This is a genomic window from Pseudomonas sp. ITEM 17296 (genome assembly GCF_028895205.1).
Lineage (GTDB): Bacteria > Pseudomonadota > Gammaproteobacteria > Pseudomonadales > Pseudomonadaceae > Aquipseudomonas > Aquipseudomonas kermanshahensis.
Genome location: NZ_WJRS01000028.1, coordinates 1 through 57,671, shown reverse-complemented (window position 1 = coordinate 57,671; position 57,671 = coordinate 1). Strand labels below are relative to the sequence as shown.

Genomic DNA, 57,671 nt, shown 5'->3' with positions numbered 1-57,671 from the left:
CCTGATGACCGTGTCCATCGCCATGATCGCCTTTGCGCCCAACTACCTCGCCATCGGCATGGGCGCACCGTTGCTGATCGTTGTGGCGCGCATGCTCCAGGGCTTCGCTACAGGGGGCGAATACGCCAGCGCAACGGCGTTTCTGGTAGAAAGCGCACCCGCCCATCGCAAAGGCCTGTATGGCTCCTGGCAACTGGTAGGGCAGTGCCTGGCGGTGTTCTCGGGGGCGGCGATGGTGGCGTTGGTGACGCACCTGTGCACGCCTGAGGCGCTGGATAGCTGGGGCTGGCGAATCCCGTTCGTGCTTGGCCTGCTGATTGGCCCGGTGGGGCTGTGGATTCGCAAGCACATGGAAGAACCCGAAGAGTTCCTCCAGGCGCGTAAACAGGCCAAGGGCCAGGCGCCGGGCCTGTGGCAGGTACTGCGTGAACACCGCCGCAGCCTGCTGGTGTCGATGGGCCTGGCGTGTGGCGCCACGGTATCGTTCTACGTGGTGCTGGTGAACATGCCGACCTTCGCCCACCAGAACCTCGGGTTGCCGCTGGACCAGGTATTGCTGGTGCAGATGCTTGCGGTGGGGCTGATGACCGTGGTCATCCCGCTGGCGGGGGCCTTGTCTGACCGGTTGGGCCGGCGCCCGGTACTGATGGCCTTCACCCTGGCCTTCTTCGTGATGGTCTATCCGCTGTACGTGTGGGTGGCGGCGGCGCCGTCGATCGAGCGCCTGCTGGTGATGCAGCTGCTGCTGTGCACCGCCATCGGCGGGTTCTTTGGCCCGGCGCCGACTGCCCTGGCCGAGCAGTTCCCGGTCGAGGTGCGTTCGACCGGTGTATCGGTGGCCTACAACGTGGCGGTGATGGTGTTCGGCGGCTTTGCGCCGCTGATCGTCACCTGGCTGAGCAAAGCCCTGAACACGCCGGTGGCGCCGTCGTTCTATGTACTGTTCGCTTGCCTGCTGACGCTGTTGGGCACTTACTGCCTGAAAGAAGCGCCACGTGCGGGTAAAGCTGTCGCGTTCAACCTTGGAGTGAAACCGTGAAGCCGCTAGCCATCGACCCAATCGTAGCGCTGGATGCCGAGGCGTTGTCCCGCGCGATTCATGCCCGCCAAGTATCGTGCCGTGAGGCGATGCTGGCGTACCTCGCCCATATCGAGCGTTTCAACCCGCAGGTCAATGCGCTGGTGTCGCTGCGTTCGGCCGAGGCACTGCTGGCCGAAGCCGATGAGCGCGACGGTGAGCTGGCGCGGGGGCAGTCAAGGGGCTGGATGCATGGCATGCCACAGGCAATCAAGGACCTGGCTGCCACGGCCGGGCTGCGCACCACGCTGGGCTCGCCGCTGTTCGCCGAGCAGGTGCCCGAGCACGATGCGGTCAGCGTGGCGCGGGTCAGGGCCAGTGGGGCGATCATCGTCGGCAAAAGCAATGTGCCTGAGTTTGGCCTGGGCTCGCAAAGCTACAACACCCTGTTTGGCACCACACTCAATGCCTACGACCCAAGCCGGGTGGCCGGTGGCAGCAGTGGCGGGGCCGCGGCGGCCTTGGCCCTGCGATTGCTGCCGGTGGCCGATGGCAGCGACATGATGGGCTCGCTGCGTAACCCGGCGGCGTTCAACAATGTGTTCGGCCTGCGCCCGTCCCAGGGGCGGGTGCCGCATGGGCCGGCGCCGGAGGTGTTCCTGCAGCAACTGGCCACTGAAGGGCCGATGGGGCGCAGCGTGGTCGATCTCGCGCGGCTGTTGACGACCCAGGCAGGCTTCGATGCACGGGTGCCGTTGTCGCTGAGTGGCGGCAAGGTTGATTTCGCTGAAGGGTTGCAGCGCGACTTCAAGGGTGCGCGGCTGGGCTGGCTGGGCGATTATGACGGCTACCTGCCGATGGAAGACGGGGTGCTGAGCCTGTGCGAGTCGGCCCTGGCGGATTTTGGCGAGCTGGGCTGCCAGGTCGAGGCCTGCCAGCCGGCCTTTGACTTGGCGCGCCTCTGGCAATGCTGGTTGACCCACCGCCACTTCCTGGTGCACGGCACCCTCGGCGCGGCCTATGCCGACCCCGGCAAACGTGCCCTGCTCAAGCCTGAGGCGCAGTGGGAAGTCGAGGGCGGTTTGCACCTGAGCGCGTCGCAGGTGTACCAGGCTTCGATAGACCGCAGTGCGTGGTACCAGGCCCTCGGCAGGTTGTTCGAGCGTTACGATTTCCTGCTGTTGCCTTCGGCCCAAGTGTTCCCTTTCGATGCACAGCAGGCGTGGCCGAAGGCAGTCGCAGGGCGAACGATGGACACGTATCACCGCTGGATGGAGGTGGTAATCGGGCCGACCTTGGCAGGGCTGCCGAGCATCAGTGTACCGGTGGGCTTCAGTACCACGGGGTTGCCGATGGGCCTGCAAATCATTGGCCCAGCCCAGGCGGACCACGCGGTGTTGCAACTGGCCCATGCCCATGAGCAACTGACCCGCTGGGTCGAACGGCGGCCGCCGCCGTGCTTGCAACTTCCGTAAAGGCTCTGGGCAGGCGCGGTTCTTGCTGTGCATGATGACCAACCCGCCAAGTGACAGGGAGGTCAGACACATGGGCAACATGACAGACAGTGGCGGCGTACGCTCGGTGGAGCGGGCGCTGGCCATCGTCGACTTGCTGGGCGAACACCAGGCATTGGGGCTTGAAGAACTGCACTACCTGACATCGCTGCCCAAGGCCACGGTCTCGCGTATGCTCGCCACCTTGCAGGAGCAGGGGTGGGTTTACCGGGGCTTGAGCGACCGGCGCTATCGCCTGTGTGCCCGGCGCCTGTTCGGCGACCGCCAGCTGCGCTTCAAGCGGCGCCTGGTGGAGCAGGCGGCGCCTTGGCTGCTTGAGCTGAGCGAACGCACCGGGCTGGTGGCAGACCTGTCGTGCTTCGATGGCGAGCGGCTGGAGGTGATGGAAAGCGCCATCCCTCAGGTGTTGCGCAAGCGCTACCCGAACAACTGCCAGATCGTCGGCCACCATGCCAGCCTGTTCCATTCGGCGATGGGGCGCGCGTGCCTGGGGGAGCTGGACGGCGACGAAGTGCAGCGCTTGGCCAGCCACCAACGGTTGGGTGATGACAGCCTGTTGCGCGATATCGAGGAGGATGCGCACAAGGGCTTTGGCCAGCGTACCGAGGGGCATTGGGAATACCCGGTGCGGTTGCCATTTCTGATCCGGGCGATCGCCTTGCCGGTCCGGGTCGAGGGGCAACTGGCGGGCAGCATCGCCTTGCATTGGCCGGTGGACCAGGCGCCGGTGGAGCGAGTGTTGAGCCTGCACCTGGACCGATTGGCGGCGACAGTGGGCCAGGTGCAGCAGGCGCTAGAGGCTTGAAGAAAGCCTTGTACTGGCCCGCGAAGAGGCCAACGCAGCGTCGCGAAACCCGCTCGGGCTCACCCCCGAGTGCTTGCGAAAAAACCGGCTGAAATACCCCACATCGACAAACCCCAGATCATGGGCAATCTCTTTCACGCTGAGGCTTGAATGCCCCAGCGCCCGTTTGGCCTCCAGCACCAACCGGGCATTGATGACATTCATCGGGGTCATGCCCAGATGTTCCTGGCACAGCCGCCCCAGCGTGGCCAACGTCAGCCCGAGTTCAGCGGCATAAGCCCCCAACGACCAATGCTCGCGAAAGTGCATGTCCACCAGCTCGCGGAACCCGGTCAGTTGCTGGCTGCGCCTGGACGGTGGGCGACGCCCGTCACCACTGGCCTGTGGTTCGTGGCGCAGCACCTGGATCAGCAGCGCCAGCAACAGCGACATGCTGCTGGCCACATGCTCGCGAGCGCGGTTGTGGTATTCCTCGTGCAGGGCACGGCACAACGGCAGCAGGGGGTCTTCGTCGGCTTCCCAGTGGGGCAGGGCGATCACCTGGGGTTTGCGGACCGTTGCCAGCAGGTTTGGCGCCAGTACCTGGGTGATGCTTTCCAGCGGGTGCTGCGCCGCCGTGATCACCTGGCCCTCGACCGCACCGGCCCAGTGGAAGCCATGCACCACCTGCGCCGGCACGTACACCACGCAGGGCGCCTGGGCCTGAATGCGGTCACTGTCGAACAGCACTTCACCACCGCCGCTTTGCAAGTAGAGCAACTGCAGCAGGCCTTCGTGACGGTGCGCGGCGATCTCCCAGTTGTGGGCACCGGAGCGTTTGGAGATCGACTCCACATGCAGCGACTCGTGCCACACCGGCTGTGCAGTCTCACCGTACAGGGCGTAATTGGGGATCTTGTTCATGGTGTTGTAATTGTTTTGATCGGTACCCGGCTACTGTGCCACAGCCGCTGAACAGGTTCAGGGGCGGTGCAGCAAATTGTCGGGAATGTGGGGCTGGTTGCAGGTTTTGTCCATTCTGCACGGGTGCCTGTCAGCCCTAGGCTGTTCGCCAGATGAAGCGACACTCTGGAGAGCAGCATGCATAACAACAAGATTAGCGCTCACTGGCTGGGCCTGGATTCAGCCGTTTGTGTAGTGACCGGCGCGGCCGGCGGCATTGGCGCGGCACTGGCTGCCGCGTTGGTCGAACAGCAAGCCCATGTGGTTTTGCTGGACCGCGACCTGGGCAAGTGCCGTGAGCTGGCGGCCAGCTTGGGCGAGCACAGTGTCGGCGAGGTCAGCGCGCTGGGGTGCGACATCGCCGACCCCGATAGCGTGAGCCAGGCCGCCGCACAGGTGCAGGCGCTGCACGGCTGCTGCGATGTACTGATCAACAACGCCAGTGTGCTGCGCCCGGGTTCGCTCGACGTGCTGACCCTGGAGCAATGGAACCAGGTGTTGGCGGTCAACCTCAGCGGCTACCTGCTGTGTTCGCAGGCCTTCGGCAGCTTGATGCTTGCCCGAGGCCAGGGGCGCATCGTGCATGTAGCGTCGATCGCGGCCCATTACCCTCAACCCAACAGTGGTGCCTACAGCGCGGCCAAGGCCGGGGTCAGCATGCTGTCCCGGCAGATTGCCGTGGAATGGGGGCCGCGCGGGGTACGCAGCAACGCGGTGTGCCCGGGGTTGATCCGCACGCCGCTGTCGGCAGCGTTTTACGCGGACCCGCACATCGAACGCCAGCGCAGCGCCATGACCGCCAACCAGCGAATCGGCGAGCCGCAGGACATCGCCGAGGCGGTGCTGTTTCTTGCCAGCCCGCGTGCCGACTACATCAACGGCGCCGAGCTGACGGTCGATGGTGGGCTGGAGAGCATGCCCATGGCGTTGATCCCGCGCCCCGGTTTCGAGGGCGTACGCGCATGAACACACGCACCTGCGATGTACTGGTGGTGGGGGCGGGGGCCGGCGGCCTGGCGACGGCGATCACTGCGAAAAAACACGGCCTGGATGTGGTCGTCATCGAAAAGGACGACTGCTTCGGCGGCACCACGGCGTTCTCCGGTGGGGTGCTGTGGGTGCCGGGCAACCGGCATGGGATGAACGACAGCGATGAGGCGGCGCTGACCTACCTGCGCAACGAAACCGGCGACTGTTTCGACGAAGTGGCGGTCAAGGCGTTTCTGCGTCACGGGCCAGACATGGTCGAGTTCTTCGAGCGCGAGACCGCCGTCAAATTCGTCCCCACGCTGTACCCCGACTATCACCCACACGTGGAAGGTGGCGTCGATGTCGGGCGCTCGATACTGGCAGCGCCCTACGACATCCGCGGCCTTGGGCCCGACATGGCACGCCTGCGGCCACCGCTCAAGACCATCACCTTCATCGGCATGATGTTCAATTCGTCAAATGCCGACCTCAAGCACTTCTTCAATGCCACCCGCTCGCTGACGTCGTTCGTGTATGTGGCCAAGCGCTTGCTGACCCACCTCAAGGAGTTGGCGCTGTACCGGCGCGGCACCCAGGTGACCAGCGGCAATGCCCTGGCGGCGCGGCTGGTGAAGTCGGCACTGGACCTGGGCATTCCGATTTTGACCGGGACCCCGGCCAGGCACCTGTTGCGTGAAGGCAATCGGGTCACTGGCGTGTTGGCGAAACAAGGCGACAGCGAACTGCGCATCGAGGCGCGGCGCGGCGTGGTGCTGGCCTGTGGTGGGTTTTCCCATGACGTGCAACGGTTGAAGCAGGCCTACCCGCATGTGCGTCGGGGTGGCGAGCACTTTTCGCCGGTGCCAGCAGGCAACACGGGTGATGGTGCGCGCATGGCTGAAACGATGGGCGCCAAGGTCGATATCCGCCTGCAAGCGGCGGCGGCGTGGATGCCGGTGTCCAAGGTGCCGATGGGGGCAGAGCGATTTGTCGCGTTCCCCCATTTGCTCGACCGTTACAAGCCCGGTGTGATCGGCGTGCTGCGCTCGGGCAGGCGCTTTACCAACGAATCCAATTCCTACCACGACGTGGGTGCGGCCTTGATCGAGGCGTGTGCAGAGCAACCGGAAACCGCCATGTGGCTGGTCTGTGACCGACGCACCCTGGCCAAGTACGGGCTGGGTTTCGCCAAGCCATCGCCGATGCCGCTGGGGCCACTGTTGCGTAACGGCTACTTGCTCAAGGGCAGCAGCCTCACCGAGCTGGCGCGCAAGGCCGGGATCGATGCCGCCGGGCTGGAGCAGACCGTACGTGAGTACAACCTGGGCGCCGTTCAGGGTGAGGACCGCCAGTTTGGGCGAGGTACCACGCGTTTCAATCGCTACCTGGCCGACCCGCAGCACACGCCCAACCCGTGCGTGGCGCCAGTGGCCGAGGGGCCTTACTTTGCCGTGAAGGTGATCATGGGTGACCTGGGCACCTTCGACGGCATCCGCACCAGCGTGGTCGGCGAAGTGCTGGGCGCCGATCAGCAGGCCATCGACGGCCTGTACGCCGTCGGCAACGACCGCGCCAGCATCATGGGCGGCAATTACCCCGGTGCCGGCATCACCCTGGGGCCAATCATGACCTTTGGCTACATCACCGGGCGCCACCTGGCGGGCGTCGAACAAGGCCTGGCTACAGCGGGCAACGCGCGGGAGGTTGCATGATGGACAAGCCTGTCGTCGATCACAGGGTCTACACCATCCGCCCACGTGGCATGGCGGCCTTTCTCGAAGCCTTCGACCAGTTGGCGATGCCGATTCTGCTGCGCCATCTCGGTGCGCCGCTGGCGTTTTACACCAGCAGCATCGGCCCGCTCAACCAGGTGGTGCACTTGTGGGGCTATGACAGCCTCGATGACTTCGAAAAACGCAGCGCCGCGCGGGACGCTGACCCGGACTTCGCAGCCTACCTGCAGGCCACCCGCGATCTGGTCGTGGCCCAAGAGACCCGGATCATCCGGCCTGTGCGGCTGCCCAGCCTCGTTCACCGGTAATGCTGCCTGGGCCGCATGGCGGCCCACTGCCGATGCACCTTCATAAAAACAACAACAGGTGATACCCCATGAACAACGCCATTGATGTGCGCCAACTGATCGACCAGCAACCCATCGGCCGCTACCAGAAATGGGTAGTCTTCCTGGGCTTTCTGATCATCGCCCTGGATGGGCTGGACGTCGCCCTCATCGGTTTCATCGCACCGCAACTGAAAAGCGATTGGGGCCTGGGCGCACAAAGCCTGGGCCCGGTGTTGAGCGCGGCCCTTATCGGCCTGGCGCTCGGGGCGTTGATCGCCGGCCCCTTGGCCGACCGCTATGGGCGCAAGGCGGTCTTGCTGGGCAGTGTCCTGCTGTTTGGTGTGTGGACCTTGGCCTCGGCATTTTCGCCCGACCTTGAGACCCTTGTTGCCCTGCGTTTTCTGACCGGCCTGGGCCTGGGCGCTGCCATGCCCAATGCCAGCACCCTGGTCAGTGAATACGCGCCGGCGCGCAGCCGCTCGCTGTTGATCACCCTGGCCTTCTGTGGTTTCTCACTGGGTGCGGCGGCAGGCGGCTTTGTCAGTGCCTGGATGATCCCCAACCTGGGCTGGCGCAGCGTGCTGGTGCTGGGCGGCGTGCTGCCGCTGCTGACAGTGCCGTTGCTGTGCTGGCGGTTGCCCGAGTCGGTCACCTTCCTGGTCAGCAAGGGTGCTGACAAACGTCGCATCCACGCCATCGTCAGCCGTCTGGCACCGGAGCGTGTCAACGCCGACAGCACCTTCATCGTACCGGCCAGCGCGCCCAGCAGTGGTGGGGCGATTGCGACCATTCTCTCGCCGCGCTACCGCTTTGGCACCTTGATGCTTTGGGCTGGCTACGTGCTGGCGCTGTTTCTGGTTTACCTGTTCAGCGGCTGGTTGCCCACCTTGGTCAAGGAGGGGGGCGGCTTCTCGGTAGCCGAAGCGGCCATCGTCACCGCCTGTTTCCAGATCGGCGGGCCGCTGGGGGCGATCTCGGTGGGCTGGGCCATGGACCGCTGCAACCCGCAACGGGTACTGATGCTGACCTTCTTGTTCAGCGGTGCGGTGATCTTCGCCATTGGCCTGGTGGCTGGGGATTTTGCCTGGCTGTGCGCGATTGCCTGGGCCGTGGGCTTTGGCCTCAATGGCGCAAGTGTGGGCATGAATGCTTTGGCGGCGGCCTTTTACCCTACCGAAGCGCGGGCGACCGGTGCCAGCTGGATGAGTGGCATCGGGCGCTTCGGGGCGATTCTCAGTGCGTTTGCCGGCGCCCAGATGCTGGCCATGGGCTGGAGCTTTGCACAGGTGTTCGCGTCGTTGCTGATCCCGGCGGTATTGGCTGCGCTGGCGGTGTTGTTGCAAGGGCGCCATGCCGGTTCAGGCCGGCGCGCTGCCCGGCAAGCTGTGTAAATCTCGCTGGAACATAAACACCTGCAGGCCTTCGTTCAGTTTTCGCGGCTGTACATTCTGCATTCAGCCAGCAACGCCAGCAGGTTCGGCTCTCGTTCCCGCGCCTTCAAAAACACCACGCCAATGTGCTGTTGCAGGCGATAGCGTGGTTGCAGGGCAATCAACTTCACCCGGTTCTCGTAGACCGCAGCGATTCGCCCTGGCAGCAGGGCAAAGCCAACGCCGGAGCTGACCATGCTCAGCAGGGTGAAGATATCGTTCACCTGCATGGCCACCTTCGGCTCGAACCCTGCCTGCTCGAATACCCGCGCACCATCACGGTGAGTGGCAAAGCCTTGGGTCAGGGTGATGAAGGTGGAGTCGGCGAGGTCGGCCAGGTCCACCTCGGCGTGTTCGGCAAAGGGCGAGTCGGTGGGGACGGCAAGGAAGATGTCGTCGGAGAACAGCGGCAATTGCTCGCAGGCGGGGTCGCTGACGCTTTCGTCCAGCGACACCAGGATGGCCTCCAGTTCGTGGTTTTTCAGGCGTTGCAGCAGGTCGACGTTCGAGCCCAGGGTCAGGTCGATGTTGAGCGCGCTGCGGCGCAGTTTCAGGCCCATGACCAGCTTTGGCACGGTCTTTACCGTTAGCGAGTACAGGGCGCCCAAGCGGAAACGTTCGGCATAGAACCCCGCAGCCTCACGGGTCTGGCGGACCATCTGCTCGGCGTCCTGGATCAGCTGGCGGGCTTTTTTCTCCAGCACGTAGGCGCTTTCCAGCGGGATCAGTTGCCGGCCTTCGTGCTTGAACAGGGGGCAACGCAAGGCGCTTTCCAGCGAGTGGATGGCACGGTGCACGCTGACGGCACTGGTGGACAGCTCGGCGGCGGCGCGGCCGAGGTTGCCACTGCGCATGAAGGCGAGGAAGGTTTCCAGCTTTTTGAGGGTCAGTTCTTCGTCGATGAGCATGGGCGGCCTGAGAGGTTGGGCTGCGGTTGAAGGTTAGAGCGTTGAGGTGTAGGGGTTGAGTGTTATGGCGTTTGTGAGATCGAGCGCCGCCTGCGCGGCGCTTCGCAGCACAAGGCTGCTCCTACAATTTTTCGGGCCAATTATTCCTGAGGCGGTCGCGCGCAAATATCACAGGCCTCACTGGCCCGAAACAGATGGAGCAGCCTTGTGCTGCGAAGCGCCGCGCGGGCGGCGCTCGATCTCACAGGCGCCATAAACCTCAAGGCATGCACCAGCGCATCCAGCACACCTCACCCCATCGATTCAATCAACGCCCACAACCGCGCATCATCAAAGTCCTCGATCACCAGCCCAGCCCCCGCGTCCATCAGGCGTTCGGCAGTCTGTGTAGTCGCAACCCCAACCGTAAATATCCCCGCACCACTGGCAGCCTTGACCCCGGGCAACGAGTCCTCGAAGGCCAGCGCGTGCCCGGCCTCGGCCCCGAGCCGCTGTAGCCCGGTGAGGTAGGGCAGCGGGTCCGGCTTGGCTCGCTCAAGCTCCTCGGCCACCAACACATGCTCGAAGCGGGCCTCCAGCCCCATGGCCTGCAACATGTGCTCGGCATTGAGCCGGGGGGCGTTGGTCACCACGCACATCCCCAGGCCACAGGCCTGGCCGTGCTCCAGCAAGCGCAACAGGCCGGGCATGGGCGCGAGCGACGGCGCCAGCGAGCGGAACAACGCCTCTTTGCGATCCGCCAGGGCCAGGCATTGCTGCGGGCTGGCATCGGCAAACAACTCGGCGAACAGTTCGCCGTTGGCCCGGCCACTGACCTGTGCATCGAACTGGGCCTGGCTCAGTTCACGGCCGTCATGCTCGCGCAGCAACTGGCGGAAAGCCTGCAGGTGCAGGGTATCGGTGTCGGTGAGGGTTCCGTCGAGGTCGAACAGCAGGGCAGTCAGCATCAGGTATCCAGGTATGAAAAATCACAAGCCCGACGATCATAACCAAAGCGGACGACGAAGGGGGCTGTTCAGTGTGTTGCGAAAAGAGTACAAATGTACTCCATGGACAATCTGACCCCCAAACGCCGCGCCATTCTCGAATTCATTCGTGAGCGCATTGCTGACCACGGCCAGCCACCGAGCCTTGCCGACATCGCCACGCGCTTCGGCTTCGCCTCGCGCAGCGTCGCGCGCAAACACATCACCGCCCTGTGCCAGGCCGGCCATATCGACGTCACGCCGAACCAGGCGCGAGGTATTCGCCTGGCTCAACCGCTGCGCCGCCCGGAAATCCTCGAAGTGCCGGTGCTGGGCCAGGTCGCGGCAGGTGCCCCGATCGGCCCGGACCTCGACATCCACGAGCAGTTGCTGCTCGACCCCAGCCTGTTCCGGCGCACGCCCGATTACCTGTTGAAAGTGCGCGGCGACTCGATGGTCGATGACGGCATCTTCGACGGTGACCTGGTCGGCATTCGGCAACAGGGCGAGGCCCGAGACGGGCAGGTCGTGGTCGCCCGCCTGGACGGCGAGGTGACCATCAAGCGCTTGCAGCGTCAGCCTGGCGGTTACCGGCTGTTGCCGCGCAACCCGGCCTATGCGCCGATCGATGTGGGCCCTGAACAGGAGTTCTTCATTGAAGGCGTGTTCTGTGGCCTGCTGAGGCGCGACTGATGGGCGCGGTGGTCGATCTCGACAGGCTGCTCGACCAGCGTCAGGTCTGGCGCGGGCGGCAGGTTCAGGCCCGGCCCCTGGGGTTGCAGCCGACCGGGCATGCCGCGCTCGACCAACGCCTGCCCGAGGGCGGCTGGCCGGCCGCGGCACTCAGCGAACTGTTGCTGGCCAGCCCGGGGTGCGGTGAGCTGCAACTGCTGTGGCCCTCACTGGCGCGCCTGACTGCAGAAGGTGGCCGCGTGGTGCTGGTCGCGCCGCCGTTCATTCCCTATGCCCCGGCCTGGCAGGCAGCGGGGGTGGATCTACGCTGGCTGGCCCAGGTTAGCGCCACGCCTGCCGACGCACTGTGGGCGGCTGAGCAATGCCTGCGTTCAGGCAGTTGCGCCGCCGTGTTGTGCTGGCCAGAGCGCGCCGATGACCGGGCACTGCGGCGCCTGCAGGTGGCTGCCGAGACCGGCCAGGCGCTGGCGTTCGCCTGTCGCCCACAGCAGGCGGCACACAACCCGTCGCCGGCCGCTCTGCGTATTGCCATCGACACTCGGCCGGCACAGTGGCGTGTGCTCAAGAGCCGGGGCGGCATGCCGCCAGCGCTGCCCATCGCGCTGCCCGGCTGAGGCTGATGCACCATGCTCTGGGCCTGCATTCTGCTGCCACAGCTGGCGCTGGACACTGTTCTGCGCGAGCGTGACGACCCTGAAACGCCCCTGGTAGTGATTGGCGGCCCGACGCAGCGCCGTGTGCTACAGGCGGTCAACCCCGCTGCCGCAGCCCTCGGCCTGCGTGCTGGGCAAACCCTGGCCACGGCGCGTGCCTTGGCCGATGGCTTCACCTGCGTAGAGGCCGATGACAAACGCATCGAGCAGTTGCAACAGCTGCTGGCAGCCTGGGCCTATCGCTTCAGCGCCCAGGTGAGCCTGCATTACCCAAGGGCTTTGTTGTTGGAGGTCGGCTCCAGCCTGCAGCTGTTTGGCCCCTGGCCGTTGTTCGAGGCACGCCTGCGCCAGGAGCTCAGCGCGTTGGGCTTGCGGCAGCGCATCGTGCTGGCCAGCAACCCGGTGGCGGCCCGCATGCTTGCCAACGGTCATGATGGCCTTGCGGTGACCTGTGCCGATGCCACCCGCGCCGTACTGGCACAGATGCCTATCGACCGTGTCGGCTTGCCGCTGGAGGCCGCCGAGGCCTTTGCCCGCATGGGGTTGCGCCAATTGGGCCAGGTGCTGGCCTTGCCGCGCGACGCCCTGGCCAAGCGCTTTTCTGCGCAGGTCCAGTTGCACCTGGACCAACTGCTCGGCCTGCGCACCCTGGGGCTGGGCTTCTACCAGCCGCCGGACCGCTTCGAGTCGCGCCTGGAGCTGAATTTCGACGTGGAGTCGCACCAGGCGTTGCTGTTCCCGCTGCGCAGAATGCTCAACGACCTCGGCGCGTTCCTGGCTGGGCGCGATTGTGGCGTGCAGCGTTTTTGCCTGCACCTGGAGCATGCCGAAGGGCCGGACACGTTGCTCAAGGTTGGCCTGCTGGCGGCCGAACGTGACCCTGCCATGCTCTTCGAACTGGCAAAAGGGCGCCTGGAGCCGCTGCAAATCCCCGCCCCGGTACGCAACTTGCGCTTGGTCGCCGATGACCTGCCACCCTTCGTGCCCCAGCACCAGGCGCTGTTCGACCCCCGCGCCCAGCAGTCGCAGCCCTGGGAGCAGTTGCGTGAACGCTTGCGCGCACGGTTAGGCGATGAGGCCGTCAAGGGGCTGAGCGCCGAGGCCGATCACCGCCCCGAATGTGCCTGGCAAGCGGCGGAGCAGGGCGCACAAGGCAGCCTGCCGGTGTTGCCGGGTAGCCGCCCCGGCTGGCTGTTACCGGCGCCCGTGGCGCTGGAGGCAGCCGGCCACCGTGTGCTGGGGCATGCCGAGCGCATCGAGTCGGGCTGGTGGGACGGGGGCGACGTGCGCCGTGACTACTACCGCATCGAAACCCGCGACGGCCTGCGCGGCTGGGCCTACCGCGACCTCAGCCAGCCAGGCCCTTTGTGGTTGCAAGGCTGGTTTGCATGAGCCGGTTCGGGTATGCCGAATTGCACTGCCTGTCGAACTTCAGCTTCCAGCGGGGGGCGTCGAGTGCCGATGAGTTGTTCAAGCGTGCGCGCGAGCAGGGCTATGACGCACTGGCGATCACCGATGAGTGCACCTTGGCCGGTATCGTCCGCGCCTGGCAGGCCGCCAAGGCGCACCAGCTGCGGCTGATTATCGGCAGCGAAGTCCGCCTGCAGGATGGCCCGAAACTGGTGCTGCTGGCGGAAAACCTCACCGGCTACCAGAGCCTGTGCGCGCTGATTACCCGTGCGCGACGGCGGGCGGAAAAGGGCGACTACCAACTGTTCAGCGAGGACCTGCGCGAGCATCATCAAGGCTTGCTGGCGCTGTGGGTTGCCGAGGATGCCGACGACCCTGAACCCGGTGAGGGTTTGCGCACGCTGTTCGCCGAGCGGCTGTGGCTGGCCGTGCACCTGCACCGTGGCAGTGATGACGAGGTGCGGCTTGGCAAACTGCGCCAGCTGGCGAGCAAGGTCGGTATCCGCGCAGTGGCCTGCGGTGACGTGCACATGCATGCACGCGGTCGCCGTGCCCTGCAGGATTGCATGACCGCCATCCGCCAGCATTGCCAGGTGGCCGAAGCGGGTCGCTACCTGTACGCCAATGGCGAGCGTCACCTACGCAGCCCTGAGCAGTTGCAGGAACTGTACCCGGCCGACCTACTGGCCGAGACCCTGGTCATCGCCGAGCGCTGCCGTTTCGACTTGAGCGAGCTGAAGTACCAGTACCCGCGTGAATTGGTGCCAGCCAGCCACACCCCGGCGAGCTGGCTGCGCGAGCTGTGCGAGCGCGGCTTGCTGATGCGCTGGCCGGGGGGGCCGAGCGACAAGGTGCGCGAGGTGCTGGCAAAGGAGCTGGCGCTGATCGAGGAACTGGCCTACGAAAGCTATTTTTTGACCGTGCACGATATCGTAGCCTTTGCCCGCAGCCAGCATATCCTCTGCCAGGGCCGAGGCTCGGCCGCCAACTCGGTGGTGTGTTTCGTGCTGGGGATCACCGAACTCGACCCCATGGAGCACCGTTTGCTGTTCGAGCGCTTTCTGTCACGCGAACGCAATGAGCCGCCGGACATCGACGTGGACTTCGAGCACGACCGCCGCGAAGAGGTGATCCAGTATGTGTTCCGGCGCTATGGCCGGCACCGGGCCGCACTCACCGCCGTGGTCAACACCTACCATGCTGCCGGTGCGGTGCGTGATGTGGCGCGGGTACTGGGGCTGCCGGCCGACCAGGTGGATGCGCTGGCCAAGTGCTGTGGCCGCTGGAGTGATCGCATCCCCGATGCGCAACGCCTGGCCGAGGCCGGTTTCGAGGCCAGCAGCCCGTCGCTGCGGCGGGTGCTGGTTCTGGCCGGTGAGCTGATCGGTTTTCCCCGGCACCTGTCGCAACACCCAGGCGGGTTCGTCATCTCGCAGCAGCCGCTGGATCAGCTGGTGCCAGTGGAAAACGCCGCCATGCAAGACCGCACCGTGATCCAGTGGGACAAGGACGACCTGGACATGGTCGGTTTGCTCAAGGTCGATGTGCTGGCGCTGGGCATGCTCAGTGCCTTGCGCCGTTGCTTCGACCTGCTGCAGCGCCACCGGGGCCGGCAATTGACGCTGGCAAGCATCCCGGGGGAGGACCCAGCCACCTATGCGATGATCAGCCGAGCCGAAACCATGGGCGTGTTCCAGATCGAGTCTCGGGCGCAGATGGCCATGTTGCCACGGCTCAAGCCCGTCACGTTCTACGATCTGGTCATCGAGGTGGCCATCGTGCGCCCCGGGCCGATTCAGGGTGATATGGTCCACCCGTATTTGCGCCGGCGCCTGAAGCAGGAGCCCGTGACGTACCCCTCGCCTAAATTGCAGGAAGTGTTCGAGCGCACGCTGGGTGTGCCGTTGTTTCAGGAACAGGTGATGGAGCTGGCGATGGTGGCTGCCGACTACAGCCCGGGCGAGGCCGACCAGCTACGCCGCAGCATGGCGGCCTGGAAGCGCCACGGCGGGCTGGAGCCGCACCGCGAACGGCTGATTCAAGGCATGTTGCGCAATGGTTACGAACGGTCGTTTGCCGAGCGTATCTTCGAGCAGATCAAGGGGTTTGGCAGCTATGGCTTCCCCGAGTCCCACGCGGCCAGTTTCGCCTTGCTGTGTTACGCGAGCAGTTGGCTCAAATGCCATGAGCCGGCCATTTTCACCTGCGCGCTGGTCAACAGTTGGCCGATGGGCTTTTACAGCCCCGACCAGCTGCTGCAGGACGCCCGGCGCCAAGGCGTCGAGGTGCGGCCGGTGGATGTGTTTCACAGCGAATGGGATTGCACGCTTGAACCGGTGGGTGAACAGGCGCTGGCCATACGCTTGGGGCTGCGGCAGGTCCGTGGTTTTGCCGAAGCTGACGCCCGGCGTCTGGAGCAGGCGAGGGCGCAACGGCCTTGGCGCGATGTTGAAGACTTGTGCCTGCGTGCAGGGCTCGACCACCGCGCCCGTGCCCGCCTGGCTGACGCCGGGGCCCTGAGGGCTTTGGCACGTGACCGTCATCAGGCGCGTTGGCAGGTGGCGGCGGTGCAGCCACAGTTGCCCTTGTTCGCCGAGGTCGAAGCGTTGCCTGAGGCCGTGGTAGCGCTGCCTGCACCGACTGTCGGCGAGGACCTGGTTGCCGACTACCAGACCCTGGGCACCACGCTTGGGCCCCACCCGTTGCGGCTGCTGCGCCCTCGTTTGCGAGCGTTGGGTTGCCGCAGTTCGCACGAGCTGTCAGCTGTCGAGCATGGCGACAACATTGCCGTGGCCGGGCTGGTGGTAGGCAGGCAACGCCCACAGACGGCCAGTGGGGTGACGTTCGTGACGCTGGAGGATGAGTACGGCATGGTCAACGTGGTGGTCTGGCGTGACTTGGCCGAGCGGCAGAGGCGGGCGTTGGTGGGGGCGCAATTGCTCAAGGTGAGCGGGCGGCTGGAGCAGGAGAACGGGGTGCGTCACCTGATTGCGCGGCGGCTGGAGGATATCAGCCCCTTGCTGCAGGGGCTGGATGTGCGCAGCCGCGATTTTCATTAGCCTGCCAGCGTTGTCTGTTGCGTTGACTGTTGTAGGAGCAGCCTTGCGCTGCGAAGAGGCCGGTGACAACACAGCAGATTTGCTTTGGTATCGCCGGCCCCTTCGCAGCGCAAGGCTGCTCCTACAAGGGTCGGGCAAGGGCTTCAGACCATCGTCAAGCGTTGCTTGCGGGTCGGTGCTGGGAATGCCCGGTCAATCGCTCGCAGGTCTTCGCTGCTCAGGGTCAGCAAGCCGGCCGCCGCATTCAGTCGCACATGCTCTGGGTCTACCGCCTTGGGAATGGCAATCACCCCCTCATCACGGGTCACCCAGGCCAGGCTGACCTGGGCCGGTGTCGCACCGTGGCGCTCGGCAATTTCGGCCAGCACGGGGTGCTGCAACAACTGCCCGGCCTGGGCCAATGGGCAATACGCCATGGTCGGCAAGGCGCGCTTCTGGCTCCACGGCAGCAGGTCGAATTCGATGCCGCGTTGCACCGGGTTGTACAGCACTTGGTTAGTGGCGCAATCGGGGTTGTGCAGTTCGCGCAAGTCATCGACATCGAAATTGGACACCCCCCAACGCTTGATCTTGCCTTGTTCGCGCAAACGCTCGAACGCTTCGACGGTTTCCTCCAAGGGATGTTGGCCACGCCAGTGCAGCAGGTACAGGTCGATGCAGTCAGTGCCCAGGCGTTTGAGGCTACGCTCGCAGGCGGCAGGCATGCCGCGCTGGCTGGCATTGTGCGGGTAGACCTTGCTGACCAGGAACACCTGGTCGCGGCGCCCGGCGATGGCGTGGCCAACCACCTGCTCCGCGCCGCCCTCGGCATACATTTCAGCCGTATCGATCAGGCTCAGGCCCAGCTCGATACCTTGTTGCAGGGCCGACACCTCAGCGGCCCGGCGGCCAGGGTCTTCACCCATGTACCACGTGCCCTGGCCAATGGCCGGCACCTTCGAACCTGCCAGTTTCACGTATCGCATGTCACCTCCGGGATCTGGGTATGGGAAAGCAATACCTCGAGCAGCGCTTGCGCTGCGGTGGACAGTTTGTGCTCACTGAGCGCGATGACCCCCATGCGCCGCTCCACGGCGGGCTCGACCAGCGGCACGCAGCGGGCACCGAGCTCCTGCATCTGGTTGATGCACAGCGCCGGCACCGCGCTGACGCCCAGGCCGCTGGCAACCATGCGGCCAACGGTCGACAGTTGATGGCTCTCGAATGCCACCGCCAGCTTGCCATGGCTGGCCGCGACGTTCTGTTCCATCAACAGGCGGACCGCCGACGGGCGCTGCAAGGCGATGAAGTCTTCGGCCAGCAGTTGCGTCCAACTGACCTGGGGCAGCCCGGCCAGTGGCGAGTCGGCGGGCACCACGGCGACGAAACGGTCCATGTACAGGGGGTAGAAGTCCAGGCCATCGGTGTTGTCCGGTTCGAAGCCGATGCCCAGTTCGACGCGACGGTGGCGCACCAGTTCCTGTACCTGCTCGTTGATCACGTCATGCACGGTGACGTTGACTTTCGGGTAGCGCTGGCGAAACACCTTGAGCGCGTGCGGCAGCAGGTTACCGGCGAAGGCCGGTATGGCCGCCACCGAAACCCGCCCCAGTTGCAGGGTGAAACGCTGGCGCAGCATTTCTTCGGTGTCGTCCCAGTCGGCCAGCAGGCGCCGGGCCAGCGGCAGCAGCACCTCACCTTCGGCAGTCAGGCTGACACTGCGGGTGGTCCGGCTGAGCAGGGCGCCGCCGAGGTTTTCCTCAAGCGCCTTGATGGTCAGGCTCAACGCCGGTTGCGATACATGCAGGTGTTCACCGGCCTGGGCGAAGCTCTGGTACTTGGCCACGGCGACGAAGGCGCGGAGTTGCTTGACGTTCATGACGGCCCTGATCGTTGTTTTGAAAAAGTTATCAATCGATGATGAAAACAAAATTAACAAATCAGTCGACTAAGGTGAAGATGGGGCACACGCTCACCGACAGCCTCGTCGGTTCAACAACTACAAAAGGCGGATCAACATGGCCGGACTGGACAAGCGCGTAGCAACGTATGAAGAGGCCCTCGACGGCCTGACCGACAACATGACGGTATTGGCCGGTGGTTTTGGCCTGTGTGGCATCCCGGAAAACCTTATCAACGAGATCAAGCGCCGTGGCGTCAAGGGCCTGACCGTGGTGTCGAACAACTGCGGTGTCGACGGTTTCGGCCTCGGCGTATTGCTGCAAGACCGGCAGATCCGCAAGATGATCGCCTCCTATGTCGGCGAAAACGCCGAATTCGAACGCCAACTGCTCAGTGGTGAGCTGGAAGTCGAACTGACCCCGCAAGGCACCCTGGCCGAAAAAATGCGCGCCGGTGGCGCTGGCATCCCGGCGTTCTACACCGCCACGGGCTACGGCACCCCGGTCGCCGATGGCAAAGAGGTGCGTGAATTCAAGGGCCGCCACTACATTCTCGAAGAGTCCATCACCGGCGACTTCGCCATCGTCAAGGGCTGGAAGGCCGACCACTACGGCAACGTGGTGTACCGCAACACCGCGCAAAACTTCAACCCGCTGGCGGCCACGGCCGGCAAGATCACCGTGGTCGAAGTGGAAGAGATCGTCGAACCAGGCGTGCTGCTGCCCAGCGAGATCCACACCCCGGGTATTTTCGTTGACCGCGTGATTGTCGGCACCTTCGAAAAGCGTATCGAAAAGCGCACCGTCAAGGCCTGAGCGCCATCCTTCAGAACAACAAAGAGATCCTGACCATGGCACTGACCCGCGAACAGATGGCGCAACGCGTCGCCCGTGAACTGAAGGACGGCTACTACGTCAACCTCGGCATCGGCATCCCGACCTTGGTGGCCAACTACGTACCCGCTGATATGGATGTGATGTTGCAGTCGGAAAACGGCTTGCTCGGCATGGGCGAATTCCCTACCGAGAGCACGATCGATGCCGACATGATCAACGCCGGCAAGCAGACCGTCACCGCCCGCCGTGGCGCGTCGATCTTCGATTCGGCGCAATCGTTCGCCATGATCCGCGGTGGCCACGTCGACCTCACCGTGCTCGGCGCCTTCGAAGTGGATGTGCAAGGCAACATCGCGTCGTGGATGATCCCCGGCAAGTTGGTCAAGGGCATGGGCGGCGCCATGGACCTGGTGGCCGGTGCCGACAACATCATCGTGACCATGACCCACGCGTCCAAGGACGGCGAGTCCAAGCTGCTGCCGCGCTGCAGCCTGCCGCTGACCGGTGCCGGTTGCATCCGCAAGGTGCTGACCGACCTGGCCTACCTGGAAATCGACAATGGCGCCTTCATCCTGCGCGAGACAGCACCGGGGGTGAGCGTTGAAGAAATCATCGAGAAGACCGCCGGCAAGCTGATCGTGCCGGATGATGTGAAAGAAATGACCTTCTAACCCGCAAACGGGTCATTCGACCTGTAGGCGCAGCCTTGTGCTGCGAAGAGGCCAGTGACAACACAGTGATTCTTCGCTGCTGCCACTGGTCTCGTCGCAGCACAAGGCTGCGCCTACAGGTTTTTTGCGTTGCTGTAGAAATGTCCGATAAAACCAATAAAAGGAAGTTGATCGTGGCCGCTGAAATCCAAGACAGCCGCTCCGCCCGCTTTGCCCTGCGCTGCTCCAACTGGGCCGAACGCTGGTTCCCTGATTCCTGGGTATTCGCTGCCCTGGCCGTCGTACTGGTGTGCGTGGGGGCCCTGGCCATGGGCGCCAAACCGACCGACACCGCCAAGGCCTTTGGTGATGGCTTCTGGAGCCTGATCCCGTTCACCATGCAGATGGCATTCGTGGTCATCGGTGGCTACGTGGTGGCCAGCTCACCGCCTGCCGCGCGGCTGATCGACCGTTTGGCACGCATTCCCAAGAACGGCCGCTCGGCCGTGTGCTGGGTGGCGCTGATCTCGATGCTGGCCTCGTTGCTCAACTGGGGCCTGTCGCTGGTGTTCGGTGGCTTGCTGGTGCGCGCCCTGGCTCGGCGCAGCGACCTGAACATGGACTACCGTGCAGCCGGTGCTGCGGCCTACCTGGGCCTTGGCGCGGTATGGGCATTGGGCCTGTCGTCTTCGGCGGCGCAATTACAGGCCAACCCGGCCAGTTTGCCACCGTCGATTCTGTCGATCACCGGGGTGATTCCGTTCACCGAGACCATCTTCCTCTGGCAGTCCGGCGTCCTGCTGGCGGCGTTGGTGATCGTGTCGCTGGTGGTGGCCTATGCCACCGCGCCAGGCCCTAGCAGTGCCCGTACCGCGCAACAATGCGGTGTCGACCCAAGCTTCACCGCGCCGCCACCGGCCCAGCGCAGCCGGCCCGGTGAGTGGCTGGAGTACAGCCCCATCCTGACCTTGCTGCTGGTGGCCCTGGCCGGTGGCTGGCTGTATCAGGAGTTCGCCACCAAGCCCGCCATCACGGCCATCTCTGGGCTGAATACCTACAACTTCCTGTTCATCATGCTGGGTGCCTTGTTGCACTGGCGCCCGCGCAGCTTCCTCGATGCTGTGGCCCGCGCGGTGCCGACCACCACCGGGGTGCTGATCCAGTTCCCGCTGTATGGCTCGATTGCGGCGGTCCTTACCCAGGTCAAAGGGGTGGACGAACAGACGCTGGCCCATCACATCTCCACCTTCTTCGTGCAGATCGCCTCCCACGACACCTACGCGGTGCTGATGGGGGTGTACTCGGCTGTGCTCGGCTTCTTCATCCCTTCGGGCGGTGGCAAGTGGATCATCGAGGCGCCCTACGTGATGCTGGTGGCCAATGACCTGCAATACCACCTGGGCTGGGCGGTGCAGATCTACAACGCCGCCGAGGCGCTGCCGAACCTGATCAACCCGTTTTACATGCTGCCGTTGTTGGGGGTACTGGGCCTCAAGGCGCGCGACCTGATCGGCTTCTCGTTCGTGCAGTTGCTGGTGCATGCGCCCCTGGTGCTGGTGCTGCTGTGGGCACTGGGCACAACCTTGCAGTACGTGCCGCCCGTGATGCCTTGAGAATTTGCCCGGCCAAGGCCAGCATTTCGCGCGCACTCCACGTATCATCGGTGTGCGCGAGCCTTGCATCTGCCTTCGCCTGGGAAACTGCTTCACATGTCGATCCGATTGAAACTGCTGAGAAAGAAACTGGGTATCACCCTGGAAGTGCTGGCCGACAAGACCGGCATGACCAAAAGCTACCTGTCCAAGGTCGAGCGCGGCTTGAACACGCCGTCGATCGCTGCCGCGCTGAAACTGGCGCGGGCGCTGAACGTCAATGTCGAAGAGCTGTTCGCTGAAGAACACACCGCGCAGAGCCGTTACAGCCTGGTGCGCCACGCTGAACGCCAGGCGCTGGTGGGCGACGGCGAAGGGCCGGGCTATGCGGCGCTGACCAGCCAGGTAGGGCAGCGCAGCCTGCTGCCGTTTCTGATTCAGCCGCCCACCGAGTTCAGTGACCCGACGTTCAAGGAACACCAGGGCGAGGAGTTTCTGTTCGTCCATGCCGGGCAGGTTGAGGTCGATTTCGTGAATGAACGGGTGCTGCTGGAGCAGGGCGACGCCTTGCATTTCAACGCCCAGACACCTCACCGCTTGCGTTCGGTCGGGCCGCGCCCAGCGCAGTTGCTGGTGGTGGTACACGACAACGGCGAATGAGGGCAGGGCGATGATAGAGGTGTCGCGGTTCTGGCGCGATCCGGCATTGCCCTTCGTCGAGGCTCGGCGGGTCGGGGACGGGCGCCAGGTGTGTTATGCCGCCCATTCCCATGAGAGCTTTTCCATCGGCGCCATCACCGGTGGGCGCAGCACCTACCTGAGCGGTAGCACCGGGATCGAAGTCAGCGCGGGCACCACGGTGCTGATGAACCCAGGGGTGGTGCACACGTGCAACCCCATCGAGGGCGAGGCCTGGTCCTACCTGATGCTGTTCGTTGACGTAGCGTGGTTGCAGAGGCTTGGGTTCCAGTTGCCCGCGCAGGTTGTCAGCACCTCGCCAGCCCTCTACAGCGCCTTGCTGCAGGTGTTTGCCGACCTGTTCGACGACAACCGACGGGATCGCGAAGCGCGGCTTGCGGCGTTCTTCCAGAGGCTGTCGAACGTGCTGGGTGGCGAGCCTGGGGCACCCAAGCCGGACCATCCTCGGCTGGAGGCCGCCGCGGCCTTCATCCGCGCACACCGTACCGACCCGCTAGACCTTGAAGACATCTGCCAAGCCTGCGGCTTGTCCCGCGCCTACCTGATCCGCGCGTTTCGCCAGCGTTTTGGGCTAACGCCCCACGACTACCTGCTTGACCAGCGTGTGCAGTGCGCGCGCGCAACTGCGCCAGGGCAGCTCAATTGCCGACGCAGCCCTGGCAGCGGGCTTCGCCGACCAGGCGCACCTGCAGCGTGCCTTCAAGCGGCATTTGGCTGCGACGCCGGGGCATTATCGCAGCAGGTAAACCGCACTGCCCACCAGCAATATGGCCAGCCCGCGGTTCAACAAACGCATGCGCCCCGGGTTGCCCAGGCATTGGCGAATCACACTGCCAGCCCATGCCCAACTGGCCACCGAGGCGAAACAGATCGGCCCATAGATCCAGGTGAACACCCACAACAGTTGCTGGTCGCCCCCTGTGTAGGCGCCCACACCTGCCACCGCCGCCAACCATGCCTTGGGGTTGAGCCACTGCATGGCCGCGCCCTGCCAGGCAGACGGGGCGCGCTGTGCATGATCGCTGCCCAAGCGGCCATCGTCGCGGGCCAGCTTCCACGCCATGTACAGCAAAAACGCGACACCTCCCCAGTGCAGCAGCGAACCCAAAAGCGGCCAGCGCAACAGCAGTTCATGCAGGCCCAGCCCAACCAGTACCAGCAACAGGCAGAACCCCAGCGTGGCCCCGGCCACGTGGGCCAGGCTTGCGCGCAAGCCATGCCGGGCACCGCTGCCCAGCGCGACAATGTTGACTGGGCCAGGAGAAATCGAGGCGGCCAGCGCAAAGGCGGCCATGGACAAAGACAGGCTCATGGGGGTAATCCAAGTGGTGGAAGTTGAGGCTATTCTTCAGGCGCAGGGCGTCAGGTGTATTGAATGAAAATCCCCTGTTACAGGTTTTGTAATAGTTTCTCACTGTCAGAAAAACTGGCTGTGATTGTAGGATCTCTTACCCAATTTCTATTCAGGTACCTATGAGCACCTTCGCGGAACCCCCCTGTCCTTGGCCTTCTCGGCCGCCTTTCACCTGTCCTTGTGACGCTTCCCTCGTGAGTACCCGCTAATGGAATGGCTAGCCGACCCCACGGCCTGGCTAGGCCTGTTGACGCTTATCGTCCTCGAGCTGGTGCTGGGTATCGACAACCTCGTGTTCATCGCCATCCTGGCCGACAAACTGCCGCCGCATCAGCGTGACCGTGCGCGGATCATCGGTTTGAGCCTGGCGCTGATCATGCGCTTGGGCCTGTTGGCGAGTATCTCGTGGATGGTGACGCTGACCGCGCCGCTGTTCGAGGTATTCGGCAAGAGCTTCTCGGGGCGTGACCTGATCATGCTGTTCGGCGGTGTGTTCCTGCTGTTCAAGGCCACCATGGAGCTGCACGAACGGCTTGAAGGGCATGTTACCCAGGCCAGCGGTGCGGTCCGCCACGCGGCGTTCTGGCCGATCGTCGCGCAGATCGTGGTGCTCGATGCGGTGTTCTCGCTGGACGCTGTGATCACGGCCGTCGGCATGGTCGAGCAGTTGTCGATCATGATGATCGCGGTGATCTTCTCGATCGGCATCATGATTGTCGCCAGCAAGCCGCTGACCCGCTTCGTCAACGCCCACCCGACGGTGATCATGCTGTGCCTGGGCTTCCTGATGATGATCGGTTTCAGCCTGACCGCCGAAGGCCTGGGCTTCCATATCCCGAAAGGCTACCTGTATGCGGCCATCGGCTTCTCTATCCTTATCGAGGTGTTTAATCAGCTGGCCCGTGCGCGCCGCAAGCGCAGCCTGCAGCAGCACAAGCCACTGCGTGAGCGCACGGCCCATGCGGTATTGCGCCTGTTGGGCGGCCGTCGGGTCGAGGCTGACGAGGTCGGGGAAGAAATCGCCGACCTGGTCGAGGGCGGTGGCGAAGAGGTGCTGTTCGACCGCCGTGAGCGGGTGATGATCAGCGGTGTGCTGAACCTTGCCGAGCGGCCGATCCGCACGGTGATGACCGCGCGCACCGAGGTCGATGTGATTGACTTGGCGCTGCCGGCCGCAGCCATTACCGAAGCCTTGGCCAATTCGCCGTACTCGCGCCTGCCGCTGATCCGCGACGGCCGCATCGATGAACCACTGGGCTTCGTGCACAAGAAGGAGCTGCTCAAGGAACTGCTGTCAGGCAGCCAGCCAGACCTGGAGCGCATGGCCCGGGCGCCGTTGAACCTGCTGGAAAGCTTCAGCATCCTCAACGCCCTTGAGCAGATGCGCGGTCAATCGACCCATATTGCCTTCGTGGTCAACGAATTCGGTGACTTCACCGGCCTGTTGACCATGACCGATATCCTCGAGTCGATCGCCGGTGAACTGCCGGATGCGAGTGAGGTAGAAGGGCCGGGTATCGTCGAAGAAGGGGATGGCTTTGTCGTCAGCGGCGCCCTCAACCTCAGCCAGGTGCAGGCGCGTACCGGTTTCAGCGCGCGTGCCACCGAGGACTACCAGACCCTCGCGGGCCTGGTGATGAGCTTGCTGGACCGCCTGCCGATGGTGGGGGATCGCCTGGCCTGGAATGGCTGGACGCTGACCGTGGAGGCGGTTGAGGAGCGGCGCGTGCGCCAGGTGCGGCTTATACCGAGCGGCGACGCTGACGCAGCAGGTGCTTGAAGCCTTCGAGCACCAGCACCAGCACTGCGGCCCAGATCGGCAGGTAGGTCAGCCACTGATCCGGGCCGATGCTCTCACCCAGCAGCAGGGCCACGCCCACCAGCAATACCGGCTCGACGTAGCTGAGCAAGCCGAACAGGCTGAACGGCAACAGGCGGCTGGCCAACACGTAGGCGATCAGGGCCGAGGCGCTGATCGCCCCCAGCACCGGGATCAAGGCGTAAAGGCCGGGGTGCGCCTGCAGGTCCGCAGGTGACAACGGCCCCTGGATCACGAAGTACAGGGCCCACGGCAACAGCAGGCACATGTCGCACCACAAACCGCCCAGGTGGTCGGTGCGGCAGCGTCGGCGCAGCACGAAGTAGATCGGGTAACCGATCATCACCACCAGGGTTTCCCAGGCGAAGCTGCCATGTTGGTACAGCTCGTGCCCGACACCCAGCGCAGCGCAGCACACGGCGATTTTCTGCAAGTGCGACAGGCGCTCGCCGTAGACCAGGCGCCCGGTCAAGACCATGGTCAGTGGCAGCAGGAAGTAGCCCATCGACACCTCCAGGCTACGCCCGTGCAACGGCGCCCAGAGGAACAGCCACAGTTGCACCCCCATCAGCCAGGACGTACCGACCATCCCCAGCAGCAGCACCGGGGTACGCCGTACCCGCCCCAGCAGCTCACCAACACGCTGCCAGTCCTTGGAAACCAGCATGAACAGCGTCAGGCAAGGCAGCGTCAGCAGCGTACGCCAGCCAAAGATTTCCTCACCATCGAGCGGCGTGAGCAGGGAGGTATAGAAGTACATCACGGCGAACAAGCACGACGCCATGACTGATGAAAGGATGCCTTTTGACACGAATGCCTCGAATGGGAGAGTTGGGCGGCTGGATCAGCCGCGCATGATCTCAGGGGGCGCGTCCTGCGGCAACCGCGAGACGCCTTGGCGAGCGGCCAGCGCTTCGAGGAACGCCTCGGCCGGCATGGGCTTGGCGAAGAGGTAGCCTTGCTGGAAGTCGACGTTATGCCGGGCCAGGTAGTCGCGCTGGGTCTCGGTTTCGACGCCTTCGGCGACGATGCCCAGGCCCAGTTTGCCCGACAGCTCGATAATGGTGTCGAGGATGTGCAACGACAATGCGTCACCCCCGACCATGGCAACGAAGCTTTGGTCGATCTTCAGGTAATCGACCTTGAACTGGCGCAGGTAGTTGAGGCTCGACTGGCCCGTGCCGAAATCGTCCAGCGCAATCATCACGCCCATTTCATGCAGCTTCTCGAACAGGTCCAGGGTCACCGGCGTGGCTTCGATCAGCTTGCGCTCGGTCAGTTCCAGGGTCAGCGCCACACGGCCTGGCGGGAAGTGCTGAAGAAAGGTCCGGCAATCGTCGAGCAGGCTCAGGTCGCGGCAATGGTCAGCGGTGATATTGATGCCAATGTGGAAGCCATCCTCCAGCAGCGCAGCATACGGCGCCAGGCTCTGCGCAGTGTGCAGCATCAGCGCGCGTGTCATGGCGACGATCTGGCCGCTGTGCTCGGCGTAGGGGATGAACAGGTCGGGGCGCACCAGGCCTTCGCGGGGGTGGTTCCAGCGCATCAGCACTTCGGCACCGGCCCACTGGTAATCACCCTTGCGTACCACCGGCTGGAAGTACGGCAGAAACTCGTCGGCCTCCAGGGCGCGCTGCAGTTCGGCACGCGGCGAAGTGGCGCGGCGGACCTGCCAGTGGCACACCGCCCCGGCCACCGCACCGAGTATCAGCAGCAGGCTGAGCAAGGCGGGGTAGTGGCTGAGCAGCAGTTGGCCTTGCTTGTCGGCGCCATAGCCGCCGTACACGCTGAACGGGTAGCGGGTCGAGCTCAACGTCACCGCGGCAGTCGCTGCCGTGGGCGGTGAGCCTTCGTGGACAGCACCGTCCTTGCCCATCCAATCGTTACCGACGCGGATCTGCAGCGTCTCGTCCGGGCCGATCAGGCGCAGTGCCGTGAGCAAGTGGTCGCCATCGACGGTAGTGATCGCGCCGCGGTCACCGTCGCTGGCCCGATACACCAGCAGCGCGTGGCCCGGCGTTACCGAGTTGCCATTCATCAACCACAGCGTGCCGTTGGCGTAGTCGCCAGCGTCGACGGCCTCATCAAACTCACCGAACAGCGAGGAGCAATACAGCGTGTTGTGCTGGAACAGGTTGGTGGAGCGCACAAAGGCGTTACGCGTGACCTGGCCGCGCAGGGCCAGTTGCACCTGCGCGCACGGGTCGCCTGCCAACGGCAGCAGCGCTTGTGCCGTACTGGACGCCGTGTCGAGAATACGCTCGACATGGTCAATCACCTGAGCGGCAGTAGCATGGCTGTTGGCATGCAGGTCACGGTCGATCTGCCAGTTCATCACCCCCAGGCCGCAGGCCACCGGGAGCACGCCGATCGCCCAAGGCAGCAGGGTGCGCCAACTCCAGCCGGCGCGGCGTTTACGGGTGAGGGGCATACTGGCCTAATCTGTTGAAGAGAACGTGCAGAGGATAGCCGTTTGTCGGGGGCACGGGCGAACTAAAGCGCGACAAACCGATTTACGCACTGTAGAATCCAGTTACGAATACAACAATAAGGTTCTCCACATTCGGGAGAATCAAGCCCGCCGAGAATGGGTCCATATGACAAACCATGGGTTCAAACTGATCATTGGTGGCTTCCTCGCTCGCAGCGTGCGTGGCATCCCGTGCTCACCGCCTGTTCTGTTCTACATCCCCGGAAATCACTAATTTTTCGCTGTAGATGAGGACAAGAACATGGCTGATATTTTCGAAAATCCAATGGGCCTGATGGGCTTCGAGTTCATCGAGCTGGCATCGCCGACCCCGGGTGTGCTCGAGCCGGTTTTCCAGATACTCGGTTTCACCAAGGTCGCCACCCACCGCTCCAAAGACGTGCACCTGTACCGTCAGGGCGGCATCAACCTTATTCTGAACAACGAACCCAAGAGCATCGCCTCGTATTTTGCCGCCGAACACGGCCCGTCGGTCTGTGGCATGGCGTTCCGCGTTCGCAATGCTCACGAAGCCTATGCCCGCGCGCTTGAACTTGGCGCTCAGCCTGTCGAAATCGAAACCGGCCCGATGGAGCTGCGCCTGCCCGCAATCAAGGGTATCGGTGGCGCGCCGCTGTACTTGATCGACCGCTTTGAAGAAGGCAGCTCGATCTACGACATCGACTTCAACTTCATCGAAGGCGTAGACCGCAACCCGGTGGGCGCAGGCCTGAAGATCATCGATCACCTGACCCATAACGTTTACCGTGGGCGCATGGCCTACTGGGCAGGGTTCTACGAGAAGCTGTTCAACTTCCGCGAGATCCGCTACTTCGATATCAAGGGCGAGTACACCGGCCTGACCTCGCGTGCCATGACCGCACCCGATGGCATGATCCGCATCCCGCTCAACGAAGAATCGTCCAAGGGCGCTGGGCAGATCGAAGAATTCCTGATGCAGTTCAACGGCGAAGGCATTCAGCACGTGGCCTTCCTGACCGACGACCTGCTCAAGACCTGGGATGCCCTGAAGGGCATCGGCATGCGCTTCATGACCCCGCCGCCGCAGACCTACTACGAGATGCTCGAAGAGCGCCTGCCAGGTCACGGTGAACCTGTCGACCAGCTGCAAGCGCGCGGCATCCTGCTCGACGGCGCTGCAGAGCAGGGCGACAAGCGTTTGCTGCTGCAAATCTTCTCGGAGACCTTGCTTGGGCCAGTATTCTTCGAGTTCATCCAGCGCAAGGGTGATGATGGCTTTGGCGAAGGTAACTTCAAGGCCCTGTTCGAATCCATCGAACGGGACCAGGTTCGCCGCGGTGTATTGAGCACCGATTGATAGTGCTGGTACCGCCGTCATGCCGCTTCGGCGGCGGTACCACGCTTGTTGCGACGCGCCCTGAACAGGCCCCAGTAGACGATCGAGCCGGTCACGATGCCTACCAGTACCAGGGAAGGCAGGACCTGCAACATCGATTGGCGGATTTCTTGGGCCGTATAGCCTCTGGCATAACCGCCCCTCACCGCATACCCATACTTCTCGGAGATCGCCCTTTGAGCATACTCCGGCTGCGAAGGCCGATGCGGGTCGCGGCTGTCTCCATGGCTCCAGATGTATTGGTCGCCGAACTCCAGAAGCAGTGTCAGGCCATCCTGAAAGGCCCGCAGTTCGTTGCGCAGTTCAGTGGCATAGCCTGTCACGATCACGCTCGGGTTGTTGCCCGGTTCCTGAAAGTGGGTCACCAGCGTAGTGGGTAATGCTGGCGAGTCGAGCGCGAGTTCAACCTGTTGCCCGGACTGGGCGAAGGCCGAAAGATGGTCGAGGGAGTCCGAGTGGGTGCTGCAATACGCTTCCTGGTCGCGCACCAAGGTCAGCGCGCGTAGCAAGGGGTCACGGGCTACCTGTTCCTGCAGGGTGCTCTGGACTTCGGCGCACGCCTTGCCTGCAACAGGCTGGGCGAGGATAACGGTGCTTTGCATGCGGTCCAGCACTTTATCGATGGTGAATACCGCTTCCTGGACGGAGATCTGTGCGTTTTCCTCCAGCTTTTTCTCCAGCTGAAACACCATGACCAACAACCCGGACACCACCGGCACCAGCCCGATGGCCATGATGAGCAGCAATTCCAGCAAACTGCGCCCGGCATGCATGATTTTCGACATAGGCTATTGTTCTCCATTCTGATGCTGCCCGTGGTGGGCAGGTAGTCTGGGAGCCTATGTAATCAATTGCGTGTCGGATGTAGTCCACGTGCGGCCCGCGCTTCGAGAAACGATGTAATCAGGCGTAAGCCGTCACTATGCCTCGAGTTTTGCGAGTACCTCTTCAGCCAACAATGCAGTGGAATCTGGGTTTTGCCCAGTAATCAGCCGATCATCGCTCACCACGTAAGGTTTCCACGGGTCATCGTGCTTGCTGTAAATACCGCCCCGAGCAACCAGTTCGTTTTCGGTGAGAAAAGGCACAACCTTGTCCAGTTCCACCAGTTGTTCCTCGATGTTGGAAAAACCGGTGACCTGACGGTCTTTCAGCAGCAGGCTGTTGTTACTGAGCTTGATGTTCAAAAGGCCGACAACGCCGTGGCAAACGGCCGCCACAATGCCTTTATTCTCATAGATTTTGCGCGCGATCTCTTGCAGCGGCTGGTTATTGGCAAAGTCGTACATCACCCCGTGCCCACCGGTGTAATAGATGACGCTGTAGTCGTCAGCCTTGACCAGCCCCGGGCTGAGTGTGGCACCCAGACGTGTCATGAAGTCCTTGTCGTCGTACCACGCCCAGTCCAGATCGGGTGCCATTTGCAGGCTGTGCGGGTCGATCGGCACGTAGCCGCCGCTGGGGCTGACATAATCGACGCTGTAGCCTGCGTTCTGGACCTTTTCGACAAAATGCACAGCCTCGCCCAACCACAGCCCGGTTGCCCGTTTGAGGGTCGGGTACTTGGCCGTATTGGTCAGCACTACCAGCATCTTCTTCTTGCTCATGACCACACTCCCATCGGCAACCTAAAGGGACCGCTATTCCATGGCTCAGTGGAAAACCTAATCAGCATAGCTGCCACCTGCCGGTACGCCATAAATGCAGCGCATGCTGTGCTAACGTGAACAACGTCGCCACCCATCAGCCATTGGAGTCATGAGATTGGTCGCAAACGGTACCCCGCGCGAAGTTGAGCCGCAGGTCACCCTGCTGGCGTCCAACCCGGCATCAGCTGATCCCATGGGTGAACGCATTGCCCAATTCGATTGGGGCCGTACGTCGCTAGGGCCGCTGCCACGCTGGCCGGCCTCGCTGCGCATTGCCGTCGACATGATGCAAGGCTCGCCATTCCCGTGTGCGGTGGTGTGGGGGGCGGACCTGAGCGTGGTCCATAACGACGCCTATCGGATGCTCCGGGGCGGTGGCCAGGATGCATTGGGGCAGGCGTTCGACGTGCTCTGGCGCGATGCCTGGCAGGGCATGGGGCCTTGGGTGTACAAGGCGCTTGAAGGCCGTTCGAGTTTCGTCGAAGACCCGCCGCTGCGCATCGAGCGTGGCAACGTCACCGACCCCTTGTGGTGTGCCTTCGGTTACTCGCCGATTCGGGACGAGCAGGGTGGCGTTGCGGGTTTTCTGCACACGGTCATCGAAACCAAGGCCAGTGCCGAGGCGCACCATCATTGGCGCGAGCAGGCGACGGCCTTTGAAAAACAGCTCGAGCGCTACATGGCCGATCGGGAGCAGATCTGGCAATTGTCCCGCGATGCCATGATGATTGTTACCCGTGAGCTGAAGCTGCACTCCGCCAACCCCGCCTGGCATCGCATCCTGGGCTGGCGTGAGGCGTTGGTACAGGACATGTCGATATTGGAGCTGATCCACCCAGCGGACCGCGCTGAAGTGCAGGTGGCGGTCTCGAGCTTTGTGCAGGGTCAGGAGGCTGAACAGATCGATATCCGCCTGCGCCACCAGGACGGCCACTACCGCTGGTTTAGCTGGTCCGCTAAATTCGATGGCAACTTACTGACCGCCGTCGGCCGCGACATCACCGCAGACCGCGAAGAAGCCACCCGCCAGTCCGAGGCCTTGTTGCGCAACAGTGAGCGCCTGGAGGTGGTTGGCCAACTGGCAGGCGGCATGGCCCATGAAATGAACAACTTGCTGTCAGGCATCGGTGGCAGCCTCGAGCTGTTGCAACGCCGCTTGCTGCAAGGGCGCCTGGAGCGCATCGAGACCTATGTGGAACTGGCGCGAGACTCTGTGCAACGGGCCATGAACCTTACCCACCGGCTGTTGGCGTTTTCCAGCAACCAGCCGCTGGAGGCCAGGCCACTGAATGTCAACCGACAGCTGTCTCTGATCGAGCCCTTGCTGCAGCAGGCGCTGGGCGCGGAAATGAGCCTGCAGTGGCAGTTGGACGTCACCCCCTGGGCTGTCAGCGTCGATGTCACCCAGTTTGAAAATGCCTTGATCAACCTGTGCGCGAATGCCCGTGAAGCGTGCCTTGAGCGCGGCAGCGTCTCGATCAGAACGGTCAACGAACGCTTGGCGACGCATTTCCCGGATGAGAACGGGTTGCCGCCAGGCGACTATGTGGCCTTGCATGTTGAGGATGACGGCCACGGGATGTCGGCCGCAGAGGTCGCCAAGGCTTTTGAACCGTTCTTCACGACCAAGCCCCTGGGACGGGGATCGGGGCTTGGCCTGCCGATGGTCTATGGCTTTGTCGGGCAGTCGGGTGGCTATGTGTGGATCGAGTCGACCCAAGGCCAAGGGACGAAAGTCTCCATGCTGTTTCCGCGTAGCCTGGCGCTGGTTCCGGAAGAGCCACTGGTATGCCTGCCAAGCGTTAATCGCGCGCAAGGCCAGCGCGTGTTGTTGATCGATGACGAACTCAACTTGCGTGCACTGATGCGCGAATTTCTCACCGAGCGCGGGTTTGCCATCTGTGACGTTCAAGATGCCAATTCAGCGCTGGATCGCTTCCGCCATGACGGGCCTTTTGACCTGGTAATCACGGATATCGGCTTGCCGGGTGGGTTCAGTGGGCGGCAAGTGGCCAAGGCAATCCGCATGATTGTGCCGTCGCAGAAGATTCTGTTCATCACCGGCTACACCGACCAGCCGATCGAAGCCCAGTTGCTCGATCAGCCGGGCACCGCATTGATGCTCAAGCCGTTTGCGCTGGAGCACTTGGCGAACCAGGCCTTGCACATGCTAGGCGGTTGAACTGGTTCAGGGCTTGCCAAGAATCTGCGTCACCTGCGCCTGCAATTGCTTGAGCTCGAATGGCTTGCATATGAGGTGCATGCCAGCGCCGAGGAAGCCCTCGCGAGCCATGGCCGTTTCCGCGTATCCGGTAATGAACAGCACCGGCAGGCGTGGCCGCAAGGTACGTGCGATCTCCGCCAGTTGCCGCCCATTCATGCCCGGTAGGCCAACATCGCTGACCAACAGGTCGATCCGTTGCGACGACCGCAGGATCTGCAGGGCTTCATTGGCGTTGGCGGCGGTTTGGCAGGGGAAGCCGTCTTCGCTCAGTGCCTGACACAGTAATTGGCGGACATGGGGGTCGTCTTCGACCACCAGCACATGGTGGCCCGTGCTGTCAGGCGCAGGTGCGAGGGCCGGGCGTTTGGGTATTGCCTCGCCGACGTGCCGCGGCAAGTACAGGTCGACCTGGGTGCCATGGCCGATCTTGCTCTGCAGGGTGACATGCCCATGCGACTGCTTGCTGAAGCCATACACCATAGAAAGGCCAAGGCCGATGCCCTGGCCGACGGGTTTGGTGCTGAAAAACGGCTCGAAAGCGTGTTCCAACGTGCTCTGCGACATACCCTGGCCGTTGTCGATGATGCGCAGACGCAGGTAATCACCGCTGTTCAGGGCGCCGTCGGCGAACTGCTTCGCCTCAATCTGCTGGTTGCTGGCCTCGATACGCAGCAGGCCGCCGGTGGGCATGGCTTCGCAGGCATTGAACAGCAGGTTGTCGAGGGCTTCGCGCAGTTGCCCATCATCGGCCTCCACGGCCCACAGGTCGTTGGGCACGTGCAGTTGCAGGGTCACCGAGTGGGTCAGGCCAGCGTTCAGGCGCTTCGCCTCCAGCAATGCATGCAGGTCGACCCGCTGGCTGTGCAACGATTGCCGGCTGGAAAAGGCCAGCAGCCGATGGGTCAATTTTCCTGCGCGTGACACGGCCTCCTGGCCCATGCGCAAAATGCCTTCCAGGCTGTCGCTCCGGCCTTTGCTCAAGCGTCGCTCGATCAGCTCGAAGCTACCGCCGATACTGGTCAGCAGGTTGTTGAAATCATGGGCAATGCCACCGGCCAATTGGCCGACAGCTTCCATCTTGCGAACTTGTGTGCGGGCAATCTCGTTGCTGTGCTGTTCCTGGCTGCGGGCGTCCATCCGCTGCTGCAGTGCAGACAGTTGATCCCGCGCCCGGTATTGATGGCGGCGGTTGCGCTGGGCGATACGCGCCAGCTGCAGCACTTGCCCGTCATCAAGCGGGCAGAGCAACTGCATCAGGTTGCCCTCAGGCGGCTGAGAAGGCCGGGTGGCAGTGGCGGCTAAGTCCATGATCAACAAGATGGGCAGGTCCGACCAGCTCGGCTGTTGGTCGATAAACCCCTGCAACGGTACGCTGGGGCCATTGCTGAAGTTTTGTTCGGCGATGATGACCAAGGCTGCGCCTTCGATCAGGCAGGCGTGCAGGTTGGCGATGTCGAGGGTGCACAGGCTCTCGATGCCAGCGGACGCCAGTAGACGCGCGGTATCCGCGGCAAGTTGCGGGGGTGCCAGGATCAAGGCACGTTCGTCCAGCGCCAACGAACTGGCCAAAGCGACGCTCCTGTGACAATGGGCAGGGTCAAGGCTTGGCCTGCCACCGGTGGTTCGATACTCACTGGACCACGGGCTGCCGCTTAGGGTTCAACGAATTAGGGGAGGGGCCTACAGGCCCTGTTGCAGCACCGGATCGTCAGGGTTCTGGCGCTCTAGTTCGGCCAGTAGCACCTGGACGTTCTGCAGTTGGCCGGTCTCTTTCCAGTACTGGATCAGCAACAGCCGGGCCCGGCGATTGGCCGGTTGCCGATTGAGCACGGTTTCCAGCTGCTTTTGCGCAGCGTCGACCTGGTCGAGCTCATGCAAGGTCATTGCCAGCGAGTAGCGGTAGTCGGCGTTGTCCGGGTCCAACTCCACCGCACGCGATAAGGCCAGCAGGGCGTACTCACGCTGTTCGTGGCGATTGAGCCAGAGCCCGAGCTCATATTGCAGAAAGGCCGACTCAGGGCTCAGCAGCAAAGCCTTGGCCAGCACTTGGCGGGAGGCGTCGTGATGGCCCTGGCGCTCTAGCAGGCGTACTTGGGTTGCCAGCGCGTCCAGATTGCCTGGTGCAACCTGCAGGGCGCGTTGCAAGGCAGTAGCTGCCTGGGTGTAGTCGTTTTCGTGCAGGTACAGGCGCGCCAAGTGCACCTGCGCGTCGGCGTCTTCGGGCTGCAGCTCCAGCGCCTGCTGATACTGCTCAAGGGCGGCCTGCAAGGGGCCGAAGTACAGGCCTATGGCGTCCGGGTCGAGGCCCAGCAGGGCGTCCACGGCAGCGAAACGTACACTTTGATCCGCATCATCCAGCAACGGGCCCAGCACCAGGCTGCGTTGCGCGGCGGGGAGCAGGCGGCGGATACCGGCGATGGCGGCTCGGCGTACCAGCGGGTCGGCATGCTCCAGGTCCAGGCGCGCGAGTTTCAGCGCCTGTGGGGAGGGGTAGTTGGGCAGCTCGGCATACAGGGCCGCACGGCGGATGGGGGCCAGGTCGTTACGTTGCAACTGCTGGTACAGCACCCGCGCTGCCCCCGGCAAGCCTTCATGGGCCTGGCGCAAGGCCTTGGCGTAGCTGTGCGCGGGCAGCGTAGGCGGCGCCGGCTGGTCGTCTCGCGGCAGGTAGCTGATCATGGCCGACACCAGAATCAGCAGCAGCAAGGCGATCAGGTAGCGGTTGCGTCTGGGCATCGGACGGTCCGTGGCGGCAGGAAGGGCAGAGCTTGGGGCAGCTAGGGGGCAAATGCAACTGGGGGGATTTTGGGGGCGGGTAAGGCGGGAGACGTTTGTTGCCTTTGAGATCGAGCGCCGCCCGCGCGGCGCATCGCGAGCAACGCTCGCTCCTACGTTTGTTTCGGGCCAGTGAGGCCTGTGCCATTTGCGCGCGACCGCCTTGTGGGTTTGACGCAATATTGCGCCATGCACCATGACGGTCGCGTGCGTTTGTCCCAGGAATAATTGGCCTGAAACAAACGTAGGAGCGAGCGTTGCTCGCGATGCGCCGCGCGGGCGGCGCTCGATCTTATAGGCGCTGCAGATGTACCGCCTATCAGCGCGTGCTGGCCACCGTTTCAGGTTGCCAGCCACCGCCCAAGGCTTTGTAGATCGAGACGATACCGCGGTACAGCTCGACCTCACCCTGGGCCTGGGCATCTTCAGCGCTGAGGCGTTCACGTTCAGCGTCGAGCAACACCAGGTAGTCCACCGTGCCTTCGCGATAACGGATCGACGCCAGCTCCGCAGCCTTGCGGCTGGCGTCACTCTGGCGCATCAGCGACAGCAGGCGCTGCTGCGTCTTGTCGTAATCGCTGAAGGCATTGGCCGACTCTTCCAGGGCCAGCAGCACCTGCTGCTCATAGTTGGCCAGGGCGCCTTCGGCGTCTGCCTTGGCACCGCGCAGGCGGGCCCGTACGCTGCCCAGGTCGAAGGCCGCCCAGGTGATGCTAGGGCCAAGGCCCCAGGCATTGGCTGCCGAAGACCCGATCTGCGAGCCGCGTGCGGCGGTAAAGCCGAGGAAGCCACTGAGGCTGACCCGCGGGAACAGGTCAGCGGTGGCGACACCGACGTTGGCCGTGGCGGCCGCCAGCTGGCGTTCGGCACTGCGGATATCCGGGCGGCGCCGCAGCAACTCGCCAGGGTCGCCCACCGGCAGCGCTTTGGCGATCGCCGGCAGGGCCTTGGGCGACAGGTCGACGCTCAGTGCATCCGGGCGTTGACCAAGCAGGGTGGCGATGCGATGGCGGGCACGCGCCTGTTCGGCCTGCAGTTGCGGCACGGTGGCCTCGACGCCGGCCAGGCGCGCATCGGCCCGGACCACGTCGAGTTCGTTGCCGACCCCGGCATCGCGCAGGGTTTCGGTGATGCTGCGCGATTCTTGCTGGGTCTTGAGGTTGGCCAGGGCGATGTTCTCGCGCAATTGCGCGCCACGCAGTTGGCCGTAGGCGTCGACCAGTTCGGCGATCAGGCTGACCTGCAACTGCTGCAAGTCGGCTGCGGCAGCGGCTTCCTGGGCTTCGCTGGCCTCAATCTGGCGCTGGATACGGCCGAACAGGTCAAGCTCCCAGGCCATGTCCAGGCCCAGGTCGTAGCGTTCGCTGTTAACCCGCTGCTCAGTCTGGCCGGGGACCTGGCCTTTGCCGATTTCGCTGCTGGCACGGCTGGTGACCACCGGCAACTGGTCGTTCGAGGCGTCCTCACGGATCGCACGGGCCGACTTCAGCCGGGCAAAGGCCACGCGAAGGTCACGGTTGCCGTCGAGCGAGGCCTGCACCAGCTGGTTCAGCACCGGGTCGTCGAACTGCTTCCACCAGATGCTTTCGAAGCGGCTGCGGTCGTAGGCCTTGGCCTGCATTTCAGTGTCGAAATGGGCAGGCTCGGTGCTCGGCGTCTTGTAGTCCGGGCCCACCGCACAGGCCGCCAGGGCCAAGGCCAACAGGCTTGGGGTCAGGGGCTTGAGCATATTCATGCGTGGCTCTCCAGCGATTGAACGCGTTCGGCCTTGCGGGCCTGGCGGCGTTCGACGAAACGGCGGATCAGGAAGAAGAACACAGGCGTCAGGAACAGCCCGAATACAGTGACGCCGATCATCCCCGAGAACACCGCGACACCCATGGCGTGGCGCATTTCCGAGCCGGCACCGGAGGAGAACACCAGCGGTACCACGCCCATGATGAAGGCGATCGAGGTCATCAGGATCGGCCGCAGGCGCAGGCGGCAGGCTTCCAGTACCGCAGCCAGCGGGTCGAGGCCCTTGGCCTGTTCATCCTTGGCGAACTCGACGATCAGGATCGCGTTCTTGCACGCCAGGCCCACCAGTACGATCAAGCCGATCTGGGTGAAGATGTTGTTGTCGCCACCCGAGATGATCACCCCGGTAATGGCCGACAGCAGGGTCATCGGCACGATCAGGATCACCGCCAGCGGCAGGCTCCAGCTTTCGTACTGGGCGGCCAGCACCAGGAAGGCCAGCAGCACGCAGAGCGGGAAGACGAACAGCGCGGTGTTGCCTGAGAGGATCTGCTGGTAGGTCAGGTCGGTCCACTCGAAGGTCATGCCGTTGGGCAGCTCTTCCTTGAGCAGTTTTTCAATGGCAGCCTCGGCCTGGCCAGAGCTGTAGCCCGGTGCCGCCGCGCCGTTGATTTCGGCAGTGATGAAGCCGTTGTAGTGCATGACGCGGTCAGGCCCGGAGGTGTCGCTGACCTTGAGGAAGGTCGCCAGCGGGATCATCTCGCCCAGGTTGTTGCGCACCTTCAACTGGCCGATCTGCTCGGCGTCGAGGCGGAACTGTTGTTCTGCCTGAACGTTGACCTGGTAGGTACGGCCAAAGCGGTTGAAGTCGTTGGTGTACAGCGAGCCCAGGTAGACCTGCAGGGTGTCGAAGATGTCATTGATCGCCACGCCGTGGGTCTTGGCCTTTTCGCGGTCGATGGCTGCATCGACCTGTGGCACGTTGACCTGGTAGCTGGTGAACAAGCCAGCCAGCTCCGGCACGTTGTGGCTCTTGGCGATGATGTTCTGGGTTTCTTTGTACAGCGCTTCGTAGCCCAGGTTGCCGCGGTCCTCGATCTGCAGGCGGAAGCCGCCGATGGTGCCCAGGCCTTGAACCGGCGGAGGCGGGAAGATCGCGATGTAGGCGTCTTGGATGTCGGCGAACTGGGCATTCAGCGCGGCGGCGATGGCGGCTGCCGACTGGCTCGGGTCTTTACGCTCGTCAAATGGCTTGAGCGGGGTGAACACGATGCCGCTGTTCGGGCTGTTGGTGAAACCGTTGATCGACAGGCCTGGGAAGGCCACCGAGTCGGCAACACCCGGTTGCTTCAGGGCGATTTCGCTCATGCGCTTGATCACCGCCTCGGTGCGGTCGAGGCTGGCGGCGTCCGGCAGCTGGGCGAAGGCAACCAGGTACTGTTTGTCCTGGGCCGGCACGAAACCGGTCGGGGTGGACGAGAAGCCCAGGTAAGTCAGGCCCATCAGGCCGGCGTAGACGAACAGGGCGATGCCGCTGGAGCGGATGACCCGGCGCACGCCGCCAACATAGCTGTGGCTGGCACGGTCGAAGAACCGGTTGAACGGCGCGAACAGCCAGCTGCCCAGCAGCTTTTCCAGCAACCGCGAGAAACGGTCCTTGGGCGCGTGGTGGTCTTTGAGCAGCACAGCCGCCAAGGCCGGCGACAAGGTCAGCGAGTTGAATGCCGAGATCACGGTCGAGATGGCGATGGTCAGGGCAAATTGCTTGTAGAACTGGCCGGTAAGCCCGGAAATGAACGCCGCAGGTACGAACACGGCGCACAGCACCAAGGCGGTGGCGATGATCGGCCCGGTCACTTCGCTCATGGCCTTTTGTGTGGCTTCCAGCGGTTTCAGGCCAAGCCCGATATTACGCTCGACGTTCTCCACCACGACGATGGCGTCGTCCACCACGATACCGATGGCCAATACCAACCCGAACAGCGACAAGGCATTGAGCGAGAAGCCGAACAGGTGCATCACGGCAAAGGTACCGATCAGCGACACCGGCACGGCCAGCAGCGGAATGATCGAGGCGCGCCAGGTCTGCAGGAACAGGATCACGACCAGCACGACCAGGATCAGCGCTTCGAACAGCGTGTGCACTACCGCTTCGATCGAACCACGGACGAACACGGTCGGGTCATAGACGATGCTGTAGTCCATCCCCTCAGGGAAGTCCTTCTTCAGCTCGGCCATTTTCGCCCGCACTTCGTCGGAGATGTCGATGGCATTGGAGCCTGGGCGCTGGAAGATCGGGATCGCCACCGCCGGCTGGTTGTTCAGCAGCGAGCGCAGGGCGTACTGGCTGGAGCCCAGCTCGACCCGGGCGATGTCTTTCAGGCGGGTGATTTCGCCATCGGCACCGGCACGGATGATGATGTTCTCGAACTCTTCCTCATTGACCAAGCGGCCTTGGGTGTTGATCGACAGCTGGAAGCTGGTGGAGCCGGGGGCGGGCGGGGCGCCCAACTGGCCGGCCGCAACCTGCCGGTTCTGCTCACGGATGGCCGCAACGACGTCGCTGGCAGTCAGGTTGCGCGAAGCGGTCTTGTTCGGGTCGAGCCACACGCGCAGCGAGTAGTCGCCCATGCCGAACAGCTGCACATCACCCACGCCGCCCAGGCGCGCCAACTCGTCCTTGATGTTGAGGATGGCGTAGTTGGACAGGTAGAGCATGTCGTAGCGGTTGTCCGGCGACGTCAGGTGCACGACCATGGTCAGGTCGGGCGAGGCCTTGTCGACGGTGATACCAATGCGCGTCACTTCTTCCGGCAGCTTGGGCTGGGTACGGGTGACACGGTTCTGGACCTGCACCTGCGCGTTGTCCAGGTCAGTGCCCAGGGCGAAGGTGATGGTCAGTGTCAGCTTGCCATCGGCGGTGGACTGGGAAGACATGTACAGCATGTTCTCCACGCCGGTGATGGCCTGCTCCAGCGGCGCGGCGACCGTTTCACCGATCACCTTGGGGTTGGCGCCCGGGAAGTTGGCACGCACCACTACTGTAGGTGGCACCACCTCGGGGTATTCGCTGATCGGCAACTGGAACAGCGAGATCGACCCTGCGATCAGCAGTACCAGCGACAGTACCGCCGCGAAGATCGGCCGGGTTATGAAGAATTTCGAGAAGTTCATCGGTGTGGTCCCTTAACCGCGTGGCGCTTGGGCGCTGGCGACTTTTACAGTGGCGCCCGCTACCTTCGGCGCCGGGTTGCTGGCCTCCAGGGCCTGGCGCTGTTGGGCGAGGGCGGCGAGGGTCTGCTCGCTGGCCATCGGGGTGTCTTCCGGGGTTACCGCGGAGCCTGGGCGCACACGCTGCAGGCCCCTGACCACGATGCGGTCGTCCTTGGCCAGGCCGCTGCGCACGATGCGCAGGCCTTCTAGCTTCGGCCCCAGCTCTACCGCGCGGTAGGCGGCTTTGTTGTCCTTGTCCATCACCAGCACGAACTTCTTGCCAAGGTCGGTGCCGACGGCTTCGTCGTTGATCAGCACGGCGTCGTACTGGGCGCTGCCGACCAGCTTCAGGCGGGCATACAGGCCGGGGGTGAACTGGCCGTCGCGGTTGTCGAACACGGCGCGGCCACGGATGGTGCCGGTGCGCGGGTTGACTTGGTTGTCGACGAAGTTCATCTGGCCCAGGTGCGGGTTGCCGGTTTCGTTGGTCAGGCCGAGGTACACCGGGGTGGCCTGGCCGCGCTGGCCTTCACGCGCCAGCTGGGTGTACTTGAGGTACACGCGCTCGTCGGCGTCGAAATAGGCGTAGACCTTGTCGGTGGAGACCACGCTGGTCAGCGGGGTGACATCGGCGGTGACGATGTTGCCGGCAGTGAACTGGGCACGGCTGACCCGGCCGCTGATGGGCGCGGTCACGCGGGTGAAGCTCAGGTTCAGGCGGGCCAGGTCGAGTTGGGCCTGGATCGCATCGACCCCGGCGCGGGCTTCGGCGGCGGCGCTGCTGCGCGACTCGGCAAGCTCGGCGGAGATCGCGTTGCTGTCACGCAGGCGCTCGCCGCGGCGGGCTTCGTTGGCGCTGCGGATGGCCGTGGCCTTGGCTTGCTGCAGTTGGGCTTCGAGGCGGCGGACCTCTGCCTGGAACGGGCGTGGGTCGATCTGGAACAGCAGGTCGCCTTTCTTGACCTGCGCGCCCTCGGTGAAACCAACCAGATCGATCTGGCCCGAGACCCGTGGCCGCACTTCGACGGTTTCCGGGGCTTCGAGGCGGCCGGTGAACTCGTCCCATTCGTTGATCGGCTGCTCGATCACCTTGGCCACGCTGACCTTGGGCGCGGCGGGCGCCTGCACGGCGTCGGGGGTTCGACCGCAAGCGCTGAGCACTACGACTGCCAGGGCAGCGAGTGGAAAGCGCAAGGGTTTGAGTGATTGTTCCATGGAGAACTCCGCCAATGTATTAGTAGTGGGCGGAGTGTGAGTGTCTTGCGCGTGAGGCACGAATCGAACGGGGCGAAGGTTATTATCACGCTGAATGATATGTCGGGATATTTCATCGATGGTGGGCATGGTAGGGTGCCTGTGCTGGCCCTTTCGCGGGGCAAGCCCGCTCCCACAGGTCATATGCTGCTCTCAGCGTCGCTGAGATTCCTGTGGGAGCGGGCTTGCCCCGCGAAAGGGCCGGTGCAGACACCCACGCATGTGACTCAAGGCCTCGTAGTGAAAAGCACCCCCCAATTCCCCAGGCCCCTCGGCATCGTCTGCCTGGGCATCCTGCAAATCCTGGTCTGGGGCGGTTCGTTCTTCCTCATGGCCGTGATGGCCGACCCGATCAGCCGTGACACTGGCTGGCCCAGCCAGTGGGTGTACGGCGCGTTGTCGCTGAGCCTGATGGTCTCGGCGCTGTGCGCCCCGTTGTCCAGCCGCCTGGTCGCCCGCTACGGCGGCCGCCCGCAAATGGCGGCCAGTGGTGCGGTGGTTGCAGTGGGCCTGCTGATCATGGCTGCCAGCCACAGCCTGGTGGTGTTCCTGCTGGCCTGGGCGGTGATCGGTGTGGGCATGGCCATGGGGCTGTACGAGGCCTTGTTCTCGACCCTGGGCGGCCTGTATGGCGAGGGCGCTGGCAAGGCTATCACTGGCATCACCCTGATTGCCGGCTTTGCCTCGACCCTGTCGTGGCCGACCGTGGCCTTGGCCATCGAGCACTTGGGCTGGCGCACGACCTGCGTGTGTTATGCGGTTGTGCTGCTACTGGTGGTAGCCCCTTTGTATTGGCGTGTATTGCCGCCGGGCGGGCAGGTCGAGGTGCGCAAGGTACAGCAGAACAGCGCTGCAGTCGGGGTAGATCGCCAGCTCTACCTGCTGTTGACCGGCATGTTCGCCATTGGCGCGATCATCATGACGGCGATTGCCGTGCAGTTGGTCGCCGTGCTCCAGGGCCTTGGGCATTCGCTGCCGGTGGCGATCGGCCTGGCGGCGATGCTCGGCCCCAGCCAGGTGGCCTCGCGGGTGCTGCAGATTCTGGCGGGCAAGCGCCACCCAATCTGGACGGCGCTGGCCTGGGTAAGCCTGGTGCTGGTGGGCTTGCTGCTGGTGACGCTGGTGCCGGCGGCCACGGCCGTGGGCCTGCTGGTATTCGGCTGCGGTAACGGCTTGCGGGCGATCGTGCGCGGGCTGTTGCCGCTGGCAATGATGCCACCCGCGCAGTATGTGCTGCTGATGGGGCGCATGTCGCGGCCTTCGCTGATCGGTCAGGCCTTGACGCCGCTGGTGGGTGGCTATCTGTTTGAGCACTTTGGCTCAATGGGGGTATTGGTGACCTTGTGCTTGCTGGCACTGGTCAATGTGGTGCTGGTGGGCATGGTGATGCGGCGGGTACGTGCTGGCGCTTGAAAAGGTTGAGTCCCTTTGAGATCAAGCGCCAGCAGCATTTCCCTAATGGCGTTGCCAGACTTCGCCTCGCTCGCTGACTACCCAAGGCGCTTGCTCAGCGTCGATAAGTACACCGCCAACCCAGCGCGGAGGAGGCGCCTGATCCAGCCAATTGGCCTGCCCGTCGAGAACGCTTTCGCCCAGTGCAGTCAGCCTCAAGGGCCGTTGCGCCCAGCCCTCTCCTGAGCCTTCCAGCAACAGCGGGTGCGGTGCATGGATCAGCGGTTGCAGCAGCACGTGGAACATCAGGTCGCCCAGGTAAGGCAATGGTTCATCGTGCATCATCAGCTGTGCAAACACGCGGCCGGCCGGGAGCTCACCCTTTTGCGCGAGGATGCGTAACAGCAAGCGCTCTGTGAGGCTCAGGCCATCCTTTGCCCCTGGCAACTCCTGCAACTGGCGCACAAGTGCTGCGCTTAATTGGGGTAAAGACGGGTGCTTCTGAACCGCAAGGGCAGCCCAGGCGCGTGGGTCTGGTGCGGTATAGGCAGCCCAAGCCTGCTTTGCTAACGCTATGGAGTCTGGGCCCAAAGGCCGCCGTTGTGGCCAAAGCCAGGCAAGCAGGTCGGGGGCGAGTTGGCCGATGCCGATGAAGCGCTCGACGCCGGGCACCTCGGTAATTTCGATCAGCTCGAGCCGCCGCGGCAGGCAGGGCAGGCTTGCCAGAATCCGGATCAGAAATAGCTGATCGTAAGCATCCCCTTCGCACCAGAGCACAACTTCACTATCAGCGTTCAACTGTGCCAGTGCTGCGCGCTGCCTAGCCTGGCGCTGCTCGACGTCCTGCGCGCCAAGGTTGAACGCCTGTTGCGTATACGCGGCACGCACGGGCCAGTACTCATCTTCTGGCAGTGCCGGCACAGGCCCCATGACCATCGGGTCATCGAACATGTGAAACGCGCCGTTAAAGCCCACTGTGCGCAAGCTATGGGCGATGTCATTGCCGCAGCGCCAGTGCTGCACGGTAGCCTCGCCATCGGCGGTGAAGCTTGGGTGGCGCGCTGCAAAGGCGACAGCGTCAGCATGCGCCTTGAGCTTTGGCCAACTGGCAAAACCCGCCTCACGGGCCAGCAACCACTGGGTGTCGGCGAGCCGGTAGTGCGGGCCGGCCAGGCCGAGCAGGCGCAGCTGGGCGCACGCCTCGTCGGCCTCGCCGTTGTTTACAGCTTTCAGCAAGCGTTTGGCGCGTTTGCGCAGGTCGGCCAGGTCGAGCAGGCCGTGATGACGGGAAGCATGGATGGCGGGCATGCCAACTCCTTTGGGGCTCGGTCCGCCGACAAGCCGGGAGCTGGAATGAAAATGAGATGAAGCGTGGCTTGGGCACCCCTTCGCGCGGACCGCAGGCGCAGCGAACGCCTTAGGGCGGACTCTAGCGGCTAGTGGGCGGTGAAGCAATGGCCTGCCGCGTATCTGAGCGGTTGATCGGGAACTTCGATGGCATGTTCAGGTCGATAGCGTCTTCTTTCGAACCAGGCCCACCTGGACCCGTCGAGTGCGTTCCTCATGCCAAGCAAGCGTATGCTGTCGGCCTTAACCCTGTTGTTCAGTATCACTGCGTGCGATTTCATCACCGCCGGCGAGCGCACGGCGCCTGCAAGCAGTAACACGGCCTCGACCCTGCTGATCGAAACAGCCTCCAGGCAATACGCAGAAGGCAAACTGGACCAGGCTGCCGCCACGCTGGAGCGGGCGCTGCAAATCCAGCCGAACAACCCCGCCACGCTGCACTACCTGGGTGTGCTGCGCCTGCAGCAGGGGCAATACGAACAGGCTGAAGTGTTGGCGGCGCGCTCCAACCTGCGGGTTGGACGCAACGTGGCCTTGCGCAATCGCAATCTGCAATTGATCGAGGCGGCGAACCAAGCCCGGATTTCGGGTACGCCGCCGGGTGCTGTAAAGGCGTCGGCCGTTCAAGTAATACCCGCAGAGGCCAGCCCGGAGCCTGCGCGATCAGTCTCCCTGGCTGCTGCCCAGCAACGCCAGGGCGTTGCCGGTCAGCAGCGAGTGGGCATGGCTGAATACCTCATGGACGATGCTGCTTTCGAGGTACCGCGGGGCCACGGGCCGCCGCCAGGCAAATGCCGAATCTGGTATCCCGATCGCCCACCTGGGCACCAACCCCCGCCGGGCAAATGCAAGAAGCTGCAAAAGCATGTTCCTGCGGGTGCCTACCTACTGCGTCACTGATGACCGGGGCGCACGTTAACGGACAACATGAAACCCATGCGTACCGTCGCGTTCCAGTTGGGCGATCAGGCCGAACTCCCAGTCCAGATACCCTTGCATGGCTTCACGCGGGTTGTCGGTGCCTTCATAGGGCCGGCGGTAGCGGTCGCTGCGCGCCACTGCCAGGTGGGTTTCCCCACTCTCTAGCGGTTTGCCTGCGGCAATCCAGCGCGCAGTGCCGCCCTCCAGCACATACACCGGTGTGTGTGTCAGGGCCTGCAAGTCGACCGCCGCAAAGCGCGCCAGCAAGCTGCTGCCGCAGGTGAGCACGTAGCGTTCGGCAACCGGCAGTTGCTCCAGCACCTGCGGCAACTGCGCTCGGATCGCCCAATGGGCACCCGGGATGTGGCGTTTGACGTAGTTGGCGCTGGTGGTGAAGTCCAGCAGCACCGTGCCTGGCGCTTGCAGCCAGGTGTGCAACTGGTCGACGTCGATCTCGTTCACCTGGGGCTGTTCCGGCAATGGCGCCTGCCAATCGCCGGGCTCGCTGAAATCCGCTGCCGACAGGCCGTCCAGCACGGCGACCTGCCAACCCATCTGGGCCAGCCACGAGGCACTCATGTTGGCCCGCACACCGTCGTCATCCACCAGCACGATGCGGGCGCCGCGCACGCTGGCGACATGGTCGGTCTCTTGCACCAGTTGCCCGCCGGGGACCGAGCGGCTGGCTGGCAGGTGGCCTTGGGCAAACTCTTCAGGGGTACGCACATCGAACAGGTAGGTGGTGCGGTGGGGCTCGGCCTGCCAGGCCGCCAGGCCTTCGCGATTCAGCCGCGTGACTGCGGCGCGGTCGGCCACGGCGCGGGCACGGTCGGCGGCGCTGGCGCGGGTGGTGTCGCTAACGGGGGCAAAGCTGCGTTGCTGGCCGTGAGCCAGTTGCTGGCCGGCAAGCGTCCAGCCGATGGTGCCATTGCGCAGTGCCGCCACCGGGTTGGGGATGCCGGCGTTGACCAGTGATTGGGTGCCGATGATGCTGCGGGTACGCCCCGCGCAGTTGACGATTACCTGGGTGGCAGGGTCCGGCGCGAGCTCGGCCACGCGCAATACCAGTTCGGCCCCCGGCACACTGATGCCGCCGGGGATGCTCATGGTCTGGTACTCATCGAAACGACGGGCGTCGAGCACCACCACATCGGCCTGGGCATCGAGCAATGCCTGCACCTGCTCGGCCGCCAGCGACGGCGTGTGCCGCTCGCTTTCGACCAGTTCGCCAAAGGCCTTGCTTGGCACGTTGACGTCACGGAACAACTCGCCGCCAGCCGCGCGCCAGCCAGCCAGGCCGCCCTCGAGCAGTGCCACATCGCTGTAGCCCAACGCCGACAGGCGCGCGGCAGCCAGCGTAGCCAGCCCTTCACCGTCGTCATACAGGGTGATGGCGGTGTCACGCCGCGGTACCCGGGCGAAGACTTCCAGCTCCAGCTTCGACAGCGGGATGTTGGCGGCAAACAGCGGGTGTTCCTGGGCGAACGGGTCTTCCTCGCGAACATCGATCAACGCCAGCTCTTCATGGGCCAGCAAGGCCCGGCGAATGTCATGGAAGGAACGGGTGGCGAGAGTACTCATGGGGCTGGATTCTCTTTGGACTGGTCCCAGATGTTGGGCAGGAGGGTATTGGAGTAGCCGGAGATGAAGGGTTTTTCAGTGCCGTCGGCCAGGTACACCGCCCGGCTGACCGCGCCGATGTTGGCGCCGTAGACGTGGATGCTGATCGACACCTGGTCGTCGAAGGCGTTGCTGACCTGGTGAATGTCGCCGATACGCGGCGAAACCGCTTCGACATGGCCAGGGTCGATCCGCACCGGCGCACCGGCCGGCAGCAACGCACCGTGCTCGCTGCGGGCGAAACCTTGCGAATATTCAGCGCCGCGCAGCATGCCGATCAGCCCCCAGACTCGGTGATCGTGAATCGGCGTCTGCTGCCCTGGCCCCCAGACGAAGCTGACGACAGAGAAGCGTTGGCGCGAGTCGCAATGCAGCAGGTATTGCTGGTAGCGGCTTGGGTCCGGTTGGGCGAGGGCTTCGGGTAACCAGTCGTCATGGGCGACCAGGCTGCGCAGCAGGCCTTGGCCTTGGTCGAGGAGGGTGGCTTCGTCGGGGGCTCGGTCGAGCAGCTCCGAAAGCGCACCGATGAAGTGTCGCAGGCGCTCCAGGCGCAGGGATTGGCTCATGGTTCAGGCTCGGCTGACGGTTTCGGTTAACCCTAGCAAACTCGCTGAATATTCACCAAAGTAAAATTAATCATAAGCTAATATGCAAAATATGCATTTACAGGCTCGCCTATCTGTTTTGAAATAGGCCACCGTCGAAGGCATTAGGTTATGCCTAGAACGAATTTCCCACAGGCTTTATACATCGATAACTTATAAGCAAGGCGCTGGTTAGATTCAAAGCGCATACCACTGTCATTTATCAAAGCGAGACCGCACGGGCGGATCGACTACCTAGTTGCGCCTTTATTGGCCCTGGAGACGAACGTGCGATACCTCAAGCAACTGGCCGCCGGTGTGCTGGCCACCTCACTGAGCCTGGCCGCCGCTGCGCAGACCCTGGTGGTTGGCGACCAAAGCTTCAATGCCCGTGCGGTGATGGAAGCCGCCGGCGTGCTCGATGACGTGCCCTATACGCTGGAATGGAAGCAGTTCACCGCAGGCTCCCCGGTGGCTGAAGCCTTGAATGTCGGCAGCCTCGACATTGGCCTGCTGGGCGATGCGCCGCCGCTGTTCCTCGGTGCCTTGGGGGCACCGATCAAGGTGATTGCGGTGAGCCGGCAGAACCTCGAAGGGGTCGCTATCCTGGCGCGCAAAGATTCGGACATTCACAGCCTTGAAGACCTGCGCGGCAAACGCGCGGCCCTGTGGAAAGGCTCGTGGAGCCAGCAACTGCTGTTCAGCGCCCTGGACAAAGCCGGCGTGCCCCGCGATGCCCTGGAGCTGCGCTACCTCAGCGCGCTGGATGCCTCGCACGCCCTGGATGGCGGTTCGGTGGACGTGATCGCGACCTGGGAGCCCTATGTCACCCAACAGGAGCGCCAAGGCGCCAGGGTGCTGGCCACAGCCGAAGGCTTGATTCCGGCCCAGAGCTTTGTGGTGGCCAACGCCAAGGCCGTCGACGCCAAGCGTGCGCAGATCACTGATTTTCTGCAGCGTTTGAAGAAGGCCCGTGATTGGACCTTGAGCAACCCAGCCAACACCGAGGCCTATGCCGATGCATGGGCCAAGCGCACCCGCGCCGACCGTGACATTGCCCGGGCCTGGTTCGCCCGCGCGCGCACCGACGTGGCGCCACTCAACCCCCAGGTGATTGTCGATGCGCAGAAGACAGTGGACTTCTTTGCCGGGCTTGGGCTGATCAAGGCCTACCCGGCAGCGAGCCTGTTCGATACCTCGTTTGCTGCGGCGCTGGCCAACGACCATTGAGTTTGGCCTCTTCGCGGGCAAGCCCGCTCCCACAGGGACCGAGTCGACGCTGAATCCTGTGGGAGCGGGCTTGCCCGCGAAGAGGCCGGTACTGCCCCATCACTTCAGAGGACTCCCCATGACCACCCGCAAAATCAAACTCGGCGCCTTGACCATGGGCTGCGGCGGCCCTGGCCGCCATAACCTCTGGCTCGACCCCGAGCTGCCGGCCGATGCCAGTGTCAACATCGACTGGTACATCGACATCGCCCGCCAGGCCGAGGCTGCGCTATTCGACCTGATATTCATCGTCGACAGCCAATACATCACCCCCGGCTCACCCTCGCATTACCTCAACCGCCTGGAGCCGCTGACCCTGCTCTCGGCTCTGGCCGTCACCACCCGGCATATCGGGCTGGTCGGTACCCTGACCACCTCCTACAACGAGCCCTATAACGTCGCCCGTCGCCTTGCTTCGCTGGACCTGATCAGCAAAGGCCGCGCCGGCTGGAACGTGGTGACCAGCGGCGATGCCGGCACCGCGGGTAACTATGGCCGTGACGAGCATTACGACTACGACACCCGCTACGCCCGCGCCGAGGAACACGTGCAGGTGGTGCAGGGCTTGTGGCATTCCTATGAGAGCGGCGCCTTCCCGCGCGATCGCGCCACGGGCCAGTTTCTCGACCCCTCGAAGCTGCATGCGCTCAACCACAAGGGCGAACACTTCTCGGTGGTGGGGCCCTTGAACATCCAGCGTTCGCCCCAGGGCCAACCGGTAATCTTCCAAGCTGGCGACTCGCAGCAGGGCCGCGACCTGGGCGCCGCCACCGCCGATGTAATCTTCACCCACGCGGCCAGCATCGAGCAGGGCCAGGCCTTCTATCGTGACGTCAAGGAACGTGCCGCGCGCCTGGGGCGAGACCCGGAGCAGTTGCTGGTACTCCCAGGTGCAGAAATCTATGTGGGCGACACCGATGCTCACGCCCGTGAGATCGAGCGCCACTACCACCAGCAGGACCACAGCTTCGAACTGGCACTCAAGGAGTTCGGGCGCAATTTCGGGTGGCACGATTTCACCCAGTACGACCTCGATGCGCCGTTCCCTCAAGAGAGCCTGGAGCATGCCCGCAGCAGCTTCTTCACCAATGCCAAGCGCATTGCCGACCAGGCGCGGGCGCAGGGCTTCAGCTTGCGCCAGGCGGTGGAGTTCGGCCGCCAGCTACGCCCGGGGGCATTCGTCGGCTCCGCCGAAACGGTGGCGGCAAAAATGACCGAGTGGTTCGAGGCGCGGGCGCTGGATGGCTTCAATATCTACATTGGCCATCCAGGCCAGTTCCGCCGTTTCACCGAAGAAGTGGTGCCATTGCTGCAGGCACGTGGCGTCTACCGCACCGCGTATGAAGGCACGACTTTGCGCGAAAGCCTCGGCCTGAGCCTTCAGTGAATGCTTGAGGCCAGTTCGAAGATCGGCATGTACATCAGGATCACGATAAAGCCGATCAACAGGCCAATGAACGTCATCAGCAGCGGCTCGAACAGCTTCACGAACCATTCCACCCAGCGGCCAATCTCCTGGTCGTGAAAGTCGGCGCAACGCTCAAGCATTTCGCCAAGGTTGCCCGACTGCTCACCGGCGCGCAGCAGCCGCAGCGACACCGGCGTCACCAGTTGCCCAACCTCCAGCGCGTCGGACAGCGGCAACCCCTCGGCCACGCGCTGGCTGGCCTGTTCAAGGCCCTGCGCGGCGGCGCTACCCAGCAGCCCGCGGGCCATGCCCATGGCCGTGAGGATAGGAATACCGCCTTGCAGGAGGATGCCCAGCGAGCGGTAGAAGCGCGCCAGTTCGTACATCATCAGCCGCTGGTGCAGCGCTGGCATGCGCCTGAGCTGGCGCGCTGCCCAGCGCCGTACCCGCGGGTGGCGGCGCAGCAGCACCAGGGCGGTGATGCCCGCCACGCTGCCCAGCGCCAGCGGCAGTTGCTGGGCATGCAAGAACAACCCGATCTGCATCAGCAGGCGTGACAGCCACGGCAGCTCGGTACCCATGCCTTCGAACACCTGGCTGAAGCGCGGCACCACGTAGCCGAGCAAAAACAGCACCACGCCACCACCGACCAGCAACAACAGCAGTGGGTAAACCGACGCCCCCACCAGTTTCTGCCGCACCAGGTCCAAGCGTTGCCGGTAGGCGATATAGCGGCCGAGGGCGTCGCCGAGGGCGCCGGTGCGCTCGCTGGACTGCACCAGCGCTACGTACAGGGCCGGGAATATCCTGGGCTGGCGGCCCAGCGCCTGAGACAGCGAGTGCCCCTCGTACAGCTGGCGTACCAGTTCGCCGAGCACCTTGCGCGAGGCCGCAGCGGGGGCTTTTTCCGCCAGGCTTTCCAGGGCATCGATCAATGGCAAGCCAGCGTTGAGCAGGGTCGACAGCTCCTGGCTGAACAACACCAGGTCAAAGCTCGCCTCGCGGCGCCAGGCCATGCCGCGCAAGGCACTGCCCTGGCCCTTCACGCTGACCACCCGCAAGCCTTGGTCCTCGACTTGGCGGCGCGCCTGGTCGGCATCTTCGGCGTCGATCTGCAATTGCACCACGCCCTGTCTGCCCAGGGCCTTGAGGCTGTAGCGCATGGCCGAGCTCCTTATTGCCAGCTGGTGATTTCGGCGTTCTCACCGTCGCCACCGGGCTGGCCGTCCTTGCCCATCGACAGCAGGTCGTACTCGCCGCCGTTCTCACCGGGTTGCCGGTAGATGTAGGCGCGGCCCCACGGGTCTTGCGGCACGGCCTTCTGCAGGTACGGGCCGGTCCAGCGGGCCTCGCCGCTAGGGGCGATGACCAGTGCCTGCAAGCCTTGTTCACTGTTGGGGTAATGCCCGACTTCCAGGCGATAGAGGTCCAGGGCTTTGCTCAAACCCTCGATCTGCGCCCGCGCCACCTTGACCTCCGAGCGGCCAAGCTGGCTGAAGTACTTGGGCGCGACGATACCGGCCAGCAGGCCGAGCACAACCAGCACCACGAGGAGTTCGAGCAGGGTGAAGCCACGTTGGGGGTTGGATCTGCGCTGCATGGTGATGCCCTCCGCTGCGTAGGAACATGCTGTGGCAGGCACCATGCAACAGCCGTGCACGTCTGCCTCGGGGCCTTGCGCCATGCGGTGCAGGAAGCGGCACAGTGCTTGCGTCGTGGTCTGCAACCTCGGGTTTTCCGGGGCATTTCCCCCACATCGGGGGCCACGACGAAGAGGCGACCGACATGCGTGGACTTATCCTGGGTTTGATCTGGCTGGCGGCGGGTGCCGCCCAGGCCGATGTGTACATCTCCATCGATGCCAAGGGCGGCTACGTACTGACCAACGTCCATCGGCCCGGGCGCCAGTATCAGCGGGTGATCAGCGAACCGCTGGCCCAGGCGGGGGCTGCCGGTGCGCAAATGATCACCGGGCGGCCCTATGCCGAGCTGGTGGCCGCTGCAGCGTTGGCCCACAACGTGCCGCAAGCACTGCTGCATGCGCTGATCAAGGCAGAGTCCGGCTACAACCCCAAGGCCCGCTCGCCGGCGGGCGCGGTGGGGCTGATGCAGCTGATGCCTGATACCGCGCGGGAGATGGGCGTGGAGAACGCCCTGGACCCTGAGGACAATGTGCAGGGTGGGGCCCGCTACCTGAAACGCATGCTGACCCTGTTCGACAATGACATCACGCTGGCCGTGGCCGCCTATAACGCCGGCCCCGACGCGGTGTTGCGCCGGGGCGCAGTGCCTCCGTACGCCGAAACCCGCCGCTACGTGCCCAACGTGCTGCGCGATTACCGCAAGCTGCAAGGGCTGGCGGACGACTCGCCGCTGTAGGCGCGCGACGTGGCCGAGCAGCGCGGCGGTCACCCTTCGGCGGATGACATCAATTTAGAACCATGGTTCCCCCAACTCTGGGCTATAACCTTCAAAGGTGCCCAGCTGTGGAGTCCGCCATGGACATCGCCCCCCGTTCCGACGCCCTTGGAGTGCCTGCCGGTACCGAGGCGACAGCCCCACGCAAGCCGTTCAACCTGCTGCGCTGGTATGCCTGGGTCAGCCTGGCCATCATCCTCTCGGTGGCGGTCGGGCTGGGGCTGATCTCCAGCCGCTTCATCATCGATGAAAGCGTCGAGCGCGATGCGCTGCTGTCCGCTCAGTTCATCACCTCTATCGCTGATGCTGAAGTGCGCCATGTGTCGATCCCCAATGTGCGCACCATGGGCGAATTGCTGGACCCGCGTACCGATCGCACGGCGCTGCCGGATGTCGACCCCGATGCCCGGCGCAAGGCTAGGGGCGAGTTCCTCGACCACATCGCCCACCTGCCGGACATGCTGCTGGCCAATATCTATGCGCCGGACCGCACGGTGATCTGGTCGACCAACCCGGCGCTGATCGGCAAGTTGATCGAAGGCGACGACGACCTGGACCGCGCCTTCGAGTACAAGATGCGGGTTTCGGCCAGCTACCACGACTTTGAGCGGGCACGCGAAGAGCAAAAGTTCGTGACTCCACCTGAGCAGCTGTTCATCGAAAACTACATTCCGTTGTTCGACGCCGATGGCGAGCACGTCACGGCCATGGTGGAGATCTACAAGGAACCGCATGACCTGATCGTGCGCATCGAACATGGCCTGATCCTCATCTGGCTGGCGATCACCGTCGGCGCCGGGCTGGTCTATATCGGCCTGTACGGCATCATGCGCCGGGCGGCCAAGCTGCTGGCGGTGCAACAGAAACGGCTGATCAACAATGAAACCTACGTGGCCCTGGGCGAGGTGTCTTCGGCGGTGGCACACAGCTTGCGCAACCCGCTGGCGAGCATCCGCTCCAGTGCCGAGCTTGCGCAGGCGTTCGACGAGGGCCCAGCGCAAAGGAACATCAACGACATCATCAGCCAAGTCGACCGCATGTCGCAGTGGATCCGGCAGCTGTTGCAGTCACTGCGCCCGCTCAATGATGAAGCGGTGGCGGTGGACCTGCCGCAGGCGCTGCAGGAAAGCCTGCAGACCTTTGCCGTGCCGCTGGCGCGCAGTGGCGTCACCCTCGACCTGCAACCGTTACCGGCGGTTCAGGTGTTGGGGCACCCGGCGTTACTGCGGCAGATTTTCAGCAGTTTGATTGCCAACGCATTGGAGTCGATGGAGCAGGGCGGGAAGTTGCGTGTCGAGGTGGTGCGCCACGACCGGCGCGGCTTGACGCTGCGCCTGTCCGATAGCGGCAAGGGCATGACCGAGCAACAGCAGCGCATGGCCTTCAGGCCGTTCTTCACCACCAAGCAGGGCGGGCTGGGCGTTGGCCTGGTTTTGGTCAAACGCATCATGGAGCGCTTTGGTGGCGCGGTGAGGTTGAGTAGCAGCCTAGGGCATGGCACCCGCGTTTCGCTGAATTTCAGGTTGGCCAAATCTTCTTAGTGGGCTTTAGGTTCATATCGTAACTACATGATTTATAACAAATAGATCTTTTTTGGGTAATTGTTACCCAAAAGTGGGGACTGAAGCTTGACCGGATTTTAATAAGTTCTTTCAAGTGACTGAAAAATATGAATATGTCTTTTCGTTCGTCGACTGGCTGATTTTTTGCAACGTGAGCATGGCAACAACGGGTCGCCTTGGCGACCTGGGTGAAGTGCCATTAAATTGCTACTAATCGTGGCAAGGGTGCGCTTCAGAACGGACGCCCAGCGCGGGAACCCCTCAATGCAGATGCTGGAAAACGAAGTGCCCGACAAAGCGTCTGCGGCCACCAGTGGTTTTGCGGCGCCATTGCGCGAGTTCAACCTGTTGCGTTGGTTTTCGATCATCAGCCTGCTGATCATCGCCTCGGTGGCCGGTGGCTTGGGCTATGTGTCGACGCGCTTCGTGGTGCGCGACAGCGTGGAGCGCGATGCCATGCTCACCGCCCAATTCATCCAGGCCATGGCCCAAGCCGAGGTCCGCCATTCGCAACTGCCGCCGGGGACCACCATGGGCGAACTGCTCGATCCGCGCCTGGACCTGCAGCACCTGCAGTTCACCCCGGCGTTGGCCGAATCGACCCGTGTCGAATTCCTCGACCACGTCGAACACCTGCCCGATACCCTGTTGGCCAACGTCTACGCCCGCGACCGGACCATTGTCTGGTCCACCAACCCTCAGTTGATTGGCGAGCGGATCGAGGAGGATGGCGACCTGGAGCGCGCGTTCCGTTCGCGCAAAGCGGTGTCTGCCAGCTACCACCAGGCCGAGGACGACCGTGAAGAACAGAAGTTTCTGCGCGAACCCAAGTACCTGTTCATCGAGAACTACATCCCGCTGTTCGACAGCCAAGGCGAGCAGGTGCTGTCGATGGTGGAAATCTACAAGGAGCCGCAGGACCTGATCCGGCGTATCCAGCGCGGTTATGTACTGATCTGGGCCTCGACCCTGGTGGGTGGCGCGCTGATTTACTTTGGCCTGTTCTGGATCGTGCGCCGGGCGGCGCTGATGCTTAACCAGCAGCAAGACCGCCTGGTAGCCAGTGAAACCTACGTGGCACTGGGCGAAATGTCCTCTGCGGTGGCCCACAGCCTGCGCAACCCGTTGGCCAACATCCGCTCCAGCGCCGAACTGGCCCAGGAGATCGCCAACCCCACCGCACAAAAGAACATCACCGACATCATCAGCCAGGTCGACCGCATGTCACGTTGGGTGCGCGACTTGCTGGTGTCATTGCGCCCGACCAGTGACGAGCCCGAGGCCGTGGACCTGGTCGCGTCCATCGAGGACACCCACCTGGCCTTCGCCCAGCAGATGGCGCGCAACGGCGTGCAGTTCTGCTACGAGGGCCCCGACGTGCAGTGTGTGGCCAGCCAACCGCTGCAGCTGACGCAAATCCTCAACAGCTTGTTTTCCAATGCCCTTGAAGCCATGCCGGCAGGCGGTGTACTGCGCGCCCAGGTGAACGTGCAGGACGGCCAACGCGCCGTGCTGCTGCTCAGCGATACCGGCAAGGGCATGAGCCAACAGCAGGAACGGATGGTGTTCAAGCCGTTCTTCACCACCAAGCAGGGCGGCCTCGGTGTTGGTCTGGCCCTGGTTCAACGCATCATGGAGCGTTTTGGCGGCTCGGTCAGCCTGAGCAGCCGCGAAGAGGAAGGAACCCGCGTAAGCCTTACTTTCAATATCGCAGCGGGAGGGGACCATGGAACACAGCATCCTGGTAGTCGAGGATGATGAAATCCTTGCTGACAACATACGCACCTACCTGAGCCTCAAGGGTTACGAGGTGACGGTCTGCCACAGCGCGGAGCTTGCGCTGGAGCAGATCAAGCAGGCCCAGCCCGATGCGGTGCTGACCGACAACTCGTTGCCAGGCATGAGTGGGCATGACCTGTTGCGCGTGCTGGTGGCGCAGGCGCCGGCGCTGAAGGTCATCATGATGACGGGCTATGGCAATGTCGAAGACGCGGTACAGGCGATGAAGGAGGGCGCCTTTCATTACCTGACCAAGCCGGTGGTGCTGGCCGAGCTTAAACTGACCCTGGACAAGGCCCTGGCGGCTGAACGAATGGAGCGCACCTTGTCGTTCTACCAGGAGCGTGAGGCGCAGAAGTCCGGGCTGCAGGCACTGATTGGCGAGTCGCCGGTGATGCACAGCCTCAAGCACACCCTGCGCCAGGTGCTGGACGCCGAGCGGCGCATGGCCAGCGACGACCTGCCGCCGGTGTTGGTCGAGGGCGAGACCGGTACTGGTAAGGAACTGGTGGCCCGGGCCCTGCATTTTGATGGCTCGCGCAGCAAGGGCCCATTCATCGAATTCAACTGCGCGTCGATCCCGGCCAACTTGCTGGAAGCGGAGTTGTTTGGCCATGAAAAAGGCGCGTTCACCGATGCCAAGGAGCGTCGCGTAGGCCTGGTCGAGGCCGCAGATGGCGGCACGCTGTTCCTCGATGAAATCGGCGAGATGGACCTTGTGCTGCAGGCCAAGCTGCTCAAACTGCTGGAGGATCGCAGCATCCGCCGCATTGGCGCGGTGAAGGAGCGCAAGGTCGACTTGCGGGTGATCAGCGCTACCAACTGCAACCTCGAACAGATGGTGCAGCAAGGCAAGTTCCGCCGCGACCTGTTCTTCCGGCTACGCATCATCGCCTTGAAGGTACCGCGGCTGTATGCCCGGGGGCAGGATATTCTGCTGTTGGCCAGGCATTTTTTAGCGCACCACGGGCGGCGCTATGGCAAGCCGAACCTGCGTTTTTCCGCCGAGGCAGAGGCCCTGATGCTGGGCTACAGCTGGCCTGGCAACGTGCGCGAACTGCGCAACATGCTGGAGCAGACGGTATTGCTGGCACCCAATGAGGTGGTGCAATCGCATCAGTTGAACCTGTGCATGACGCTGATTGACGAGCCGCTGATACAGCAGCAGGCGCCTGCAGTATTCGAGATGCCACGGCATGAGCCAGAACCGGGTACCAGCCTGCCGGACATGGAGCGGGATTTAGTGTGCAAGACCCTGGACCGGACTGACTGGAATGTGACTAAGTCGGCGCGGATGCTGGGGCTGTCGCGGGATATGCTGCGTTACCGGATCGAAAAGCTCGGGTTGACCAGGCCAGACAAGCGGCAGTGGTGAGCATTGCCCCCTTTTCTTAGGCCAAGCGCGCGCTCTG

At 63.6% G+C, this 57,671-nt stretch carries 46 protein-coding genes and 1 pseudogene (1 of these 47 running past the window's edge); 27 read left to right on the top strand and 20 right to left on the bottom strand.

Annotation, left to right across the window (positions count from 1 at the left end):
- From GIB19_RS23685 to GIB19_RS23675, 3 genes are all read left to right on the top strand, one after another.
- A protein-coding gene (locus tag GIB19_RS23685) for a citrate-proton symporter (RefSeq protein WP_274888242.1) crosses the window boundary here: on the top strand, positions 1-1,039 show its 3' portion. Its footprint begins 272 nt before the window's first position; the window shows 1,039 of its 1,311 coding nt (coding positions 273-1,311); its start codon lies off the left edge, out of view; the stop codon is at positions 1,037-1,039.
- Positions 1,036-2,493, top strand: coding sequence for an amidase (locus GIB19_RS23680; protein WP_274888240.1), 1,458 nt, complete (start codon positions 1,036-1,038; stop codon positions 2,491-2,493). Before GIB19_RS23685 ends, GIB19_RS23680 begins: the two co-directional genes overlap by 4 nt.
- Positions 2,494-2,563: 70 nt before the next feature.
- A complete protein-coding gene (locus GIB19_RS23675) occupies positions 2,564-3,337 on the top strand; it encodes an IclR family transcriptional regulator (RefSeq protein ID WP_099429197.1) in 774 nt (257 codons plus the stop codon).
- Here the strand turns inward: GIB19_RS23675 and GIB19_RS23670 are convergent.
- Positions 3,326-4,240: a helix-turn-helix domain-containing protein gene (locus GIB19_RS23670; RefSeq protein WP_274888239.1), complete on the bottom strand. Its 915-nt coding sequence runs from the start codon at positions 4,238-4,240 to the stop codon at positions 3,326-3,328. The genes GIB19_RS23675 and GIB19_RS23670 overlap by 12 nt on opposite strands.
- Before the next feature lie 177 nt (positions 4,241-4,417).
- On the opposite strand from GIB19_RS23670, the gene GIB19_RS23665 reads away from it, so the two are divergent.
- The 4 genes from GIB19_RS23665 (at position 4,418) to GIB19_RS23650 (ending at position 8,701) form a co-directional block, all read left to right on the top strand.
- The gene (locus tag GIB19_RS23665; protein ID WP_274888238.1) at positions 4,418-5,245 is read left to right on the top strand and encodes an SDR family NAD(P)-dependent oxidoreductase; all 828 of its coding nucleotides are present in this window, start codon (positions 4,418-4,420) and stop codon (positions 5,243-5,245) included.
- Positions 5,242-6,960 (top strand): FAD-dependent oxidoreductase, encoded by a 1,719-nt coding sequence (locus tag GIB19_RS23660; RefSeq protein ID WP_274888237.1) that lies wholly within the window; start codon positions 5,242-5,244, stop codon positions 6,958-6,960. Before GIB19_RS23665 ends, GIB19_RS23660 begins: the two co-directional genes overlap by 4 nt.
- Positions 6,960-7,289, top strand: a complete 330-nt coding sequence (locus tag GIB19_RS23655) for an NIPSNAP family protein (RefSeq protein WP_186678116.1) — start codon at positions 6,960-6,962, stop codon at positions 7,287-7,289. Before GIB19_RS23660 ends, GIB19_RS23655 begins: the two co-directional genes overlap by 1 nt.
- 68 nt (positions 7,290-7,357) lie before the next feature.
- Positions 7,358-8,701: an MFS transporter gene (locus GIB19_RS23650; RefSeq protein ID WP_274888232.1), complete on the top strand. Its 1,344-nt coding sequence runs from the start codon at positions 7,358-7,360 to the stop codon at positions 8,699-8,701.
- Between the two features lie 35 nt (positions 8,702-8,736).
- On the opposite strand, the gene GIB19_RS23645 is transcribed toward GIB19_RS23650, so the two are convergent.
- Both GIB19_RS23645 and GIB19_RS23640 read right to left on the bottom strand, forming a co-directional pair.
- Positions 8,737-9,648: a LysR family transcriptional regulator gene (locus GIB19_RS23645; protein WP_027593440.1), complete on the bottom strand. Its 912-nt coding sequence runs from the start codon at positions 9,646-9,648 to the stop codon at positions 8,737-8,739.
- 290 nt (positions 9,649-9,938) lie between these two features.
- Positions 9,939-10,595: an HAD family hydrolase gene (locus tag GIB19_RS23640; protein WP_274888230.1), complete on the bottom strand. Its 657-nt coding sequence runs from the start codon at positions 10,593-10,595 to the stop codon at positions 9,939-9,941.
- A 93-nt stretch (positions 10,596-10,688) separates the two neighbouring features.
- Between GIB19_RS23640 and lexA the strand changes: the two genes are divergently transcribed.
- The 4 genes from lexA to GIB19_RS23620 are packed head-to-tail and all read left to right on the top strand — an operon-like array spanning position 10,689 to position 16,428.
- Positions 10,689-11,306: a transcriptional repressor LexA gene (gene lexA / locus GIB19_RS23635; RefSeq protein WP_085272942.1), complete on the top strand. Its 618-nt coding sequence runs from the start codon at positions 10,689-10,691 to the stop codon at positions 11,304-11,306.
- On the top strand, positions 11,306-11,920 hold the full coding sequence (gene imuA, locus GIB19_RS23630) for a translesion DNA synthesis-associated protein ImuA (RefSeq protein ID WP_027593437.1): 615 nt from the start codon (positions 11,306-11,308) through the stop codon (positions 11,918-11,920). The genes lexA and imuA overlap by 1 nt, the downstream gene beginning before the upstream one ends.
- Positions 11,921-11,932: 12 nt before the next feature.
- Positions 11,933-13,351, top strand: coding sequence for a Y-family DNA polymerase (locus GIB19_RS23625; RefSeq protein ID WP_274888228.1), 1,419 nt, complete (start codon positions 11,933-11,935; stop codon positions 13,349-13,351).
- The gene (locus GIB19_RS23620) at positions 13,348-16,428 is read left to right on the top strand and encodes an error-prone DNA polymerase (RefSeq protein WP_274888227.1); all 3,081 of its coding nucleotides are present in this window, start codon (positions 13,348-13,350) and stop codon (positions 16,426-16,428) included. Before GIB19_RS23625 ends, GIB19_RS23620 begins: the two co-directional genes overlap by 4 nt.
- A 143-nt stretch (positions 16,429-16,571) precedes the next feature.
- Here GIB19_RS23620 and GIB19_RS23615 read toward each other — a convergent pair whose 3' ends face one another.
- Both GIB19_RS23615 and GIB19_RS23610 read right to left on the bottom strand, forming a co-directional pair.
- Positions 16,572-17,393, bottom strand: a complete 822-nt coding sequence (locus GIB19_RS23615; protein ID WP_274888225.1) for an aldo/keto reductase — start codon at positions 17,391-17,393, stop codon at positions 16,572-16,574.
- Entirely contained in the window at positions 17,381-18,286 is a 906-nt protein-coding gene (locus GIB19_RS23610; RefSeq protein ID WP_027593433.1) for a LysR family transcriptional regulator, read from the bottom strand. The genes GIB19_RS23615 and GIB19_RS23610 overlap by 13 nt, the downstream gene beginning before the upstream one ends.
- Before the next feature lie 139 nt (positions 18,287-18,425).
- On the opposite strand from GIB19_RS23610, the gene GIB19_RS23605 reads away from it, so the two are divergent.
- The 5 genes and pseudogenes from GIB19_RS23605 to GIB19_RS23585 all read left to right on the top strand — a co-directional run bounded on the left by GIB19_RS23605 (position 18,426) and on the right by GIB19_RS23585 (position 22,832).
- Positions 18,426-19,124: a CoA transferase subunit A gene (locus tag GIB19_RS23605; RefSeq protein WP_027593432.1), complete on the top strand. Its 699-nt coding sequence runs from the start codon at positions 18,426-18,428 to the stop codon at positions 19,122-19,124.
- Positions 19,125-19,159: 35 nt separating this feature from the next.
- The gene (locus GIB19_RS23600) at positions 19,160-19,816 is read left to right on the top strand and encodes a CoA transferase subunit B (RefSeq protein ID WP_027593431.1); all 657 of its coding nucleotides are present in this window, start codon (positions 19,160-19,162) and stop codon (positions 19,814-19,816) included.
- A 140-nt stretch (positions 19,817-19,956) separates the two neighbouring features.
- Positions 19,957-21,408, top strand: a complete 1,452-nt coding sequence (locus GIB19_RS23595) for a short-chain fatty acid transporter (RefSeq protein ID WP_172960356.1) — start codon at positions 19,957-19,959, stop codon at positions 21,406-21,408.
- A 96-nt stretch (positions 21,409-21,504) separates the two neighbouring features.
- Positions 21,505-22,047, top strand: coding sequence for a helix-turn-helix domain-containing protein (locus tag GIB19_RS23590; protein WP_027593429.1), 543 nt, complete (start codon positions 21,505-21,507; stop codon positions 22,045-22,047).
- A gap of 10 nt (positions 22,048-22,057) precedes the next feature.
- A pseudogene (locus tag GIB19_RS23585) lies at positions 22,058-22,832 on the top strand (helix-turn-helix domain-containing protein).
- On the opposite strand, the gene GIB19_RS23580 reads toward GIB19_RS23585, so the two are convergent.
- On the bottom strand, positions 22,817-23,398 hold the full coding sequence (locus tag GIB19_RS23580) for a LysE family translocator (protein ID WP_099429205.1): 582 nt from the start codon (positions 23,396-23,398) through the stop codon (positions 22,817-22,819). The pseudogene GIB19_RS23585 and the gene GIB19_RS23580 sit on opposite strands and share 16 nt — an antisense overlap.
- 250 nt (positions 23,399-23,648) lie before the next feature.
- Between GIB19_RS23580 and GIB19_RS23575 the strand changes: the two genes are divergently transcribed.
- Positions 23,649-25,220: a TerC family protein gene (locus GIB19_RS23575; protein ID WP_027593426.1), complete on the top strand. Its 1,572-nt coding sequence runs from the start codon at positions 23,649-23,651 to the stop codon at positions 25,218-25,220.
- Here GIB19_RS23575 and rarD read toward each other — a convergent pair.
- Entirely contained in the window at positions 25,183-26,070 is an 888-nt protein-coding gene (rarD, locus tag GIB19_RS23570) for an EamA family transporter RarD (RefSeq protein ID WP_027593425.1), read from the bottom strand. The genes GIB19_RS23575 and rarD overlap by 38 nt on opposite strands.
- A 33-nt stretch (positions 26,071-26,103) precedes the next feature.
- Positions 26,104-27,690 (bottom strand): EAL domain-containing protein, encoded by a 1,587-nt coding sequence (locus GIB19_RS23565; protein ID WP_274888221.1) that lies wholly within the window; start codon positions 27,688-27,690, stop codon positions 26,104-26,106.
- A 301-nt stretch (positions 27,691-27,991) separates the two neighbouring features.
- On the opposite strand from GIB19_RS23565, the gene hppD reads away from it, so the two are divergent.
- Entirely contained in the window at positions 27,992-29,068 is a 1,077-nt protein-coding gene (gene hppD / locus GIB19_RS23560) for a 4-hydroxyphenylpyruvate dioxygenase (RefSeq protein WP_027593423.1), read from the top strand.
- 17 nt (positions 29,069-29,085) lie between these two features.
- Here the strand turns inward: hppD and GIB19_RS23555 are convergent, their stop codons facing one another.
- Positions 29,086-29,892 carry a CSS-motif domain-containing protein gene (locus GIB19_RS23555; protein ID WP_274888216.1) on the bottom strand — a complete coding sequence of 269 codons (807 nt, stop codon included), beginning with the start codon at positions 29,890-29,892 and terminating at the stop codon, positions 29,086-29,088.
- A 135-nt stretch (positions 29,893-30,027) separates the two neighbouring features.
- Positions 30,028-30,714: a type 1 glutamine amidotransferase domain-containing protein gene (locus tag GIB19_RS23550; protein WP_099429208.1), complete on the bottom strand. Its 687-nt coding sequence runs from the start codon at positions 30,712-30,714 to the stop codon at positions 30,028-30,030.
- A gap of 151 nt (positions 30,715-30,865) precedes the next feature.
- On the opposite strand from GIB19_RS23550, the gene GIB19_RS23545 reads away from it, so the two are divergent.
- Positions 30,866-32,938, top strand: coding sequence for a hybrid sensor histidine kinase/response regulator (locus GIB19_RS23545; protein WP_274888213.1), 2,073 nt, complete (start codon positions 30,866-30,868; stop codon positions 32,936-32,938).
- Positions 32,939-32,944: 6 nt separating this feature from the next.
- On the opposite strand, the gene GIB19_RS23540 is transcribed toward GIB19_RS23545, so the two are convergent.
- From GIB19_RS23540 to mexE, 5 genes are all read right to left on the bottom strand, one after another.
- On the bottom strand, positions 32,945-34,549 hold the full coding sequence (locus GIB19_RS23540) for a response regulator (protein ID WP_265969428.1): 1,605 nt from the start codon (positions 34,547-34,549) through the stop codon (positions 32,945-32,947).
- 111 nt (positions 34,550-34,660) lie between these two features.
- Positions 34,661-35,716 (bottom strand): tetratricopeptide repeat protein, encoded by a 1,056-nt coding sequence (locus GIB19_RS23535; protein WP_265969427.1) that lies wholly within the window; start codon positions 35,714-35,716, stop codon positions 34,661-34,663.
- Between the two features lie 358 nt (positions 35,717-36,074).
- Positions 36,075-37,490 (bottom strand): efflux transporter outer membrane subunit, encoded by a 1,416-nt coding sequence (locus GIB19_RS23530; protein ID WP_274888210.1) that lies wholly within the window; start codon positions 37,488-37,490, stop codon positions 36,075-36,077.
- A complete protein-coding gene (locus tag GIB19_RS23525) occupies positions 37,487-40,666 on the bottom strand; it encodes an efflux RND transporter permease subunit (protein WP_027593416.1) in 3,180 nt (1,059 codons plus the stop codon). Before GIB19_RS23525 ends, GIB19_RS23530 begins: the two co-directional genes overlap by 4 nt.
- Positions 40,667-40,678: 12 nt before the next feature.
- Complete coding sequence (gene mexE, locus GIB19_RS23520) at positions 40,679-41,920, bottom strand: multidrug efflux RND transporter periplasmic adaptor subunit MexE (protein ID WP_099454285.1); 1,242 nt, start codon at positions 41,918-41,920, stop codon at positions 40,679-40,681.
- A 330-nt stretch (positions 41,921-42,250) separates the two neighbouring features.
- Here mexE and GIB19_RS23515 point away from each other — a divergent pair, with 330 nt between their 5' ends.
- Positions 42,251-43,372: an MFS transporter gene (locus tag GIB19_RS23515; RefSeq protein WP_274888258.1), complete on the top strand. Its 1,122-nt coding sequence runs from the start codon at positions 42,251-42,253 to the stop codon at positions 43,370-43,372.
- 42 nt (positions 43,373-43,414) lie between these two features.
- On the opposite strand, the gene GIB19_RS23510 is transcribed toward GIB19_RS23515, so the two are convergent.
- Positions 43,415-44,659, bottom strand: coding sequence for a DUF1835 domain-containing protein (locus tag GIB19_RS23510; RefSeq protein ID WP_274888208.1), 1,245 nt, complete (start codon positions 44,657-44,659; stop codon positions 43,415-43,417).
- Positions 44,660-44,914: 255 nt separating this feature from the next.
- Between GIB19_RS23510 and GIB19_RS23505 the strand changes: the two genes are divergently transcribed.
- Complete coding sequence (locus GIB19_RS23505) at positions 44,915-45,598, top strand: tetratricopeptide repeat protein (protein ID WP_099429216.1); 684 nt, start codon at positions 44,915-44,917, stop codon at positions 45,596-45,598.
- 15 nt (positions 45,599-45,613) lie between these two features.
- On the opposite strand, the gene GIB19_RS23500 is transcribed toward GIB19_RS23505, so the two are convergent.
- Together GIB19_RS23500 and GIB19_RS23495 are read right to left on the bottom strand one after the other, a co-directional pair.
- Positions 45,614-47,200 (bottom strand): rhodanese-related sulfurtransferase, encoded by a 1,587-nt coding sequence (locus tag GIB19_RS23500; protein WP_274888207.1) that lies wholly within the window; start codon positions 47,198-47,200, stop codon positions 45,614-45,616.
- Positions 47,197-47,805, bottom strand: a complete 609-nt coding sequence (locus tag GIB19_RS23495) for a cysteine dioxygenase family protein (protein ID WP_274888206.1) — start codon at positions 47,803-47,805, stop codon at positions 47,197-47,199. The genes GIB19_RS23500 and GIB19_RS23495 overlap by 4 nt, the downstream gene beginning before the upstream one ends.
- A gap of 306 nt (positions 47,806-48,111) precedes the next feature.
- Between GIB19_RS23495 and GIB19_RS23490 the strand changes: the two genes are divergently transcribed.
- Positions 48,112-49,053, top strand: coding sequence for an ABC transporter substrate-binding protein (locus GIB19_RS23490; RefSeq protein WP_274888204.1), 942 nt, complete (start codon positions 48,112-48,114; stop codon positions 49,051-49,053).
- 118 nt (positions 49,054-49,171) lie between these two features.
- Positions 49,172-50,479, top strand: a complete 1,308-nt coding sequence (locus GIB19_RS23485; RefSeq protein WP_274888203.1) for an LLM class flavin-dependent oxidoreductase — start codon at positions 49,172-49,174, stop codon at positions 50,477-50,479.
- Here GIB19_RS23485 and GIB19_RS23480 read toward each other — a convergent pair.
- Positions 50,473-51,663 carry a type II secretion system F family protein gene (locus GIB19_RS23480; protein WP_099429219.1) on the bottom strand — a complete coding sequence of 397 codons (1,191 nt, stop codon included), beginning with the start codon at positions 51,661-51,663 and terminating at the stop codon, positions 50,473-50,475. The genes GIB19_RS23485 and GIB19_RS23480 overlap by 7 nt on opposite strands.
- An 11-nt stretch (positions 51,664-51,674) precedes the next feature.
- Positions 51,675-52,100, bottom strand: coding sequence for a type II secretion system major pseudopilin GspG (gene gspG, locus GIB19_RS23475; RefSeq protein ID WP_027593406.1), 426 nt, complete (start codon positions 52,098-52,100; stop codon positions 51,675-51,677).
- 185 nt (positions 52,101-52,285) lie between these two features.
- Between gspG and GIB19_RS23470 the strand changes: the two genes are divergently transcribed.
- From GIB19_RS23470 to GIB19_RS23455, 4 genes are all read left to right on the top strand, one after another.
- Positions 52,286-52,879 carry a transglycosylase SLT domain-containing protein gene (locus tag GIB19_RS23470; protein WP_027593405.1) on the top strand — a complete coding sequence of 198 codons (594 nt, stop codon included), beginning with the start codon at positions 52,286-52,288 and terminating at the stop codon, positions 52,877-52,879.
- A gap of 119 nt (positions 52,880-52,998) precedes the next feature.
- Complete coding sequence (locus tag GIB19_RS23465) at positions 52,999-54,459, top strand: sensor histidine kinase (RefSeq protein ID WP_027593404.1); 1,461 nt, start codon at positions 52,999-53,001, stop codon at positions 54,457-54,459.
- Between the two features lie 285 nt (positions 54,460-54,744).
- Positions 54,745-56,238: a sensor histidine kinase gene (locus GIB19_RS23460; protein ID WP_027593403.1), complete on the top strand. Its 1,494-nt coding sequence runs from the start codon at positions 54,745-54,747 to the stop codon at positions 56,236-56,238.
- The gene (locus GIB19_RS23455) at positions 56,207-57,634 is read left to right on the top strand and encodes a sigma-54-dependent transcriptional regulator (RefSeq protein ID WP_099429220.1); all 1,428 of its coding nucleotides are present in this window, start codon (positions 56,207-56,209) and stop codon (positions 57,632-57,634) included. The genes GIB19_RS23460 and GIB19_RS23455 overlap by 32 nt, the downstream gene beginning before the upstream one ends.
- Positions 57,635-57,671 lie beyond the last annotated feature (37 nt).

Excerpts from the sequence above, each read along its gene's own strand:
- GIB19_RS23675 (WP_099429197.1), top strand. The coding sequence starts at position 2,564 with ATGGGCAACATGACAGACAGTGGCGGCGTACGCTCGGTGGAGCGGGCG.
- GIB19_RS23670 (WP_274888239.1), bottom strand. The coding sequence starts at position 4,240 with ATGAACAAGATCCCCAATTACGCCCTGTACGGTGAGACTGCACAGCCG.
- GIB19_RS23665 (WP_274888238.1), top strand. The coding sequence starts at position 4,418 with ATGCATAACAACAAGATTAGCGCTCACTGGCTGGGCCTGGATTCAGCC.
- GIB19_RS23660 (WP_274888237.1), top strand. The coding sequence starts at position 5,242 with ATGAACACACGCACCTGCGATGTACTGGTGGTGGGGGCGGGGGCCGGC.
- GIB19_RS23655 (WP_186678116.1), top strand. The coding sequence starts at position 6,960 with ATGGACAAGCCTGTCGTCGATCACAGGGTCTACACCATCCGCCCACGT.
- GIB19_RS23650 (WP_274888232.1), top strand. The coding sequence starts at position 7,358 with ATGAACAACGCCATTGATGTGCGCCAACTGATCGACCAGCAACCCATC.
- GIB19_RS23645 (WP_027593440.1), bottom strand. The coding sequence starts at position 9,648 with ATGCTCATCGACGAAGAACTGACCCTCAAAAAGCTGGAAACCTTCCTC.
- GIB19_RS23640 (WP_274888230.1), bottom strand. The coding sequence starts at position 10,595 with ATGCTGACTGCCCTGCTGTTCGACCTCGACGGAACCCTCACCGACACC.
- lexA (WP_085272942.1), top strand. The coding sequence starts at position 10,689 with ATGTACTCCATGGACAATCTGACCCCCAAACGCCGCGCCATTCTCGAA.
- imuA (WP_027593437.1), top strand. The coding sequence starts at position 11,306 with ATGGGCGCGGTGGTCGATCTCGACAGGCTGCTCGACCAGCGTCAGGTC.
- GIB19_RS23625 (WP_274888228.1), top strand. The coding sequence starts at position 11,933 with ATGCTCTGGGCCTGCATTCTGCTGCCACAGCTGGCGCTGGACACTGTT.
- GIB19_RS23620 (WP_274888227.1), top strand. The coding sequence starts at position 13,348 with ATGAGCCGGTTCGGGTATGCCGAATTGCACTGCCTGTCGAACTTCAGC.
- GIB19_RS23615 (WP_274888225.1), bottom strand. The coding sequence starts at position 17,393 with ATGCGATACGTGAAACTGGCAGGTTCGAAGGTGCCGGCCATTGGCCAG.
- GIB19_RS23610 (WP_027593433.1), bottom strand. The coding sequence starts at position 18,286 with ATGAACGTCAAGCAACTCCGCGCCTTCGTCGCCGTGGCCAAGTACCAG.
- GIB19_RS23605 (WP_027593432.1), top strand. The coding sequence starts at position 18,426 with ATGGCCGGACTGGACAAGCGCGTAGCAACGTATGAAGAGGCCCTCGAC.
- GIB19_RS23600 (WP_027593431.1), top strand. The coding sequence starts at position 19,160 with ATGGCACTGACCCGCGAACAGATGGCGCAACGCGTCGCCCGTGAACTG.
- GIB19_RS23595 (WP_172960356.1), top strand. The coding sequence starts at position 19,957 with ATGTCCGATAAAACCAATAAAAGGAAGTTGATCGTGGCCGCTGAAATC.
- GIB19_RS23590 (WP_027593429.1), top strand. The coding sequence starts at position 21,505 with ATGTCGATCCGATTGAAACTGCTGAGAAAGAAACTGGGTATCACCCTG.
- GIB19_RS23580 (WP_099429205.1), bottom strand. The coding sequence starts at position 23,398 with ATGAGCCTGTCTTTGTCCATGGCCGCCTTTGCGCTGGCCGCCTCGATT.
- GIB19_RS23575 (WP_027593426.1), top strand. The coding sequence starts at position 23,649 with ATGGAATGGCTAGCCGACCCCACGGCCTGGCTAGGCCTGTTGACGCTT.
- GIB19_RS23565 (WP_274888221.1), bottom strand. The coding sequence starts at position 27,690 with ATGCCCCTCACCCGTAAACGCCGCGCCGGCTGGAGTTGGCGCACCCTG.
- hppD (WP_027593423.1), top strand. The coding sequence starts at position 27,992 with ATGGCTGATATTTTCGAAAATCCAATGGGCCTGATGGGCTTCGAGTTC.
- GIB19_RS23555 (WP_274888216.1), bottom strand. The coding sequence starts at position 29,892 with ATGTCGAAAATCATGCATGCCGGGCGCAGTTTGCTGGAATTGCTGCTC.
- GIB19_RS23550 (WP_099429208.1), bottom strand. The coding sequence starts at position 30,714 with ATGAGCAAGAAGAAGATGCTGGTAGTGCTGACCAATACGGCCAAGTAC.
- GIB19_RS23545 (WP_274888213.1), top strand. The coding sequence starts at position 30,866 with ATGAGATTGGTCGCAAACGGTACCCCGCGCGAAGTTGAGCCGCAGGTC.
- GIB19_RS23535 (WP_265969427.1), bottom strand. The coding sequence starts at position 35,716 with ATGCCCAGACGCAACCGCTACCTGATCGCCTTGCTGCTGCTGATTCTG.
- GIB19_RS23530 (WP_274888210.1), bottom strand. The coding sequence starts at position 37,490 with ATGAATATGCTCAAGCCCCTGACCCCAAGCCTGTTGGCCTTGGCCCTG.
- GIB19_RS23525 (WP_027593416.1), bottom strand. The coding sequence starts at position 40,666 with ATGAACTTCTCGAAATTCTTCATAACCCGGCCGATCTTCGCGGCGGTA.
- mexE (WP_099454285.1), bottom strand. The coding sequence starts at position 41,920 with ATGGAACAATCACTCAAACCCTTGCGCTTTCCACTCGCTGCCCTGGCA.
- GIB19_RS23510 (WP_274888208.1), bottom strand. The coding sequence starts at position 44,659 with ATGCCCGCCATCCATGCTTCCCGTCATCACGGCCTGCTCGACCTGGCC.
- GIB19_RS23505 (WP_099429216.1), top strand. The coding sequence starts at position 44,915 with ATGCCAAGCAAGCGTATGCTGTCGGCCTTAACCCTGTTGTTCAGTATC.
- GIB19_RS23500 (WP_274888207.1), bottom strand. The coding sequence starts at position 47,200 with ATGAGTACTCTCGCCACCCGTTCCTTCCATGACATTCGCCGGGCCTTG.
- GIB19_RS23495 (WP_274888206.1), bottom strand. The coding sequence starts at position 47,805 with ATGAGCCAATCCCTGCGCCTGGAGCGCCTGCGACACTTCATCGGTGCG.
- GIB19_RS23485 (WP_274888203.1), top strand. The coding sequence starts at position 49,172 with ATGACCACCCGCAAAATCAAACTCGGCGCCTTGACCATGGGCTGCGGC.
- GIB19_RS23480 (WP_099429219.1), bottom strand. The coding sequence starts at position 51,663 with ATGCGCTACAGCCTCAAGGCCCTGGGCAGACAGGGCGTGGTGCAATTG.
- gspG (WP_027593406.1), bottom strand. The coding sequence starts at position 52,100 with ATGCAGCGCAGATCCAACCCCCAACGTGGCTTCACCCTGCTCGAACTC.
- GIB19_RS23470 (WP_027593405.1), top strand. The coding sequence starts at position 52,286 with ATGCGTGGACTTATCCTGGGTTTGATCTGGCTGGCGGCGGGTGCCGCC.
- GIB19_RS23465 (WP_027593404.1), top strand. The coding sequence starts at position 52,999 with ATGGACATCGCCCCCCGTTCCGACGCCCTTGGAGTGCCTGCCGGTACC.
- GIB19_RS23460 (WP_027593403.1), top strand. The coding sequence starts at position 54,745 with ATGCAGATGCTGGAAAACGAAGTGCCCGACAAAGCGTCTGCGGCCACC.
- GIB19_RS23455 (WP_099429220.1), top strand. The coding sequence starts at position 56,207 with ATGGAACACAGCATCCTGGTAGTCGAGGATGATGAAATCCTTGCTGAC.